Source organism: Thermus hydrothermalis (assembly GCF_022760925.1).
In the GTDB taxonomy this organism is placed as follows: domain Bacteria; phylum Deinococcota; class Deinococci; order Deinococcales; family Thermaceae; genus Thermus; species Thermus hydrothermalis.
In genome coordinates this window covers 1-53,686 of sequence record NZ_JAKTNT010000013.1, presented here as the reverse complement: position 1 = coordinate 53,686, position 53,686 = coordinate 1, and the positions used below count along the sequence as shown (strand labels likewise).

The following is a 53,686-nucleotide window of genomic DNA, read 5'->3' as shown; positions in this document are numbered from 1 at the left end:
CTCCTCCCCGATTACCCCGGCCTCCACGTGCACCGGCGGGTCCTGGAGGCGGGGGAAAAGGAAACGGGCTCCACGGTCCACTTCGTGGACCAAGGGGTGGACACGGGGCCCATCGTCCTCCAGGGGCGGGTGCCCGTCCTGCCTGGGGACCGGGAGGAGGAGGTGGAGGCCCGGGTTCTCCGCCTGGAGCACTGGCTTTACCCCAGGGCGGTGCGCCTCCTGCTCTTGGGCCTGGCCCGGCCCCCCGAGGCCTTCTTGGCCTTTCGGGAAGCCCTTTACGCCCTGCCCCCTAGGGAGCGGGCCCTTTACGCCCGGGCCCTTTCCGCCCTGGCCCTTTGGGGCAAGGAAGAGCTTTGGCCCGAGGCCTTCGCCGCCTCCCGCAACCCTTGGGTGCGGGGGGCCTTTCTCCTCGCCCACCTCCTCGCCGCGCCCCACCTGCCCCTGCGGGAGGAGCTTGCCCGCCTGCCCGAGGTGGGAGGGGCGGCCTTGGCGCTTTGGGAGCGGGTAGAATCCCCCCTATGAGGGTTCTGGTGGTGGGCGGCGGGGGGCGGGAGCACGCCCTCCTTTGGAAGGCGGCGGAAAGCCCGCTGGTGGAGAAGCTGTACGCTGCCCCCGGCAACGCCGGGATGGCGGCCTTGGCGGAGCTCGTCCCTTGGAATGGGGACGTGGAGGCTTTGGCGGACTGGGCCTTGGCGGAGGGCATAGACCTCACCCTGGTGGGGCCCGAGGCCCCCTTGGTGGAGGGGATTGCCGATGCCTTCTTGGAGCGGGGCCTGAAGATCTTCGGCCCCACGCAGAAGGCGGCCATGATTGAGGGCTCCAAGGCCTTCGCCAAGGGGCTTATGGAGCGCCACGGCATCCCCACGGCCCGCTACCGGGTCTTCACCGAGGCCCTCGAGGCCCTGGAGTACCTGGAGGAGGTGGGGGTGCCCATCGTGGTGAAGGACTCGGGGCTCGCCGCCGGCAAAGGGGTCACGGTGGCCTTTGACCTACACCAGGCCAAGCAGGCGGTCCTCAACCTCCTCTCGGGCCCCGAGGGGGGGGAGGTGGTGATAGAGGAGTACCTGGAGGGGGAGGAGGCCACGGTGCTCGCCCTCACCGACGGGGAGACCATCCTTCCCCTCCTCCCTTCCCAGGACCACAAGCGCCTCCTGGACGGGGACCAGGGCCCCATGACCGGGGGGATGGGGGCGGTGGCCCCGTACCCCATGGACACCGCCACCCTGCGCCGGGTGGAGGAGGAGATCCTGAAGCCCTTAATCCGGGGCCTCCGGGCGGAAGGGGTGGTCTACCGGGGGGTGGTCTACGCCGGGCTCATGCTCACCCGGGAGGGCCCCAAGGTCCTGGAGTTCAACGCCCGCTTCGGCGACCCCGAGGCGCAGGCGTTGCTTCCCCTCTTGCGAAGCGACCTGGTGGAGCTCGCCCTTAGGGTGGCGGAGGGAAGGCTTGCGGGAACCGAGCTTTCTTGGAAGGAAGGGGCCGCCGCCTGCGTGGTCCTGGCCGCCCCCGGCTACCCCGAGGCCCCCAAAAAGGGCATCCCCCTCCACGTGCCCGAGCCCCCGGAAGGGGTCCTGGTCTTCCATGCGGGCACCCGGTGGGAGGGGGGGCGGCTTCTTTCCACTGGGGGGAGGGTTTTGAACGTGGTGGGCCTGGGGAAGGACCTGGAGGAGGCCCTGGCCCGGGCCTACGCCTTCATCCCGCGGGTGGGCTTCCCGGGGGCGGTCTACCGGAAGGACATTGGGCAGAAGGCCCTTAGGGCCCGCTAGTACTTGAGCCGGGCCAGGGGGAGCCGCTTGCAGGCGGAAAGCACCGCTCCCAGGGTGGCGTAGCCCTTCTCCTTCAGGAGGGGCACCATGCGGGCGAAGACCTCCGCGGTCATGAGGGCGTCCCCGAGGGCGGTGTGCCGGCCGAGCACGGGGACCCCGAAGCGCTCCGCCAGGGCCTCGAGGCGGTGGTCCTTGAGGTCGGGGAAGAGGAGGTGGGCGAGGAGGAGGGTGTCCACCAAGGGGGGCTCCCCCACCCCCACCTTCCGCAGAAAGGCCAGGTCAAAGGCCCCGTTGTGGGCCAGGAGCACCGTGTCCTCCAGGAAGGCCTTGAAGGCGGGGAGGACCTCTTCCAGCCTGGGCTTGCCCTTAAGCATCTCCCAGGTGAGGCCGTGCACCTCCGTGGCCGCCTTGGGGACGGGGCGCCCGGGGTCCACCAGGGCCTCAAAGGTTTCCTGGTAGAGCACCTTTCGCCCCAGCACGTGCACCGCCCCTAGGGCGATGATGGCGTCCTTTTCCGGGTCTAGGCCGGTGGTCTCCAGGTCAAAGGCGGTGTAGAGGAGGCCCTCCAAGGGGGCCTCCTCCAGGGCCTCCGGCACCTGGAGCAGGGCGGGGTCCACCACCTCGGCCCGGGGTGGGGGTCCTTGGGGGACGGGGAGGCTTGGCGCTTCCCTGGCCGGGAGGAGGAGGTGAAGCCGGCCACCCTCCCGCCAAAGGCTTCCCCGGGCGGCCTCCACCGCCTCCTGCAGGAGGGGGTGGGGCTTTGGGGCGGGGTGGGGGAAGCTTAGGGTGAGGCGGAAGAGACCCCCTTGCCGTGCCCCTTCCAGAAAGACCTCCTCCTCGTTTCCCAAGGTGGCGGCGAGGCCCCGGGCCAGGGCGTAGGTGTCCGCTTGCACCAAAAACCCCTCGGCCCCTTCCCTTAGGGCAAACCCCGGGGAAAGCCCCGCCTCCCGCTCCAGGGCCTCCGCCAAAAGGGAAAGGAGGTCTTCCGCCCGCACCTCCTCCACCTGCGCCGGGGCCTTGAGCGCTTCCACCAGGTGGGAAAGGGCCTCCGCCGTGGCCCGGGCTTGGGCGAGGAGGGGGTGGGGCACCTCCTCCGCCAAGGCCTCCACCATGGCCCTAAGCCCCGCCAGCTTGTCCCTTAAGCGGTGCAAGGTGGCCTCCTTTAGCTCCCCCTCCTCCTGCGCCTCTTCCAAAAGGAGCAGAAAGCCCCCTTCCGCCAAGGCCACCGCCTGGAGGCGCAGGGGCCCCCTGGGCCCTTGGGTGAGGAAGCGCTCCTCGGGGAGGGCCAGGGCGTGGGCCAGGAGCCCCCGGTCTAGGAGGCCGAAGAGGCTCTTGCCCGCCCCTAGCCCTTCCCCAAGGAGCCTGCGGGCCGGGGGGTTGTAGAGGAGGACCTGGCCCTTTGGGCTTGCCAGCACCACCCCTTGGGGCAGGTGGGCGATGAGGGCGGCCAGGATTTCCCGCTCCCGCTCCAAGAGGGCCTTGGCCTCGGCGATGCGGGTTTCCACCTCCTTTTCCAGGGCTTCCTTTTCCTCGGCCAGGCGGTTGATGAGCCTGGCCAAGGCCTGAAGCTCAAAGGGTCCCTTGAGGCGCAGGCGGTGGCCGGGATGGGCCAGGAGGACCTCCGCCTCCTGGCCCAGGGCCCGGGTGGCGGCCAGGTACCCCAGGAAAAGGGGGTGGAGGAGGGCGGCCAGCACCAGGGCGAAGAGGAGGCCCAGGAAGAGGAGGAGAAAGGCCTTCTCCTGGGCCACCCGGAGGAGTTCCCGTGCCAGGGCCTCCTCCCCTTGGAGGAGGAGGAAAAGCCCCGCCCCCACCGTCCCCCCCACCAGGAGGAGGCCCAAGAGGAGGGCGCCCAAAAAGCGCAGGGCCTCCCTCATGCCCCCTCCAAGAGCCCCCGCACCCGGGCGAGGAAGTCCTCCGTGGCGAAGGGCTTGCCCAAAAACCCCTCCGCCCCCAGGGCCTCCGCCTTGGCCCGGTCCGCCTCCCGGCCCCGGGCGGTGAGGACCAGGACCTTGGGGGGGCTTGGGCGGGCTTTTAGGCGCTCCAGGACGGCGAAGCCGTCTAGGCCAGGGAGCATCAGGTCTAAGACCACCAGGTCCACGGGGCCTCGCTCCACCGCCTCGAGGGCCTCCTCTCCCGTCTTGGCCAAGGCCACCTCGTACCCTGCCTTGCGCAGGAGAAACTCTAGGGGCACCAAGATGCTCTCCTCGTCATCCACCAAGAGAACCCGCATCCGCCACCTCCAAGGGCAAGGTAAAGGCGAAGGCCCCGCCTTCCCCTTCCTCCAGGTAAAGCCTTCCCCCCAAGGCCTCGGCAAGGCGCCTTGCCAGGTAAAGGCCAAGCCCCGTGCCGCCCGAAAGGCTTTGGAAGGGCTCAAAGATCCGGGGCCGGGCTTCCGCCGGGACCCCAGGGCCATCGTCCAGGACGCGGAAAAGGGCTTCTTGCCCTTTTGGGGCAAGCTCCAGGCGTACCCGGCTTTTGGCGTGGCGCACGGCGTTGGTGAGGAGGTTGAGGAGCACCTGGAGAACCCGGTCCCGGTCGGTGTGGGTGAAGAGTGGGGTCAAGGCCCTTTCCAGTCTAATTCCCCGCTCCCGGGCCAGGGGTTCGGCGAGGCTTAGGGCCTCCTCCGCCAAGGCCTTTAGGTCCGTGGGCCGCTTCTCCAAGGCGGGGTTTGCCTGGAGCCTGGCGTAGGCCAGGATTTCCTCCACCAGGCGGGAAAGCCTTTCCGTTTCCTTGGCCAGGAGGGCGGTGAAGCGCCCTTTTTCCTCCTCCGGGAGGTCCGGGTGGTCCCGCAGGATCTCCGCCAGGGCCCGCACGGCGGTGAGGGGGGTCTTGAGCTCGTGGGAAACCGCCCAAAGGAGCTCGTCCTTGGCTTGGTCCAGGGCCTTGAGCCGCTCGTAGGCCTCGGCCAGCTCCCGCCTTGCCGCCTCCAGGGCTTGGGCGTAGGCCCGCACCTCCTTGGACTCGCGGGCCGCCTCCTCCAGGAGGGGGGTGTAGCCCTCTTCCCCGGGGGCCTTTTGCGTGACGGAAAGGAGTAGGAGCCTCGCCGTGGCCGGGCCGATGGCGGAGGAGAGGAGGGCTTCGGCCCGCAGGGCGGCCTCCCTCCCCGAAAGCCCCTGGGCTTCCCTCAGGAAACCCTCCGCCGCCTCCCGGCCCAAGACCCTTTCCAAAAGGGCGGCGAGCGCCCCCACCTCCCCGGTGCGCCCTTCCCGTTGGGGTCTTCCCCGGCTAAAAAGGGAGATGCCCAGGGTAAGGGCCAGGTTTACCCCAAAGCTCACCAAAAAGCCGTGGGTGATGGGGTCTAGGCCCTTTAGGCCCAAGAGCCCCTCCGGGCGCAGGAGGGGGTGGGGGCCTTCCAGGAAGGCCTGGGGAAGCCAGCCCGAGCGGGCCAGGGCGGGCAGGAAGAGGGTGTAGGCCCAGAGGAGGATCCCGGCCACGAGCCCCGCCAAGGCCCCTGTGCCCGTGGCCCCTTTCCAGTAGAGGCCGAGGAGGGCCGCCGGGGCCAGCTGGGTCACGGCCACGAAGGAGATGAGCCCCATGCCCACCAGGGCGTAGGCCTCCCCCGCCAGGCGGAAGTAGAGGTAGGCGAGGAGCATCACGAAGAGGATGGCGAGCCTTCGCCAAAGGAGGAGGCTTCCCAGGGCCCGGTAGCGCAGGAGGAGGGGGGAGAGGAGGTGGTTGGAAAGCAGGATGGAAAGGGCAAGCCCCTCCACCACCACCATGGCCGTGGCGGCGGAAACCGCCCCCAAGAAGGCCAGGAAGGCCACCCAGGGGTTTCCCGCAAGAAGGGGCAGGGCGAGGACGTAGAGGTCGGGGTTTTCCCCGGGCAAAAGAAGCCTTCCCCAGAGGGCCAAGGGGAGGATGGGCAGGTTGATGAGGAGGAGGTAGAGGGGGAAGGCCCAGGCGGCCTTGGGCAGGTGGCTGGGGTCTTGGCTTTCCACCACCCCCACGTGGAACTGCCGGGGCAGGAAGAGGAAGGCGAGGGCGGAAAGCGCCACCAGGCTCACCCAAGCGAGGTGCCCGGAAAGCCCCTCGGGGGGCAGGAGGAGGGGGTGGAGGTCGGGGCGGGCTTGGGCGAGGGGAAAGGGGTTTCCCAGGCTCAGGAGGACGAAGGCGCCCACCAGGAGGAGGGCGAAGAGCTTCACCAAGGACTCAAAGGCCACCGCCAGGACCAGGCCCGGGTGGCGCTCCGAGGGGTCCAGGCGGCGGGTGCCGAAGAGGATGGCGAAGAGGGCGAGGAGAAGGGCGGTGAGGAGGGCCACGTCCGCCAGGGGAGCCTTTTCCCCGCTTAGGAAGAGGAAGGCTTGGGCGATGGCCTTAAGCTGCAGGGCCAGGTACGGCAAAAGCCCCACCACCAAAAACCCCGCCGCCAGGGGGGCTAGGGGCCCGGGGCCGTAGCGGAGGTGGAGGAAGTCCGCCCAGGAGGTGAGGCGGTGGGTCTTGGCCAGGGCGAGGAGCCTCCCGTGGAGCCAGGGCCAGAGGAGGAGGGTGAGGGTGGGGCCCAGGTAGATGGGGAGGAAGGTGGCCCCCTCCGTGGCCGCCCGGCCGGCGCTCCCCAGGAAAGTCCAGGCGGTGGCGTAGACCGCCAGGGAGAGGGCGTAGACCCAAGGGCTTTGCGTGAGGCGCGGGCGGCCTTCCCCCCACAGGGCCACCAGGAAGAGGAGGCCGAGGTAGAGGAAAAGGCCTAAAAGAAGCGTCCAAGGGCTCATGGCCGGCGGAAGAGGAGAAAGGCCAGAAAGACCACCAAGGCCCAGGCCCCGAAGAGGTAGAGGTAAAGGGGGGGAAGCCCCAAAGGCCCCTCCACCCCCCGGAAGAGGAGGCTTAGGGGCAGGGTGAAGAGGAAGAGGGCGAGGAGGAAAAGGGCAAAGGCTTTTTCCTTCATCGCAGGTTAAAGCGGCTTGCCGTGCTCTCCTGGATTTCCTGGATGGCCCTAAACCCCTCGAGGGCCCGCCGTTTTTCCCCAGCGGAGAGGGCGGTCCAGAGCACCCGGTTCTCCACGGGCCTCCCTTCCCGGAAGGCCTTGAGCTGGTGGGCGAGCCGCAGGCCGAAGAAGAAGCGGAAGGCCTCCTCCAGCCTTTCCGCCCCTTCCCGGCTTAGCGTCCCCGCTTCCGCCGCTATGCGTAGCCTTTCCACCGTGCCCTTGGCGGCGCTTCCCGCCAGGAGGGCGTAAAGCCTCGCCAGGGACACGATGGGGGCGAGGGCGGAGCGCTTGAGGTCTATAAAGCCTTCTTCCGTGCGCACCCGGCCCAGGAAGCCCAAGGGGGGGCGGAACTCCAGGCTGGCCCGGGCCAGGTGGTAGAGGAAGACCCCCCGCTTGGCCCCTTCCAGAATGGCTTCCTCCAGGGGTTTCAGGGAAAGGGCCCCGGCGGCGCTCCGGAAGTCAAAGAAGATCTGGGTTTCCAGGAGGGCCTGGGGCTCGGGGGTTTCCATGAAGCGGCGGAAGGTGGCGATCCAGTCCGCCAGGGGCATGCGCCAGCGGGTGGCCATGTAGCCCCCTTTGCACTCGGGGATCCCCGCCTGCAAAAGCCCCCCCACCACCCGCTCCGCCAGGGCCTGGAAGTAGGCCTCGTGCCCTCCTTCCGCCAGGACCAAGGCGTTGTCTTGGTCGGTGAGGAGGGCTTGCTCCTTTCGGCCTTCCGAGCCGAAGACCATGAAGCTATAGGGGATAGGGGGTGGCCCTAAGGCCGCTTCCGCCTCCTTCACCAGGCGCCGGATCAGGGCATCGTTCAAGGAGGCCACCACCCGACCGATCTCCAGGGCCTCGAGGCCCTTTTGAAAAAGCCCCTCCACCAGGTGGGCCACCTCGGCGCTATAACGGGCGAGCTCCAGGCGCTCAATCCGCCGCAGGAGGAGAAGGGGGCTTTGCGCCTGGTGAAGGAGAAGGTCCGTGTGGGTGACCACGCCCACCAACTTCCCCCCTTCCGTGAGGGGCAGGTGGTGGATCCCCCGCTCCACCATGGCCGCCACCGCCTCGTAAAGGGGGGTATCCGCCGGCAGGGCGAAGAGGGGAGCGGTCATCACCGCCGCCACGGGCGTGGAGGGGGGAAGGCCCTCCGCCAGCACCCGGTTTCTCAGGTCCCGGTCCGTGAGGATGCCCGGGGGGTCCGAGGCCACCAGGAGGCTACTTATGCCCTCCTCCCGCATCCTCCTCGCCGCCTCCTGCACCGGGGCCTCCGGGGCGATGAAGACGGGCTTTCGCCGCACGAGCCGCCCCACGGGGGCGAAGAGGGAGAGGTCGGGCAGGGCCCTAAGCCGTACCCGTTCCACCAGCCCCTGCCCGAAGAAGCGGGCGGCCTCGGGGTAGGCGAGGAGCTTGCGGAAGCTCTCCTCGGGGAAACATAGGAGGCGCACCGGGGTCTTGGCCACCACGCTAAACGCCGGGGGCTCCCCGGAAAGGAGGGACGGGAACCCGAAAAACTCCCCGGGCTCCAGGGTGTCCACCTCCCTTTCCCCGTCCCGGAGGGCCACCTCTCCTTCCAGGACCAGGTAGACCGCCCGGGCCGGCCTTCCCCCTTGCTCCAGGAAAGGGGTGCCTGGGGGGTGGCGCTCCTCCCTGGCCTCTTGAAGGAGGGCTTCCCGTTCAGCCTCGGGAAGGGCGTTCAGGGGTGGGACCGTTCTTGGGTCCATAATCCGGGGTGAGCCAGGCGAGGAGGGGGACCAGGAAGTGGTAGGCCGCCTGCCCGCCCAGGGCTAGGGTCAGCCCTAAGCCCAGGACAAAGGCAGGGGGCAGAAGGACGAAAAGCCGCACCACGCGCCCTAGGCCTGGCGGGGGAAGGGGCCAAAGCCGGTGGTAAAAAACGCCAAGGCCCATGCCTATCAGGGCCGCGAGGGCAAGGCGCAGGAGGAAGCCGGGGGTGGGGAAGGGAAGGCCCAGGGCGTAGTGGCCCCCTAGGTAGAAGAGGAAGAGGGCCGTCAAGCTTCCCAGGTAAAAGCGGAGGTAGCCAAGTACCATACTTCATTCTAGGGTGAGGCCAAAAGGAAAACCCCCCGGGGAGCCCCGGGGGGTTTGGCCTTAGTGCTCTGCCGCCTGGCCCGCCCCTTTGGGCACGCGGATCTCGTCCACCAGCTTCTGGATCTCTGCGGGGGGCGGGGGCGTGGCCCGGGAGACCAGGTAGGCTACCAGGAAGTTGAGGAGCATGCCCACGGTGCCGATGCCCTCCGGGGAGATACCGAAGACGAAGCGGGGCCAGCCCAGGTAGTTCGTGCCCACGATGTAGGTGGCGGTGAAGATCAGCCCTACGAGCATCCCGGCCACCGCCCCCTGGGTGTTCATCCTGCGGTCAAAGATGCCCAGGAGGATGGCGGGGAAGAAGGTGCTGGCGGCAAGCCCGAAGGCAAAGGCCACCAGCTGGGCGATGAAGGCGGGCGGGTTGATGCCAAAGGGGGCTGCGAGGACCGTGACCAGGAGGATCACCACCCGGGCGATGGTGAGCTTGGTGGTCTCCGAGGCCTGGGGGTTGATGATGCGGGTGTAGAGGTCGTGGGAGATGGCGCTGGCCATGACGATGAGAAGCCCCGCCGCTGTGGAAAGCGCCGCCGCCAGGCCGCCTGCCGCCACCAGGCCTACCACGATGGGGGAAAGCTTCGCCACCTCGGGGGTGGAGAGGACGATGATGTCCCGGTCAATGGTGATCTCGTTGGTGTCGCGGCTAGCGGTGATTTGGTAGATGCCGTCCCCGTTTTTGTCCTCCAGCTTGAGAAGGCCCGTCTTGCTCCACTTCTGCACCCAGTCAATCTGCTGCACTTCCTCCACCGGCTTGTTGGCCAAGGTGTTCAGGAGGTTGTACTTGGAGAAGACGGCCACAGCGGGGGCGGTGGTGTAGAGAAGGGCGATGAAGAGGAGGGCCCACCCGGCGCTCCAGCGGGCGTCGGAGGCCTTGGGCACGGTGTAGAAACGGATGATCACGTGGGGTAGGCCGGCCGTACCCACCATGAGGGTTAGGGTGATGAGGAAGACGTTGAGCTGGCTCAGGCTTTGGAAGGGCTTGACATATTCGTTGAGGCCAAGTTCCACCTGCAGTTGGCTAAGCCGCACAGCGAAGTCTGAGAAGGTGAAGGCGAGCTGGGGGATGGGGTTTCCCGTGAGGAGGTTGGCGAGGGCGATGCCGGTGATGAGGTAGGCGATGATGAGCACGGTGTACTGGGCCACCTGGGTCCAGGTGATGCCCTTCATCCCACCGATTACGGCGATGAAGGCGGTGACCAAAACGGCGGCCCACACGCCCGTGGCCACATCCACCCCTAGATAGCGGGAAAGGACGATGCCCACGCCCCGGAGCTGGGGCACCACGTACACGAAGGAAACGAAGAGGGCGGAGATCACCGCCACCACCCGGGCCACGTTGGAGTAGTACCGGTCCCCCACGAACTCGGGCACGGTGAACTTGCCGTACTTGCGCAGGTAAGGGGCGAGGAGGAGGGCGAGGAGGACGTACCCTCCCGTCCAGCCCATGAGGTACACCGCCCCGTCAAACCCGAGGAAGGAGATGAGGCCTGCCATAGAGATGAAGCTCGCCCCCGACATCCAGTCGGCGGCGGTGGCGGCCCCGTTGGCCACGGGGGGTACGCCGCGGCCTGCCACGTAGAACCCCGTGGTCTCCCGCACGCGGGCCCAGTAGCCGATGCCCAGGTAGAGGGCGAAGGTGAGGAGTACGATGATCCAAGTCCAAACTTCCGCGGTCATACCAACCTCCTAGTCCTCAAAGCCGTACTTCCGGTCCAAAGCGGCCATGCGGTAGGCGTAGTAGAAGATGAGGATCACAAACACGTAGATGCTCCCCTGCTGGGCGATCCAAAACCCCAAGGGGGGGCCGCCGAAGAGGCGGATGGCGTTGAGGGGTTCTGCCAAGAGGATGCCCAAGACATAGCCAACCAAAGCCCAAATGATGAGGAGGTTTCGGATAAGGTTTAGGTTTTCCTTCCAGTAAGCTTCTAGCCCGCTCATAACTCCCTCCCCCGCTTGGGAAGCGGTACGCGCTTCCGCCAGCAAAGCTTCCCTCGCGGTTAGCGGCAATCTTAGGGAAGGATGAGGGGGGTGTCAAGAAACGGGGGCTTTGCGACCATGCGCAAAAGCCAGGGTTTCCCCGGGGAGAAGGGGGGCTAGGAAGCCAAAACCCACCCCCTCGAGGGGGTGGGGAGGTGAGGAGAGGAGGCTACTCCTCCAGGGTGGAGAGGTCCCCGGGGTCCTTGCCCAGTTCCTGGGCTTTGAGGAGGCGGCGCAGGATCTTCCCCGAGCGCGTCTTGGGGAGCTTCTCCAGGAAGACCACCTCGCTGGGGGTGGCGATGGGCCCCAACTCCCTGCGCACGTGCTGCACGATGCTTTCCCTTAGCTCCTCCGAAGGGGTTTGCCCGGCGCGCAACACCACGAAGGCCTTGATGGCCTCCCCCTTCAGGGGGTCGGGCACGCCGATCACCGCCGCCTCCGCCACCGCCGGGTGGGAAACCAAGGCGCTCTCCACGTCCGCGGTGCCGATGCGGTGGCCGGCCACGTTGAGGACGTCGTCCGCCCGGCCCAGGATGCTGAAATAACCCTCCTCGTCCATCACCGCCACGTCCCCGGCGGCGTAGACCCCTCCCGGCACCTCGCGCCAGTACTGGAGGTAGCGCTCGTGGTTGCCCCAGACGGTGCGCATCATGTGGGGGAAGGGCCTTTTGAGCGCCAAAAGCCCCCCTTGCCCCGGGGGGACGGGCTTCCCCTCCTCGTCCACCACCAAGGCCTCCACCCCCGGCAAGGCTACCCCGGCAAACCCCGGCTTGGCGGGAAGGGCGAGGGGGGTGCCCAGGGTGGGCCCGCCCAGCTCCGTCTGCCACCAGTTGTCCGCCACGAAGCCCCGCTGGCCCCCCTCCACCAGGTGGGCGTAGGCCCAGCGCAGGGCCTCGGGGTTTAGGGGCTCGCCCGCCACGGCGAGGAGGCGCAAGGAGGAGAGGTCGTACCGCTTGGGCCACTCGGGGCCGTACTTCATGAAAAGCCGCACCGCCGTGGGGGCGGTGAACATCACGTTCACCCGGTACCGCTCCACCACCTGCCAGAAGGCCCCGGGGTCGGGGTAGTCCGGGGCCCCTTCCCGGAGCACGGAGGTGATGCCTTCCAAGAGGGGGGCGTAGACGATGTAGGAGTGGCCCACGATCCAGCCGATGTCGCTGGTGGCCCAGAAGACGTCCTCGTCCTTCACGTCAAAGAAGGTGCGCAGGTGGTAGGTGGTGCCCACCATGTAGCCCCCGTGGACGTGGACCACCCCCTTGGGTTTGCCCGTGGAGCCCGAGGTGTAGAGGATGAAGAGGGGGTGTTCCGCCTCCACCATCTCCGCCCGGGCCTCCGGGGGGGTGTTCCAGAGGAGCTCGTGGAGGTCGTAATGCCCCTCGGGAAGCTCCGCCCGGTAGGCCCGTTGGAACCAGATGACCTTCAGGGGAAGGTCCCGAATGGCCTCCTCCACGATGGACCGGAGGTCCACGCCCTTCCCCCTCCGGTAGCTCACGTCCCCGGCGATGAGGAGCTTGGCCCCGGCATCCAGGATGCGCTCCCTCAAGGCCGCCACCCCGAGCCCGGCGTAGACCACGCTGTGGATGGCCCCCAGGTAGGCCACGGCCAGCATGGCGATGACCCCCTCCAGGGTGAGGGGCATGTAGATCACCACCCGGTCCCCCTTGCCCACCCCAAGCCCTTTAAGCGCCGTGGCCAGGCGGCGCACCCGGTCCAGGAGTTCCCCGTAGGTGAGCTTCGCTTCCCGGCCGTCCTCGGAGAGGTAGAGGAGGGCCACCTTGTTCCTCAGGCCCCGCTCCACGTTGCGCTCCAGGGCGTTGTAGACGGCGTTGGTGGTGCCCTCCAGGAACCAGCGGTGCTCGGGGAGGTGCCACTCCAGGACCTTCTGGAAGGGCTTCTCCCAGTAGAACCGCTTCGCCCACTCCCCCCAGAAGCCCTCGGGGTCTTCCAGGCTCCGCCGGTACTCCGCAGCGAGGTCCTTCAGGTTGGCCGCTTGCCGCAAGGGTTCTGGGGCCCAAAGCCTTTCTTCCGCCCTAAGGAGTTTTTCCACCGCCATAGCTTTCCTCCAGTCCCGAGGTGTCCCCCGGGTCTAGGCCCAAAAGCTCCGCCTTTAAGAGGCGCCGCAGGATCTTGCCGCTCCGGGTGCGGGGGAGGCTTTCGGCGAAGAGGACCCGGGGCGGGGGCACGGGGCCCAGGTGGCGCAGGAGGTGGGCCTTGAGCTTTTCCGCCAGGAGGGGTTTGAGCTCCTCGGGTACCGCCTGCTTGGGCACCACGAAGACCACGATCTCCTCCCCCTCTTCCCCCGGGACCCCAATGGCCGCCGCCTCCGCCACCTGGGGGTGGGTGAGGGCGGCGGCCTCCACCTCGGCGGTGCCGAGCCTGGCTTCCCCCACCTTGATCACCTCCTCCGAGCGCCCCAGGATGCGGAAATACCCCTCCTCGTCCATCACCGCCAGGTCCCCGGTCCAGTAAAGCCCCCCCTGCCAGGGGTTTCCCCCTCCAAGGAGGTCCACCAGCTGGGCGGGGCCCGCCCGGAGGAGGACCAGGTGCCCCTTGGCCCCCGGGGGGAGGACCTCGCCCCGCTCGTCCACCACCCGGGCCTCCACCCCGGGCAGGGGCACCCCCACGAAGCCCGGCTTGGCGGAAAGGGTGAGGGGGGTGGCGAGGGCCGGGGCCCCTAGCTCCGTCTGCCACCAGTTGTCCACGGGCCAGGCCAGGTTCTCCCGGGTCCAGCGCCACACCTCCGGGGCCAAGGCCTCCCCCACGCTCCCCACCAGGCGCAGGCCCGTGGGCCTGGCCTCCCCGTGGCGCCTTAGGGTGCGGAGCAGGGTGGGGGAGGTGAGGAGGACGTCCACCCCAAGCCGGGCCAGGCGCTCGTAGAAGGCGGCGGGGCTTGGGTGGTCGGGCCGGTCTTCCGCCAGGAGGCTCGTTCCCCCAAGGAAAAGGGGGGCGTAGAGGCCGAAGGAATGGCCCACCACCCAGAAGAGGTCGGCGGTGGTGTGGAAGACCTCCCCCGGTTTCAGGTCAAAGAGGTAGCGGAGGGCCCAGGCCACCCCCACCATGTACCCCCCGTGGCCGTGGACCACGCCCTTGGGCTTCCCCGTGGAGCCCGAGGTGTGGAGGAGGAAGAGGGGGTGGTGGGCGGGCACGGGCACGGGGTCCACCGGCCTCCCTTCCGAAACCCTTTCCCAAAACTCCGTGCTCCCCCGCGCGTGCCAGAGCACGGGGAGGTCTAGCCCCGCTATGGCCGCCTCCACCACGGGGCGCAAGGGGACCAGTTGCCCCCTGCGGTAGTAGCCGTCGGCGGCGAGGAGGAGGCGGGCCTGGCTTTGGAGAAGCCTTTCCCTTAAGGCCTCAGGTCCAAGGCCCACGGGCAAGGCCACGTGCACCGCTCCTATGCGGGCCAGGGCCAAAAGGGCTAAGGCAGCCTCGGCCCCTGTGGGCATGTAGAGGGCCACCCGGTCCCCGGGCCGGACCCCTAAACCCCAAAGGAGGCCCGCCAGGCGGGCGGAGAGCTCCTTGAGTTCCCGGTAGGTCCACTTTTCCAGGCGCCCTTCCCCGTCCAGGGTGAGGAGGGCCACCTGTTGGGCCCTTTCCGGGAGGTGGCGGTCCAGGGCGTTTAGGGCGGCGTTGGTGAGCCCCCCTTGGAACCAGCGGCGGCTTTCGGGGTCGTAGGCCTTTTCCCAGGGCTTTTCCCAGAAGAACGCCCGGGCGAAGGGGCCAAAGAAGCCCTCGGGGTCCTCGAGGGCCTCCCGGTAGGCGGCGGCGAAGTCCTGCAGGTTGGCCTTCTCCTTGAGCCCTGGGGGAGGGTCCACCACCTCCACCCGGAAGCTCCCCTCCGGGGGCGGGGCGAGGCTTGGGGGCTCGGGGGGCTTGAGGTAAGGGGAAACCTGGGCCACCTCGGAAAGGGCCCGGGCCAGGCGGCTAAAGGCGAAGGGGAAGCGCCGGGCCGGCACCACCACGCCCAAGGCCCCGAGGAGCTCCCCGCCTGGGCCAAAAAGGGGGGCGGCCAAGGCGGAAAGCCCCAAGGCGTACTCCTCCATCTCCGCCGCCAGGCCCGATTCCCGCACCCGTTTGAGCTCCTCCTCCAGGGCCAAGGGGTCCGTGAGGGTATAGGGGGTGCGGGGGCGGAGAGGGGGGAGGGGCAGGGCGTGGAAGGCCAGGAGGACCTTGCCCAGGGCCAGGGCGTGGGCCTCCTCGGGGAGGGTTTCCCCCAAGGGGTGGGGCTGGCCCTGCCGCCCCCGGGTCTTGAGCCGCACCCCTTCGGGGGTGAGGAGGGCCAGGTAGCAGCGCTCCCGCGTGCGCAGGTAAAGCTCCTCGAGGGCCTCCTCCAAGGGCGTGGTCTCCACCCTCAGGGGCTTGGCGCTTCCTAGGCGGTAGCCCCTTTCCCCTTTAACGGCGAAGCCTTCCTCCACCAGGCTATTGAGAAGGGCGTAGGCGGTGGAAAGGCTTTTCCCCAGGAGGCGGGCCACCTCCTTCACCTCTACCCCCTCGGGGTGCTCCGCCAGGTAGGCCAGGATGCGCAAGGCGGCCTGGACGGTGGAGAGGCTTCGCTTCTTGGCCATCTGCCCCCATCTTGCCCTTGGTAGGCCCTTCCCTGTCAAGAAAGGGGGGCTTTGGCAAATGGTGAAAAACCCCCCTTTTCTTGACCCTGCCCATGCCTCCTCCTATCCTCAAGGGCAAAGGAGGGGGATATGGACCGGATTGAAGGCGTGCTCAAGGAAGAGCGGGTGTTCTACCCGAGCGAGGCCTTTCGCCAGCAGGCCCACATCAAGAGCGAGGAGGAGTACGAGCGCCTTTACGAGGAAAGCCTAAAGGACCCCGAGGGCTTCTGGGGACGGGTGGCCTCGGAGCTCCACTGGTTTGAGCCCTGGCAGAAGGTTCTGGAGGGGGACCTCCCCCACCCCAAGTGGTTCGTGGGGGGGAAGACCAACCTCTCCTACAACGCCCTGGACCGCCACGTGAAGACCTGGCGCAAGAACAAGGCGGCCCTCATCTGGGAAGGGGAGCCTGGGGAGGAGCGGGTCCTCACCTACCACGACCTCTGGCGGGAGGTGCAGAAGTTCGCCAACGTCCTAAAAAGGCTTGGGGTGAAGAAGGGCGACCGGGTCACCATCTACCTCCCCATGGTTCCCGAAGCGGCCATCGCCATGCTGGCCTGCACCCGCATCGGGGCGGTGCACTCCGTGGTCTTTGGGGGCTTTTCCTCTGGGGCTTTGGCCGACCGCATCAAGGACGCCCAGGCCAAGGTCCTCATCACCGCCGACGGCGGTTACCGCCGGGGCGGCATCGTCCCCTTGAAGCAGAACGCCGACGAGGCCCTCAAGGAAACCCCCAGCGTGGAGCACGTGGTGGTGGTGCGCCGCACCGGGGAGGAGGTCCCCTGGACCCCGGGGCGGGACCACTGGTGGCACGAGCTCATGGAGGCGGTCCCCGACCGCTTGGACCCCGAGCCCATGGAGGCGGAAGACCCCCTCTTCATCCTCTACACCTCGGGCTCCACGGGCAAACCCAAGGGCGTCCTCCACACCACGGGCGGCTACATGACCTACGTCTACTACACCACCAAACTGGTCTTTGACCTCAAGGACGAGGACGTCTACTGGTGCACCGCCGACGTGGGCTGGATCACCGGCCACTCCTACGTGGTCTATGGGCCCCTCCTCAATGGGGCCACCACGGTGATGTACGAGGGGGCCCCCAACTGGCCGGAGCCCGACCGCTTCTGGCAGATCGTGGACAAGTACGGGGTGACCATCCTCTACACCGCCCCCACCGCCATCCGGGCCTTCATGAAGTGGGGGGAGGGGTGGCCCGCCAAGCACCGCCTGGAAACCCTGAGGCTTCTCGGCACCGTGGGCGAGCCCATCAACCCCGAGGCCTGGCTTTGGTACTACCAGGTGATCGGGAAAGGGCGGTGCCCCATCGTGGACACCTGGTGGCAGACGGAAACGGGGGGCATCATGATCACCACCCTGCCCGGGGCCCATCCCATGAAGCCGGGGCACGCCGGCAAGCCCTTCTTCGGGGTGAAGCCGGAGATTTTGGACAGCGAGCACAAGCCCGTGGAGAACCCGGACGAGGGCGGCCACCTCTGCATCACGAGGCCCTGGCCCAGCATGCTCCGCACGGTCTGGGGCGACCCGGAGCGGTTTATCCAGCAGTACTTCAGCCAGCACCCCGGGGTCTACTTCACCGGGGACGGGGCGCGGCGGGATAAGGACGGCTACTACCTGATCCAGGGCCGGGTGGACGATGTCCTGAACGTGGCGGGCCACCGCCTGGGCACCATGGAGATTGAGTCCGCCCTGGTCTCCCACCCGGCGGTGGCGGAGGCGGCGGTGGTGGGCCGCCCTGACCCCATGAAAGGGGAGGCCATCGTGGCCTTCGTGACCCTGAAGGAGGGGTATACGCCTTCCGATGCCCTCAGGGACGAGCTCAAGGCCCACGTGGCCAAGGTGATCGGCCCCATCGCCCGCCCCGACGAGGTGCGCTTCACCGACGCCTTGCCCAAGACCCGCTCCGGCAAGATCATGCGCCGCCTCCTGCGGCAAATCGCCGCCGGGGAGAAGGAGATCAAGGGGGACACCTCCACCCTCGAGGACCGCTCCGTGGTGGAGAAGCTGAAAGAGGGGGCCTAAGGCCCCGGCCTTGGGCCCGGCGGGCTAGCCCGCCGGGCTCTTGTGCACGTGCACCACCTTCCACCCCTCGGGGAAGCGTACCGCCACCCGGCTCTCGTTCACCGCCCGGTGCCTTAGGCCGCCTTCCTCCTCCAGGGTGAGGAGGAGGGTGTAGCTGAAGATGGCCACGTCCCCATAGCGCTGGAGCCTTCTTTCCAAGAGGTCTATCCGGTAGGGCCTGCCCTGGGTGGCCCAGCGCTTCTCCACCATGAAGCGGTGGAACTCCAAGCCGTCCAGGCGGTGGGGGGTGACGAACCACTCGTAGAGGGAGAGCTCAGGGTGAGTGGTGGCGGCGTAGGCGGCGTAGTCCCCCTCGTAGATGCTCCTTAGGTGTTCTTCCAGAAAACCCCAAAGCTCGGCCTCCCCTTCCACGGCTCACCTCCCCGGCTGGTACTCCCCCCACTCCTCCCGCAAGACCCCGCAGACCTCCCCCAGGGTGGCCCGGCGGCGGAAGGCCTCGAGGACATAGGGGAAGAGGTTTTCCTGCCCCCTGGCTGCCTGGCGCAGGTTCTCAAGGCCCACCCGGACGCTTTCCCCGTCCCGGTTGGCCTTGAAGGCGGCGAGCTCCCGCTTCCTCCTTTCGTGGAGCTCCGGGTCAATGCGCTGCACGGGCACGGGTTCGTTCAGGGGGCTATTGGGGTCAAAGAAGCGGTTCACCCCCACGATGATGCGCTTGCCCTCCTCCACCTCCTTCTGGAACTGCCAGGCGGACTCCTCTATGGCCCGCTGGAAGTAGCCCGCCTCCACCGCGGCCACGGCCCCGCCCAGGGCGTCTATCTCGGCGATGAGCCTCTCCGCCTCCTTTTCCAGGGCATCCGTGAGATGCTCCACGTAGAAGCTCCCCCCCAAGGGGTCAATGGCCTTGGTCACCCCGCTTTCGTAGGCCAGGATCTGTTGGGTGCGCAGGGCGAGGAGGGCGCTTTTCTCCGTGGGCAGGCCCAGGGCCTCGTCGTAGGCGTTGGTGTGGAGGCTTTGCGTGCCCCCAAGCACGGCGGCCAGGGCCTGGTAGGCGGTGCGCACCACGTTGTTCAGGGGTTCTTGGGCGGTGAGGGTGGAGCCCCCGGTCTGGGTGTGGAAGCGGAGCATCCAGCTTTTGGGGTCCTTGGCCCCGAACTCCTCCCGCATGATGCGGGCCCAAAGCCGCCTGGCCGCCCGGAACTTGGCCACTTCTTCCAAGATATCCCCGTGGGCGGCGAAGAAGAAGGAGAGCCTGGGGGCGAAGGCGTCCACGTCCAGGCCCCGCTCCAGGGCCGCCCGCACGTAGGCCTTCCCGTCCGCCAGGGTGAAGGCAATCTCCTGGGCGGCGGTGGCCCCGGCCTCCCGGATGTGGTAGCCGGAGATGCTGATGGTGTTCCACTTGGGCACGCGCTTGGCGCAGAACTCAAAGATGTCCGTCACCAGGCGCATGGAAGGGCCTGGGGGGTAGATGTAGGTGCCCCGGGCGAAGTACTCCTTGAGGATATCGTTTTGCACCGTGCCCGAGACCTTGTCCCAGCTTACCCCCTGCTCCTCCGCCACCAGGAGGTAGAGGGCGAGGAGCATCATGGCGGGGGCGTTGATGGTCATGCTGGTGGAGACCCGGTCCAAGGGGATGCCCTCAAAGAGCTTGCGCATGTCCTCGAGGGTGGCGATGGACACCCCCACCCGCCCCACCTCCCCCACGCTCATGGGGTGGTCGGGGTCCAGGCCGAGCTGGGTGGGCAGGTCAAAGGCCACGCTGAGGCCGGTCTGGCCCTGGGCGAGAAGGTATCGGTAGCGGGCGTTGGACTCCTCGGCGGTGGAGAAGCCGGCGTACTGGCGCATGGTCCAGAGCCGGTCCAGGTACATCCGCGGGTAGATGCCCCGGGTGAAGGGGTATTCCCCCGGGCGGCCGAGCTTTTCCCGGTACCCCTCGGGCAAGGACTCAAAGAGGCCTTCCATGCTTTAGTTTTACAGGAAGAGCCGGAGGAGAAGAAGGGCCAAGAAGAGGACCCCCAGGATGAGGAGCAAAGGGGGCAAGAGGAGGCTATAAAGGGCCAGCACCAAGGCAAAAAAGTCCTTCCAGTCGGGCCTGGGCTCCTTCTGCACCCCCTTAGCATACCCTCTTCGCCGCCTGGCTTTCCCGCTTCCTAGCTACATCCCCTTTTGATAGCATTAGCCCATGGCCCTGTCCAAAAACGCCCGGAAGGCGCTTAAGGTCCTGGCCCGCCGGGGGGCTCCCGAGGTCCTCTTCGCCCTAAGCCGGGGAGCCTCCCGCTTCTCCGACCTGGAAAGCCTTCTTGTCCTCTCCCCGAGGACCCTGGCGGAGAGGCTTCGGGAGTTCCACCTTTTGGGCTTCGTGGAGCGGCGGGCCTACCCCGAGGTGCCGCCTCGGGTAGAATACACCCTGACCCCGCGGGGCAAGCGGGTTTTGGATTTCCTGCGCGGATTGGAGGACGTATTGGAGCCCAAGGAGGAGGTGCGGTGAAAGCCAAAGCCATCGTGGTCACATCGGGCAAGGGCGGGGTGGGGAAGACCACCACCACCGCCAACCTGGGGGCGGCCTTGGCCAAGCTGGGGGAGAAGGTGGCGGTGGTGGACGTGGACGTGGGCCTCCGCAACCTGGACGTGGTCATGGGCCTCGAGGGGCGGGTGGTCTTTGACCTCATTGACGTCCTGGAGGGGCGGGCCAAGCCCCGGCAAGCCCTCATCCGGGACAAGCGGGTGGAAAACCTCTACCTCCTTCCCGCCTCCCAGACCAAGGACAAGGAGGCCCTGGACCCCGCCAAGTTCAAGGAGCTCGTCCAGTTCCTCCTCACCGAGGAGGGGTTTGACCGGGTGCTCATTGACTCCCCCGCCGGGATTGAAAAGGGCTTCCAGACCGCCGCCACCCCGGCGGAAGGGGCCTTGGTGGTGGTGAACCCGGAGGTGAGTAGCGTCCGGGACGCCGACCGCATCATCGGCCTCTTGGAGGCCCGGGAGATCCGGGAAAACTACCTCGTCATCAACCGCCTCCGCCCCAAGATGGTGAGCCGCGGGGACATGCTCTCCGTGGAGGACGTGGTGGAGATCCTGGGCCTAAGGCCCATCGGCATCATCCCCGAGGACGAGCAGGTCATCGTTTCCACCAACCAGGGGGAGCCCTTGGTCCTCAAAGGGACGGGCCCCGCTGCCCAGGCCTTCTTGGACACCGCCCGGCGGATGCGGGGCGAGGAGGTGCCTTTCCGCCACCTGGACGAGGCCCAGGGCTTTTTGGGCGTCCTGCGCAAGCTCTTTGGGGGTCGGTGATGTGGTGGCGCAAAAAGAGCAAGGAGAAGGCCAAGGAAAGGCTTAAGCTGGTCCTGGCCTACGACCGGGCCAGGCTTTCCCCGGGCCTGGTGGAAAGCCTGAAGAAGGACCTCTTGGAGGTGCTCCGCCGCTACTTCCCCGCCCAGGAGGAGGGCCTCGAGGTGGCCCTGGAGGAGCGGGGGGAGAAGATGGTCTTGGTGGCGGACATCCCCTTGCGCTGAGGTGGGCGTGGTCCTTAGGCGGCCGAACCCCTTGGCATACGACTGGGGGCTCATCCTTTTGGCCCTTTTCTTGGCCGTCCTCGGGGTTTTTAACCTGAGGAGCGCCGCTCCTGACCCTAGCCTCGTTTCCCGGCAGGTCTTGGCCCTCGTCCTGGGCCTTGGGCTTGCGGTGGGGGTCCAGTTCTTTACCCGCCGCCTCCTCTTCGCCTGGGCCTATCCCCTCTACGCCTTTTCCTTGGCCCTTCTGGTGGCGGTCTTGGCCTTCGGCAAGGAGATCAACGGGGCCAAGGCGTGGTTTGTGCTAGGCCCCTTGCAGTTCCAGCCCCTGGAGCTCGCCAAGGTGGGCCTCGTCCTGGCTCTCTCCCGCTTCCTTGCGGAAAGGCCCATCCGCCGCCTTTGGGACTACGTCTTGCCCGCCCTCCTCGTGGCGCCGGCGGCGGGGCTTCTCCTCCTCCAGCCCGACCTTGGGGGCACCCTGGTGGTCCTCTTCGGGGCCTTTACCGTGCTCTTCGTGCGGGGGCTACCTTGGAAGCACCTCCTCATCGGGGCCTTGGCCCTCGTCCTCCTCGTGCCCACCGTGATCTGGCCCAACCTCAAGCCCTACCAACGGGAGCGGGTCCTGATCGTCTTAGACCCCTACCGCGATCCCCTAGGCCAGGGCTTTCAAGTGATCCAGTCCACCATCGCCATCGGCTCCGGCGGGCTTTTCGGCAAGGGGTATGGCCAGGGGACCCAGACGCAACTGGGCTTCGTACCCTTCCGGCACACGGACTTCGTCTTCGCCGTTTGGGCGGAGGAGTGGGGTTTCGTGGGGGTGGTGGGCCTCCTTGGGCTTTACGCCCTTCTCGTGGTGCGCCTCTTTGGCCTGGCCCTGGAGTGTTCCCGGATGGAAGACCGCCTTTTCCTTGCCGGGATTGGGGGCATGTTGGCCTTTCAGGTCTTGGTGAACCTGGGGGTGGCCCTGGGGGTGATGCCCGTCACTGGCCTCACCCTGCCCCTTTTCTCCTATGGAGGGTCCAGCCTCATGGCCACCCTCTTCGCCTTGGGTCTGGTCCTCCTCGTCCACCGGGACCGGGCGGCCCTCTAGCCTGCTAAACTGGGCCCCGTGGCGGACGTGCTGGTGCGCCTATCGGGGGTGCGCAGGACCTTCGGCGGGGTGGTGGCCTTGGACGGGGTGGACCTGGAGGTGCGAAGGGGGGAGTTTTTTAGCCTTCTCGGGCCCTCCGGGTGCGGAAAGACCACGCTTCTTAGAATTCTCGCCGGGTTTGACACCCCGGATGCCGGGCGGGTGGAGATCGCCGGGAAGGACATGGCGGGGGTCCCCCCCTACGACCGGCCCGTGAACACCGTCTTCCAGAACTACGCCCTCTTCCCCCACATGACCGTGGAAGCGAACGTGGCCTTCGGCCTCAGGATGAAGGGCTTGCCCCAGGCTGAGGTGAAGCGGAAGGTGGCTTGGGCCTTGGAGCTCGTGGACCTCGTGGGCCTGGAGAAGCGCTACCCCAGGGAGCTATCCGGGGGGCAGAAGCAACGGGTGGCCTTGGCCCGGGCCTTGGTCTTGGAGCCCCTGGTCCTCCTCCTGGACGAGCCCCTTTCCGCCCTGGACGCCCGGCTTCGCCAGGAGCTTCGGGTGGAGCTGATGCAACTCCAGAGGCGGCTTGGCACCACCTTCATCTTCGTCACCCACGACCAGGAGGAGGCCTTGGTCATGTCCGACCGCATCGCCGTGATGCGCGCGGGGCGCATCGTGCAGGAGGGGCTTCCCGACGAGGTGTACGAAAGGCCCAAAAACCGCTTCGTGGCGGAGTTTCTAGGCCGCTCCAACTTCCTTTCCGCCAAGCCCCACCCCTTGGGGGCGGAAACCCCCGTGGGCCCTTTACGGCTCAAGGAGCCCTTGACGCAGGCGGCCACCCTGGCCATCCGCCCGGAAAAGATCCGCCTCTACCCGGCGCAAAACGGGGCCCCCGCCCGGGAGAACCTGGTGCGGGCGGTGGTGGAGGAGATCGTCTACACGGGGGCGGAGAACCAGTACTACCTGCGGGCGGGGGAGGTGCGGCTCCTGGCCTACACCCTGAACCAGGACCTGCAGGAGCCGGGGGCGGAGGAGTTCGGGTATGGGGAGGAGGTCTACGCCTACCTCCCCCCGGAGAACCTGGTGGTGGTCCATGAATGAGGCGGCGACCCCTAGCCAGCGCCTCTTCCGGGTCCTGGTCACCGTGGGACCGGGGGGGCTTTGGCTTCTCCTTTTCGTGCTCCTTCCCTCCCTTTTGGTCCTCCTCGCTTCCTTCCTCACCCGGGGGCCTTACGGGGAGCTCGGCCCGCCCCTTGGCCTGCACAACTACGCCCGGGCCTTGGAGCCCCTTTACCTCGAGGCCTTCGCCCAAAGCCTCTTGGTGGGCGTTTGGGCCACGCTCCTTTCCGCCCTTTTAGGCTACCCCTTGGCCTTTTACATCGCCCGCCACCCCAAGCGGGACCTCCTCCTCTTTTTGCTCCTCTTACCCTTCCTCACCAACTTCCTCATCCGGGTCTACGCCTGGCTCGTGTTGCTCCAACGGGAAGGGCTCGTGAACGCCCTTTTGGGGGCTTTTGGCCTTGGTCCTTTCCCCTTCTACCCCTCCTTTGGCGCCGTGCTCTTGGCCACGGTCTACACCTTCTTGCCCTTCTTTGTCCTGCCGGTGTACGCCAGCGTGGAAAGGTTGGACTGGCAGCTATTGGAAGCGGCCTACGACCTTGGGGCAAGGCCTTTTAGGGCTTTTCTTCACGCGGTGCTTCCCCAAACCTACCCGGGGCTTTTTGCCGGAAGCGTCCTCGTCTTCATTCCCGCCATGGGCACCTTTGTGGTGGCGGACCTCTTGGGGGCTGGGCGGGTGGTCCTCATCGGCAACCTCATCCAGCAGCAGTTCGGCGTAACCCGGGACTGGGCTTTCGGGGCGGCGTTGAGCGTTTTTCTCATGGGCTTCGTTCTCCTAAGCCTTTACCTCTACGCCCGCATCCAGGGGGAAAGGGGGCTTGAGGAGCTGGTATGAGGCGGCTTCTTTCCCTGCACGCCCTTTTGGTCTACGCCTTCCTCTACCTTCCCCTTTTGGTGATCGTGGCCCTGTCCTTCAACGAGAGCCGCCGGGGGGTGCGCTTCACCGGCTTCACCCTGGACTGGTACCGGGCCCTGTTCCAGGACCCCAGGGTCTTGGAGTACTTCGGGAACACCCTGGCCGTGGCCTTGGTGTCCACCCTGGTGTCCACGGCCTTGGGCACCCTGCTCGCCTTGGGCATGGTGCGCTACCGCTTCTTCGGCAAAGAGCTCTTGCGCTACCTCCTCTACATCCCCGTGGTGATGCCCGACGTGGTCATGGGGATCTCCCTCCTCCTCCTTTTCGCCTTTTCCCGGGAGCTTTTGGGCTTCCCTAGGCTTTCCCTCCTCACGGTGATCCTGGGGCACATCACCTTCCAGTTGGCCTTCGTGACCCTGGTGGTGCGCTCCCGGCTCCTCCTCCTGGACCCCGCCTTGGAGGAGGCGGCCCGGGACCTGGGGGCCAGGGGGTTCCAGACCTTCCTCCACGTGACCCTCCCCTTGGCCTGGCCGGGGGTGGCGGCGGGGGCGCTTCTCGCCCTTACCCTGTCCCTGGACGACTTCGTGGTCACCTTCTTCACCGCAGGCCCCGGGGCCACCACCTTGCCCCTTTACATCTATTCCAGTGTGAAGCTGGGCGTAAGCCCCAAGGTGCACGCCCTCTCCACCCTCATCGTGGGCCTTTCGGCGTTTTTTCTGGCGTTGGGGTATGCTCTTTCCCGGAGGCGGGTATGAGGCGAGGGTTGGTTCTCCTTCTGTTGGCGGTTTTGGTCCTCCTCGGGGTTTTCCTCCTGCGGCCTAGGCCGGCCCAGGGGGAGGGTACCCTCTACTTCCTGAACTGGGCCGACTACATCCCCGAGGAGCTCGTCAAGAAGTTTGAGGCGGAAACGGGGGCCAAGGTGGTCCTGGACACCTTTGAGTCCCCCGAGGCCATGCTGGCCAAGCTGAAGGCGGGGGCGGACCAGGAGTTTTCCCTGGTGGTGGCCCCGGACTACTACGTGCTCCAGATGGCCCGGGAGGGCCTCCTCGCCCCCTTGGACAAGGGGAGGCTTGCCAACCTTAAGAACCTGGACCCCTTCTTCCAAGACCCCCCCTACGACCCGGGGTTGCGGTACTCCGTCCCCTACCTTTGGGGTACCACGGGCATCGCCTACCGGGAGGACCTGGTCCAGGGCCCTGTGGACTCCTACGCCGTCTTTTTTGACCCCGCCCGCCAGGTGGGGCCCTTCCTCCTCCTGGACGAGATGCGGGAGACCATTGGGGCGGCCCTCAAGTACCTGGGCTACTCGGTGAACACCACGGACCCCGCTGCCTTGGAAAAGGCCAAGGCGCTCCTCCTTAGCGCCAAGGGGCGTTCCGTGGGGTTTGCGGGCGGTGTAGAGGCCCTAAACCGCATCCTGGCGGGGGATGCAGCCCTTAGCCTCGCCTACTCGGGGGACGTGCTCCAGGCCCGGCAGGAGGACGAGCGCCTCCGCTACGCCATACCGAAGGAGGGGGGCACCCTTTGGACGGACGCCATGGTGGTCCTGGAGCGGGGGCCGGCAAAAGCCCTGGCCTACCGCTTCATAGACTTCCTCTTGGAGCCGGAAAACGCCGCCGCCTTGGCCGAGTACACCCGCTACGCCACCCCCGTGGCCGCCGCCATTCCCCTTCTTCCCGAGGAGATGCGCCAAGACCCCGTGGTCTTCCCCCCGGAGGAGGTGCGGGCCAAGCTGGAGTACCTGAAGGACCTGGGGCCGGACATCGCCCTCTTTGACCGGGTTTGGACCGAGGTAAAGGCCCGCTAAAGGTGCCTTGGCGGGGGATGGGGTAAGCTGGACCCATGAGGAAGCTTTGGGCCCTTCTCCTCGTCTTGGGCCTGGCCTGGGGCCAAGGGGTAGAGGCCCTTTGGGTGAGGTCCTGCGCCCAGTGCCACGGGGAGAAGGGCCAAGGGGTGCGCCCCTACCCCTCCCTGCAGGGGGTGGCCTCCTTTTTCGCTACCCCGGAGGGGCGGCGCTACCTGGTCCTGGTGGTCCTCTACGGCAAAAAGGGCGAGGCCGGCCTTATGCCGGGGTTTTCCCAACTCAAGGACGAGGAGCTCGCCGCCCTCCTAAACCACCTCCGCACCCTCCTCGGGGCCAAGGGCGAGCCCTTTACCCCGGAAGAGGTCCGGCGGGGGCGAGGCCTGAACCTCACCCCCGACCAGGTGAAGCGCCCCTAGAGGGGCTCTTCCAGGACAGCGCCCTCGTCCGCTTGGCGCACCAGGGCGGCGTAGCGGGCGAAGAGGCCCCGGGTGAAGGCGGGTGGGCGGGGTTGCCATCTCGCCTTGCGCCGGGCGAGTTCTTCTTCGGAAAGGAGGACCTCGAGGCGGCGGTTCTCCACGTCAATCCGGATGGTGTCCCCTTCTTCCAGGAGGGCGATGGGGCCTCCCACGAAGGCCTCGGGGGCGATGTGGCCGATCATGAGGCCCCGGGTTCCCCCGGAGAAGCGGCCGTCCGTGAGGAGGGCCACCTCGGGGCCGAGGCCCTCCCCCACGATGGCGCTGGTTACGGAGAGCATCTCCGGCATGCCGGGGGCTCCCTTGGGCCCCACGTAGCGGATGACCACCACGTCCCCCGGGCGGATCTCCCCTTTTAGGACCTTTTCCATGGCCGCCTCCTCCGAGTCAAAGACCCGGGCGGGGCCTTGGAAGAAGGTGCGCTCCGTGCCGGCGAGCTTGAGGACGGCCCCTTGGGGGGCGAGGTTCCCCTTAAGGACCACCAGGCCTCCCTGGGGCTTGAGGGCCTTATCCACGGGGAAGACCACCCGTTGCCCTTCCTTTTCCCGGTAGGCCCTTTCCACCTCTTCCGCCAGGGTTCTCCCCGTGAGGGTCTTCTCGTCCCCAAAGAGGAGGCCCGCCTCCAAAAGCCGCCGGAAGACGAGGGCCGTCCCCCCGGCCTCAAAGAGCTCCCAGGCGGTGTAGGTGCCCCAAGGCCTCAGGTCGGCGATGACGGGGGTCTTGCGGGAAACCTGGTCAAAGTCGTCCAGGGTGAGCTCCACCCCCGCCTCCCTGGCCATGGCCAGGAGGTGGAGCACGGCGTTGGTGCTCCCCCCCGTGGCGGCCACGGTGGCGATGGCGTTGAGGAAACTCTTCCGGGTGAGGAAGTCCTTGGGCTTCCAGTCCTTGGCGATGGCCTCCGCCAGGATTTTCCCCGCTTCCCGAGTGGCCCGGGGCTTGTCCGGGTGGACGGCGGGGATGGCGTTGTAGCCGAGGGGGGAGAGGCCGAGGGCCTCGAGGGCCATGGCCATGGTGTTGGCGGTGTACTGGCCGCCGCAGGCCCCGGGGCCCGGGATGGCCCGCTTCTCTATCTCCAATAGCTCCTCGTCCGAGAGCTTACCCGCCGCCCGCTGGCCCACCGCCTCAAAGACCTCCACGATGGTGAGCTTCCTTCCCCGCCACTCCCCGGGGGCGATGGTGCCCCCGTAGAGGACCATGCCGGGAACGCCGCTCCGGATGACGCCCATGGCCCCCCCGGGGATGGTCTTGTCGCAGGCGGAGAGAGCCACCATCCCGTCGTAGAGGTAGCCTTGGGCCACGAGCTCCACGCTGTCGGCGATGACCTCGCGGCTTACAAGGCTTGCCCGCATGCCCGGGGTGCCCATGCTGATGCCGTCGGAGATGGCGGGGGCCCCGAACTCAAAGGGCACGAGACCCGCCTCCCTAAGGCCCGCCTTGAGGTCCAAGGCCAGGGTGCGCAGGTGGAAGTTGCAGGGCATCCCGTCGGTGAAGGTGTTCACCACCCCCACGAAGGGCCTTTGGAAGTCCTCGTCCCCTACCCCCACCGCCCGGAGCATGCTGCGGGCGGGGGCCTGTTGCAATCCCTTCTTGATGCGGTCGGATCTCATGCGTCCCTCCAACTGGCGGTCTTGCCGTGGTACTGCCTGGCCTTGGGAAGGAGGCGCACCAGGGCCTTGGCCGCCTCCTCCGGCGTGAGGAGAAGGCCTTCTTCCTTGTAGCCTCTAAAGACCCGCTGGAGCACGGGAGCGGCGCTTCCTTGGGCCTCCCGGGCCTGGCGTTGCATCTCCGTTTCCACCACCCCGGGCCGGAAGACAAAGCAGGCGACCTCGGGCACCTCCGCGGCCAACTGCCGCGCCAGGTGCTCCTCCGCCGCCTTGGCCACGGCGTAGGCGCCGATGCCGGGGAGGTTCGTTTCCGCCGCCCCCGAGCCCACGTACACCGCAAGCCCCTCCCCCCGCCTCCGCAGGAGGGGGTAGGCGAAGCGGGCGAGCTGGTAGCCGGCGAGGAGGTTGGCCTCGAGGACCTCCATAAAGAGCGCCTCCGCCATCTCGTAGAGCAAGGGCCCCGGGTGCAGGACCCCGGCGTTGTGGATGTAGCCGAGGAAGTTGCCTAGGCCTTCCGCTTTTTCCACCAGGACCTCGGCCACCTCGGCCTTGCCGGCGCTCCCCGCCACGTGGGCCACCCTGGCCCCCAGGGCCCGGGCCTCCTCCGCCACCGCCCTTAGCGGGGCTTCCGAGCGGGCGTTCAGGACCAGGTCGTAGCCCGCCTTGGCGAGCTCCAGGGCGAGGGCCCTGCCGATGCCCCGGCTCGCCCCGGTGAGGATGAGGGTTTTTCTCATAGGAGTTCCTCCGTGGGGATTTCCACGCCGAGGAAGGAGAGCCGCTTGCCCGGGCCCAGGGTTTCCACTTCCCCGTAGGAGGCCCCTTGGGGGTGGCGGTGGACCAAAATCCTTTGGCCCTCGAGGTCCACCACCCAGGCCTCGGGCACACCCCCTTGGGCGTAGAGGTGGAGCTGGGTGGAGAGGTCGTAGCGCAACGAGGTGTCGGCCACCTTCACCACCAGAGGGTTTTGCCCGGAGAGCAGGGCTTTCCCTTCTAGGACCAAGGGGGCCAAGGGGCTTGTTAACCTGCGGACGATGGCGGCGCACCTAGGACCGATAGGGCGCATCTCCACCAGATCCCCTTCCACCAGCTCAAGCCGTAGGTCCTCGGGGAAAACTCCCGCCTCCACCCTCCGATGGAACTCTTCCAGGGAAATCCGGTGACGGGTCATGGGAGGACCTCCTTGAGGGGGAAGGAGAGGCCAAGGACTTCCAGCGTGCCCTCTTCCAGGACCTGTTGGAACCGGTAGGCCCCGCCCTGGGGCTCGCTATAGCGGTGGAGCCGGTCCCGGGTTAGGTCCAGTACCCAGACCTCGGGCACCCCTGCTTTGGCGTAGAGGGGGACCTTTACCCGGAGGTCGTAGTCCAGGGAGGTTTCCGCCACCTCTATGACCAAGAGGGCATCTTGGGTTTCGGGCACCCTTTCCCCATAAAAATCCTCGCGGAAGCGGAGCAGAACCAAGTCTGGCTGGACTTCGGTGTCAGGGAAAAGCCGCAAAGGGTCTTGGATCTGCAGAAGGGCTTTGCGGGCTTGTTGTAAGGGGAAAAGCTTGTCCATAAGCCGCTTGAGTGCGGCCATATGCCGCTTCCCCACCGGGCTCATCTCCAGGATCTCCCCCTGCACCAGCTCCACCCGGGCGTCCTCGGGGAGGATGCCCACCTCCTGCATCCGGTGGAAGTCCTCAACATTAAAGCGGTGGCGGACCATTGCCCTCATTGTAGAAGGCGGAGCACCGCTTCCGTGAAGGCCTGGGTCCCAGCGGTGCCCCCCAGGTCGGGGGGAGGGGTTTCCACCAGGGCCTGGGCCACCGCCTTTTCCACCATGCGGGCAAGCTCCACCAGGCCGAAGGCGTGCTCCAGCATCATGGCGGCGGAGAGGATGGCGGCGGTGGGGTTGGCGATGCCCTTGCCGGCGATGTCCGGGGCGGAGCCGTGCACGGGTTCAAAGACGGGCACCCCCCGGCCCAGGGAGGCGGAGGGGAGGAGGCCCAGGGAGCCGGGGAGGACGCTCGCCAGGTCGGAGAGGATGTCCCCGAAGATGTTCCCCGTGACCACCACGTCAAAGCGGGCGGGGCTACGCACCAGGTGCATGGCCATGGCGTCCACGTACTGGTGCTCCAAGGCCACCTCGGGGTAGCCCTTGTGGACCTCTTCCACGGTCTTGCGCCAGAACTCCCCCACCTCGAGGACGTTGGCCTTGTCCACGCTGGTGACGTGCTTCCTCCGCTTCCTCGCCGCCTCAAAGGCCACCTTGGCCACCCGCTCCACCTCGGGCTTGCTGTAGCGCTCCGTGTTCCAGGCCTCCGCCTCGGACATGCCCCGGGGCTCCCCGAAGTAGATCCCCCCGGTGAGCTCCCGGACGATGAGGACGTCCACCCCCCGGGCGACTTCCTCCTTGAGGGGGGAGAGGCGCTCCAGGCCGGGGAAGACCTTGGCGGGGCGGAGGTTGGCGAAGAGGTCTTGGCTTTTCCTTAGGGCTAAAAGCCCCGTTTCCGGGCGGATTTTGCGGGGGAGGTTGTCCCATTTGGGTCCGCCCACGCTTCCCAAAAGCACCGCCTCGGCCCCCTCCACGCCCCGCCGGGTCGCCTCGGGGAAGGGCTCCCCGTACTGGTCTATGGCGGCTCCGCCAAAGGGAAAGACCTCGTAGGTGAGGCCTAGGCCGTGGGCCTGGTCCAGGGCCTGGAGCACTTTCAGGGCGGCCTCGGTCACCTCGGGGCCGATGCCGTCCCCGGGGAGGACCGCCACCCTCATTCCGCCCTCCTCGGGTAGGGGAGCTTGCGGTCAAAGGCGTCCAAAAGCTCCCCGGCCTCTAAAAGCTCCCCGATGGGGTCCCAAAGGCCCTGGACGAGGGCCTCCCGAGCCTCCTCCCGGAGGAAGAGGGGGGCTACCCGGTTCCCGAAGCGCACCTCCTTTTGCACCAGGTCAATCTCCACCTCCACCTCGGGGTTGGCCTCCACCATCTGGAAGAGCACGGCCAGGTCCTCGGGGGCCAGGGCCACGCAGGGCAGGCCGATGGCCGTGGCGTTGCCGAAGAAGATCTCGGCGAAACTCTCCCCGATGATGGCCTTGAACCCCGCCCGCTTGATGGCCTGGGGGGCGTGCTCCCGGCTGCTTCCGGAGCCGAAGCCCGACTCCACCAGGAGGATGCTGGCCCCTTGGTAGCGGGGGTCGTTCAGGGGGTGGGGTTTGGGGTTGCCCTGCTCGTCAAAGCGCTCGTCGTAGAAGAGGTACTGGCCCAAGCCCTCAAAGGTGAGGGCCTTCATGAAGCGGGCCGGAATGATCCGGTCCGTGTCTATGTCCTCGCCCCTGAGGGGCACCGCCCTTCCCCGGATGACCGTGAACTTCTCCAACATGCTTTCCCTCCCTTAGCGCGCGCCCACCACGCCGAAGACCTCCCGGGCATCGGCGATCTCTCCCGCCACCGCTGCCGCCGCCACCATCAGGGGGCTCATGAGCACGGTGCGCCCCCTGGGACTTCCCATGCGCCCCTTGTAGTTGCGGTTGGAGCTGGAGGCGGCGAGCTCATCCCCCTCGAGGCGGTCCGGGTTCATGGCCAGGCACATGGAGCAGCCTGGGTTGCGCCACTCAAACCCCGCCTCGCGGAAGACCTCGGCGATGCCCTCCTCCTCGGCCCGCTTCGCCACCCACTCCGAGCCCGGCACCACCAGGGCCCGCACTCCCTTCTTGACCTTGTGCCCCTTGAGGTAGCGGGCCACCTCCCGGAGGTCGGAAAGCCGGGCGTTGGTGCAGCTTCCGATGAAGGCCACCTGGATGGGCACCCCCTTGATGGGCTGCCCCGGCCTAAAGCCCATGTAGGCCAGGGCCTCCTCGGCCACGGGCCTTTCCTCCTCGGGAAGCTCCTCCAGGAAGGGGATGCGGCCGTCAATGGGGATGGCCTGGCCGGGGTTGATGCCCCAGGTTACCGTGGGAGCGATCTCCTCGGCGCGGAAGGTGACCACGTCGTCGTAAGGAGCGTCGGGGTCGGAGCGGAAGGAAAGCCACCGCCTTTTGGCCTCCTCCCACTCGGCCCCCTTGGGGGCGTAGGGGCGGCCCTCGAGGTAGCGGAAGGTGGTCTCGTCGGGGTTCACGTAGCCGATGCGGGCCCCGCCCTCAATGGACATGTTGCAAAGCGTCATGCGGCTTTCCATGTCCATGGCCTCCACCGTGCTCCCCCCGTATTCATAAGCGTAGCCGAGGCCACCTTTCACCCCCAGGTGGCGGATGATGTGGAGGATCACGTCCTTGGCGTAGACTCCAGGGGCGAGCCTCCCCTCCACGTTGATCCGCCGCACCTTGAGCTTCTGGGCGGCGATGGTCTGGGTGGCGAGGACGTCCCGCACCTGGCTCGTACCGATGCCGAAGGCCACGGCCCCAAAGGCCCCGTGGGTGGAGGTGTGGGAGTCGCCGCAGGCGATGGTCATCCCAGGCTGGGTGAGGCCGAGCTGGGGCCCAATGACGTGGACGATGCCTTGGTTGCCGCTCCCCAGGTCAAAGAAGGTGATGCCGTGCTCCTGGGTGTTCTGCCTAAGGGCGTCCAGCATGCTCTGGGCCAGGGGGTCTTGGAAGGGCTCGGTGCGGTCGTGGGTGGGGACGATGTGGTCCACGGTGGCGAAGGTGCGGTGGGGGTAGCGCACCTTGAGGCCCAGGTCCTTGAGCATCCCGAAGGCCTGGGGACTCGTGACCTCGTGGAGGAGGTGCAGGTCTATGAAAAGCTGGCTTTGCCCGTTTCTGAGCTTCCGCACCTCGTGGGCCTCCCAAACCTTCTCGTAAAGCGTCTTCCCCATGCTCTCCCTCCCTATGCGAAAATCCCCCGGGGTTTGGGCCCGGGGGAAAGCGGAAAGGCCTCCCTAGACCGGGCCCGCCCGGCCTAGGTCTAGCAGGATGCCCCGCCGCATTGCCCTATAGCCTAAGGCCTTCCTGCGCCTGGGTCAAGCTTGACGCGAGGCCTAAACCCCCCTAGAATGACTTTTGCGTCTGCCGGGGTGGCGGAATTGGTAGACGCGCATGATTCAGGGTCATGTGCCCGCAAGGGCGTGCGGGTTCAAGTCCCGCCCCCGGCACCAGAAGGCCCCCGCAAGGGGGCCATCGCCTTTTGCTACACTTAGGCCATGCGACGGGTGCTCTCCGGCATCCAGCCCTCGGGGGAGATCCACATCGGGAACTACCTGGGGGCCATCAAGCAGTGGGTGGCCCTGGGGGAGAAGCTGGGCAGGGAGGCTTTTTTCTGCATCGTGGACTACCACGCCCTCACCAACCCCTTGGCCTACGACCCCTCAACCCTGGCCCGCCGCACCTTTGAGGCGGCGCTCGTCAACATCGCCGCTGGGCTCAATCCGGAAAAGGTCACCCTCTTCGTCCAGTCCCACGTGCCCGAGCACACGGAGCTTTCCTGGGTCTTCACCACCCTAACCCCCTTGGGGGACCTGACCCGCATGACCCAGTTCAAGGACAAGGCCAGCAAGCAGGAGACCATCTGGTCTGGCCTCCTCATGTACCCCGTCCTGCAGGCGGCGGACATCCTCATCTACAAGGCGGATACCGTGCCCGTGGGGGAGGACCAGGTGCAACACATTGAGCTCACCCGGGAGATCGCCCGCCGCTTCAACCACCTCTTCGGGGAAACCTTTCCCGAGCCCGAGGCCCTTCTCAACCCGGAGGCCCCTAGGGTGCCGGGCATTGACGGCAAGGCCAAGATGAGCAAGTCCCTGGGGAACACCATCGGCCTTTTGGAGCCCGAGGAGAGCATCTGGCAGAAGATCCAGCACCTGCCCGACGACCCCCAGCGGATCCGGCTTTCCGACCCCGGGGACCCTGAGCGGACCATCGTCTTCACCTACCTTTCCTATTTCGCCCCCAAGGAGCTGGTGGAGGCGCTTAAGGAGGAGTACCGCAAGGCGGGGGTGGGCACGTACGTGGTGAAGCGCATCCTCTTTGAGGAGATGATGAAGACCTTAAGGCCCATCCGGGAGCGGGCCGAAGCCCTCAAGCGGGACCCCGACTACGTGATGGACGCCCTTTTGGAAGGGGCGAAGCGGGCGAGGGCGGTGGCGGCGGCCACCATGGAAGAGGTGCGGGAGAAGGTGGGCCTCCTCCTGCCCAGGAAGCGGCCGGTCCTGGCGTGATCCGCTTGGAGTTTCCGGGCTTTTCCGGGTCTCCCTGGGAGCTTAGGGAGGCCCTCCGGCGGGGCCGGCTTTCCCCGAAGGACCTCCCCGTCCTTTGGGTGGTGGAGCAGGCCCTTGCCCAGGTGCCCGAGGAGCTTAAGGCGAGGGCGGAGCTTCTCCCCCTCTTGGCCGAGCTCCTCGTGCTCAAGCTGGCCCCGGAAAAGGCCCTGGTGCCCAAGGAGGAAGGGGAGGAGGCCCCCTTGGTGCGGGTCCTTTTGGACCTTTCCGAGGCCGTGGCCTTTTTGGAAGGGCGCTTGGCCAGGCGGGCCAGGCTTTACCCTGCGGCGCCCCCACCCGTGCCTAGGCCCTCCCTTCGGCTGCCCCCAAGGGTCCTGGCCGAGGCGGCCCGCCCCTTCCGGAAGGCGGTGCTCCACCTGCCCCGGGAGGCCTTTGGCCTCGAGGAGGCCTGGGCCAGGCTGGTGCCCTACCTGAGGGGGCGGGTGGCCTTCCACCGCCTGCCCTTTCCCTCTTGGGCGGAAAAGGCGGTGGGCTTTGCCGCCCTCCTGGAGGCCTGCCGTCTGGGGCGGGTGCGGCTATACCAAGAGGCCCCCTTTGCCCCCCTTTACGTGGAGGTGGAGGAGGCCCTGGAGCGGCGCTTAGCCTAGCGCCTAGCCTCCCGGGCCAAAAGCCCCATGCTCAGGGCGATGAGGAGGAAGGCGAGGAGGGCTTGCAAGGGGATGGGGAACTGGGGGATGTACTCCACCGAGCAGGGCACGGGGGGCTTGCAGGCGAGGGTGAAGAGGTTGGGGAACCTTTGCTCTAGGAGGTGCAAGGTGCTGATGCTTCCCCCGATGAGGGAGAGGGCGAGGCTATAGGGCCACACCCCAAGGTCCTGCCGCCAGAGGGCGAGCCCCAAGAGCACCGCCTGCGGGTACATGAAGATCCGCTGGTACCAGCAGAGCTCGCAGGGGAGGAAAAGCCGCACCTCGGAGTAGTAGAGGCTACCCAAGGTGGCCACCAGGGCCACCACCCAGGCGAAACCGAGGAGGAGAGGGCCGCGCTTCATCGGGTAAAGCATACCCTTAAACTGGGGTTTGTGAAGGACGAGGAAAAGGCTTTGCGGGAGGGGGAGGACTTCTACTGGGAGGGGGACCGGGTGGTTTTCACGGAGGCCTACCACCGCAAGCGGGGCTACTGCTGCGGCTCGGGGTGCCGCCACTGCCCCTGGCGGCCTAAGGAAGAGGAGGGCTAGGCCCGGTTAGGCCTCGAGGAGGGCCTCCACGAAGGCCTCGGCGTCAAAGGGCTGGAGGTCCTCCGGGCCTTCCCCCACCCCGATGAACCGGATGGGCACCCTCAGGGTGCGCACGATGGGCACCAAGACCCCACCCTTGGCGGTGCCGTCCAGCTTGGTGACGATGACCCCCGTGAGGCCCACCGCCTCGTGGAAGCGCTTGGCCTGCTCCAGGCCGTTTTGCCCCGTGACCGCATCCAGCACCAGCCAGACCTCCCCGGGCTCCCCGGGCTCGGCCTTGGCGATGGCCCGCTTCACCTTCTTGAGCTCCTCCATCAGGTTGTGCTTGGTGTGCAGGCGGCCGGCGGTGTCCACAAAGAGGAGGTCAAAGCCCCGGGCCTGGCGGGCCTTGGCGGCGTCAAAGGCCAGGGCGGCGGGGTCCGCCCCTTCGGGCCCTTGGATCACGGGGATACCCAGGCGCTTGCCCCACTCGGCGAGCTGCGTGGCCCCGGCGGCGCGGAAGGTGTCCCCGGCGCAGAACATCACCTTCTTGCCCAAGGCCTGGTAGTAGCGGCCCAGCTTGGCGATGGTGGTGGTCTTGCCCACCCCGTTCACCCCCACCACCATCACCACGTGCCCCCGGGGCTCCACCGGTTTTAAGCTTTGCGGGCGGAAGCCCAGCTTGCGCAAGGTCGCCCGGCGCTCGTCCGGCTCCAGCATCTGGACGAGCTTTTCCTTCACCGCTTCCTTCAGGTCCTTTCTCCCGGAGGCCTTTAGCTCCGCCAAAAGCTCCTCCGTGGCCGCCACCCCCACGTCGGCGGCGAGGAGGGCCATTTCCAACTCCTCCAGGACCTCCTCGGGGTTGCCGCCCCAAGGGACGGCCTTGAGGAGGGTTTCCCGGGTCTTGGCCAGCCCGGCCTTGAGGCGGTCAAAGAAACCCATTAGCGGAAGTTCACCCCCAGGGCGAAGCGCCACACCTTGGGGAAATCGGCGAAGCCGTAGACGTAGCTTCCCTCGGCGAAGAGGCCGGTGGAGGGGTCCAGAAGGCCCTCGAGGCCCAGGGTAAAGCTTACCCCCGCCGTGAGGCTTGGCCCCACGAGGGCGCCCAAGCCCCCGCCGAAGTAGGGGAGGAGGCCCCTAAGGCTTGGGTCGTACTGGCCCAGGTCGGGCTTGAAGAGGAGGGCAGCCTCCAGGGCTACCCCCGGGGCGGCGGGGGCGAGCTCGGCCGTGAGGCGGCCCGTCAGGTTCTGCCTTAGGCGGCTTTCCACCCCGGCCCCGAAGGTGAGGCCCAGGGTTTCCCCGTGGCCAAAGCGCATCTGGATGGCGCTTTGGGCGTGGGCTAGACCGAGGAGGGCGAGGAGGACGAAAACCCGCTTCATCCTTGTCCAGTATAGCCCCTCTCGCGCCGCTTTTCACGAATGGGCCAGCGCCCGCTCCAGCCGCCTGAGGACCCGCTCCTTGCCCAGAAGGGCGAGGATCTCAAAAAGCCCCGGGGTTTCCAGGCTTCCCGTGACGGCGGCCCGGAGGGGTTGGGCCACCTGGCCGAGCTTTAGGCCCCTTGCCTCGGCGAACCCCCTGAGGAGGTTTTCCAGGGCGGTTTCGCTCCAGTCCTCCTGGGCCTTCAGGGCGGGGAAAAGCTCTTCAAGAAGGGGAAGGCCCTCCTTTAGCTTGGCGAGGGCTTTTTCCGCAAAGGGGTAGTCCTCGGTGAAGAGGTAGCGGGCCTTCTCGGGGAACTCCTTCAGGGTGTCAAACCGGGGGCGCATGAGGGCTACGGCCCTTTGCAGGTAGGCCTCGTCGGGCCAGGAAAGCCCCGCCTCCCTCAAAAAGGGCTTCACCCGCTCGGCCACCGCTTCCAGGGGGAGGACCTCCCGGATGTACTTCCCGTTCATCCACCTGAGCTTTTCCAGGTCAAAGACCGGCCCCCCCAGGGATACCCGCTCCCAGCTGAAGGCCTCTATGAACTCCTCCAGGGTGAAGATCTCCCGCCCATCCGGCATGGAGAAGCCCATGAGGCAGAGGTAGTTCCTCAGGGCCTCGGGCAGGAAGCCTTCCCCTTTGTACCACTCCAAGGAGGTGTGGCTTTTCCGCTTGCTGATCTTGGTCTTGTCGGGGTTGCGCAGGAGGGGCATGTGGTAGAACTTGGGCACCTCCCAGCCAAAGGCCCGGTAGAGGAGGACGTGGATGGGGGTGGAGACGAGCCACTCCTCCGCCCGGATCACGTCCGTGACCCCCATGAGGTGGTCGTCCACCACGTTGGCCAGGTGGTAGGTGGGGTAGCCGTCGGACTTCAGGAGGACCACGTCGGGGATCTCCTGGTTGTCGTAGACCACCACCCCCCGGAGCTCGTCCTTGACCTCCGTGGTCCCGGGGCGGGGGACCTTGAGCCGGATCACGTGGGGTTCGCCCCGCCGGGCCCGCTCCTCCGCCTCTTCCGGGGGAATGTTCCGGGCCCGGCCGTCGTAGCCTCCTTTTTCCTTGCGGATCCTTTCAAGCTCCTCGGGGGTTTCAAAGGCCCGGTAGGCAAAGCCGCGCCTTAGGAGCTCCTCGGCGTACTGCCGGTAGAGGGGAAGCCTTTCCGACTGGCGGTAGGGCCCGTGGGGGCCACCGATGTCCGGACCCTCGTCGTAGGTGATACCGAGCCACTTCAGGGCGGCCAGGATCCTTTCCTCCGCGCCCGGCACATAGCGGGCGCGGTCCGTGTCCTCAATGCGCACCAGGAAACGCCCCCCGTTTTTGCGGGCCCAGGCGTAGTTGAAGAGGGCGATGTAGGCCGTGCCCACGTGGGGGTCCCCCGTGGGGCTCGGAGCGATGCGGGTCACCACCATACCTCGCCCATTATCTCATCCGCGCTTAAAGGCCGGGCCTTAGGCTTGGGGGTAATGGATGGGGAGCTTCTGGCCCAGGGTTTGCGCAAACGCTACGGCCCCAAGGAGGTGGTCAAGGGCGTGGACCTCCACCTCAGGCGGGGGGAGATCGTGGCCCTCTTTGGCCCCAACGGGGCGGGGAAGACCACCACCTTTTACATGGTGGTGGGGTTCATCCGGCCCACGGCGGGGCGCATCTACCTGAAGGGGCAAGAGGTGAGCCGCCTACCCATGTACAAAAGGGCCCGGCTCGGCCTCGGCTACCTGCCCCAGGAGCCCAGCGCCTTCCGGCGGATGACCGTGTTGGAAAACCTCCTCGCCATCCTGGAGTTCCAGCCCCTTTCCAAAGGGGAACGCCTAGAGAAGGCCAAGGCCCTTTTGGAAGAGCTCGCCATCTACCACCTAAAAGACCGCCTGGCCTACGCCCTTTCCGGGGGGGAGAGGAGGCGGCTGGAGATCGCCCGGGCCCTCTGCACGGACCCGGATTTTATCCTTCTGGACGAGCCCTTTACCGGGGTGGACCCCAAGAACGTGCGGGAGATCCAGAAGGTGATCGCCGAGCTCCGGGAAAGGCGGGGGGTGGGGGTTTTCATCACCGACCATGCGGTGCGGGAAACCCTGGCCATCACGGACCGGGTCTACCTCATGTACGACGGCCAGGTCCTCTTCCACGGGGACCCGGATACCTTCGCCCAGGACCAAGGGGTAAGGCGGCACTACCTGGGCGAGGACTACGAGCTCTAGATGACCTTCTGGGCGCTTCTCCTCCTCATCCTTTGCCTCGCCGCCTTGGTGGCCTACCTGGGGGACAGGGTGGCCAAGTGGGCGGGAAAGCGCCACTACCGCCTCTTTGGCCTGCGTCCCCGGCAGACCGCCACCCTCATCGCCGTCTTCACGGGGGTGGGGATTGCCCTTTTTAGCTACCTCGCCTTCCTCCTGGTCTTCCGGGAGGCCCGGGAGGTGATCCTGGAGGCCACGGCCATCCGCAGGGAGCGGGATGCGCTGAGGGCCGAACGGGATGCGCTTCTCCAGGCCAAGTCCGCCATGGAGGCGGAGGCGGCCCGGGCCTTAGCCGAGCTCAACGCCCTCAGGGGGGAGAGGCGGGAGCTTTCGGAGGCTTTGGCGGGCGCGGAGGCCGTGAGGCGCCGCCTCGAGGCCGAGGCCGAGGCCCTCTCCCGCCAGGTCAGGGCCCTCGGTGAGGAGCGCCAGGCCCTCCTTGGGGAGACGGAGCGGCTTAAGGCGGAAAGGGAAGAACTCTTGGCCCTCCTCGCCCTGAAGAACAAGGAGCTCGGGGAAAGGAGCCGGGAGCTCCAGGGCCTCGAGGCCCGCCTAAAAGCCCTGCAGGAGGCGGCGAAAGGCCTGGAGGCCGAGCGGCGCCGCCTCCAGGAGGAGCTCGCCAAAGCCCAGGCCCGTCTGGAAGCGGCGAGGGAAGAGCGGGCCCGCCTGGCCCAAGAGGCGGAGGGGCTTAGGGCCACCCTGGAGCGCACCCGGCGGGAGCTCCGCCAAGCCGAGGAGCGCCTTCTTGGCCTTTTGACCCAGGCGGAGGTCCTGCAAAGGGAAAAGGGGCAACTCGCCCAGAGCCTGGTGCGGCTAAGCCAGGGGCTTTACCTGGGGGAGGTGCGCCTGGGGGCGGAGGAGGGCCGGGCGGTGTTGGAAAGGGTGGCGGAGAGGCGGGCGCTTCTCCAGGGCTTTAAGGGGGCGGAGCTTCTGGGGGAGGCCGTGGGCCCGGGGCTTGCGGTCCTCGAGGGGGCGGGGTACCAGGAGGGCCGGCTGCTCGTGCGGGTGCGCTTCTACCCGGAGAGGCGGGCCTTCGCCGAGGGGGAGGTTCTGGCGAGCGCCACCTTCCGCCTTTCCACCCAGGCCCGAAACCAAGAGGTCCTAGAGCGCCTGGGAGAAGAGGCGAGGAAGCGCCTTTTGGAGGCGGGGTTTCCCCCGGAATACGCCACCTTCCCCGCCCCGGAGGAGCTCGCCCGGGGCCTCGCCCTCCTGAAGGGGCGGCAAGGGGTGGTGCGGGTGGGGGTGGTGGCGGAGAGGGAGCTTTGGACCACGGAAAGGCCCCTCCTAGCCTTCCGCCTCCTCGGGGGGCCGCCGGGCCCGGAGGTACCGGTCCCGACCCGCAAGGTCCCGTAGCACCTCCGCTTCCCAGCCCCTTTCCCGCAGGGCTTCCGCCAGGCGGTGGACGTTTTCCGGGGCCAGTTCCAAAAGGAGAAAGCCACCGGGCCTTAGGGCCCTTTCCGCCTCCAGGGCCAAGGGCCAGGCCACGGCGAGCCCCTCTTCCCCGGCGTAGAGGGCCAGGGGGTTTTCGTAGCGGAGTTCAGGCGGGGCTTCCTCCCGGTAGCGCTCCGGCAGGTAGGGGGGGTTGGCCACGAGGAGGTCCAGTCCCCTAAGCCCGCCCGTGAGGGGGGCCTGGAGGAAGTGGACCAAGAGGCCAAGCCGCTTGGCGTTTTCCTGCGCCAGGCGGAGGGCCTTTTCGTCCACCTCCGTGGCGTGGACCTCCGCCTCGGGGAGGTGGCGCTTGAGGGCGAGGGCGATGGCCCCGGTGCCCGTGCCCACGTCCAGGACTTTGGGTTTGGGAGGAAGGGGAAGGGCGAGGGCCAGGGCCACCAGGCCCTCCGTTTCGGGCCGGGGGATGAGGACGCCCTCCTCCACCCTTAGGGGCAGGCCGAAGAACTCCACTTCCCCCAAGAGGTACTGCAGGGGGTAGCGGGAAAGCCGCTTTTCCAGAAGGGCCCAAGCCCTCTCCTCGGCCCCCGGGGGTGGGGGCTCCGGGAGCCTGAGGAGGAGCTCCTTCCGGGGAAGCCCCGCGGCCAGGGCCAGGAGGTCCCAGGCCTCCCCCTCGGGTAAGCCCGCTTCCCTAAGCCGCGCCTGGAGCGCTCGGAGGAGCTTGATCACGGGGATAGACCACCACGTGCCGCTCCTCGCCCTCCCCTTGGCTTTCCGTGGTCACCTGGGGGTGGTTCTTGAGGAGCATGTGGACGATGCGCCGCTCCGAGGGGCGCATGGGGGGGAGGTGCAGGGGCTCCCCGGTCATGGCCACGGTGAGGGCGGCCTCCTCGGCGATGCGGCGGATCTTCTCCTCCTGCCGCTTGCGGTAGCCGGCGGCGTCCAGGACCACCCGGTACGCTCTCCCGAAGTGCTTGGCCAAGACCACGCCCGCCAGGTACTCCACCGCCTTCAGGGTGCGCCCCTCCTTGCCGATGAAACGGCCCAGGTCCCCGCCCTTGACCTCCGCCTTGAGGAGGTTGCCCTCTTGGCGGATCTCCACGTAGTGCGCCGGGTCCAGGCGGAGGAGGAGGCCCACCAGGAAGGTTTCCAACACCTCCTTGGGCCCTTGGGGGCGGGGTTCCTTGCCCGTTTCCTTAAGCTCCACCTCCACCGGGGCCTCCTCCAGGACGCCCAGGTCGGAGAGGAGGTCGTCAATGCTCTTTTTCTTCTCGTCCATGCCTCAAGTTTACGCCGCCACCGGCTTGAGGCTCCGGTTGATGAGCCACTGCTGTACGAGGCCGATGAGGTTGGAGAGCACCCAGTAGAGGGTGACCCCCGAAGGGAACTGGAGGACCAGGAAGATGAAGATCAGGTTCATGAAGAGGCTTTGGCGGATCAGGTCCTTGTTGCCGTGGGCGGAAAGCCAGGTGGAGAGGAAGGTGGTGGCCACGTAGAGGGCGGGGAGGACGTAGAAGGGGTCGGGCAGGGCCAGGTCGGGGATCCAGAGGAGGCCCTGGCCGAACTCGTAGTTGGCGATGACCTTCCAGAGGATGAAGAGGATGGGCATCTGGATGAAAAGGGGCAGGCAGCCGGCGGCGGGGTTTACCTTGTGCTCCTGGTAGAGCTTCATGGTGGCCTCCGCCCGCTTGTTGGGGTCGTCCTTGTACTTCTCGTTGATCTTCTGGATGAGGGGCTGGAGGCGCTGGATCTCCGCCATGCTCTTGAATTGCTGGTGCATTAAGGGCCAAAGAAGGAGGCGCACCACCAGGGTGAGGAAGAGGATGGCGAGGCCCCAGCTTCCCGTGTAGCGGAAGGCCGTTTCCATGAGCCAAAGGAGGCCTAAGGAGAGCTGGCCCCAGATGTTGGGGCTAAAGAGCCCAGGGAGGGAAAGGAGCCCCTCCACGTGGTAGCGCACCAGCTCGTTCTGGCCGCCGTAGAGCTTGAGGGCCTTCCCGGGCTCTAGCCGCACCTCCCCTTCCTTGCCCACCAGCTTGCCGGTTAGGGGACCCTCGGCGAAGGCCACCAGGGCGTAGCCCGCCTTGGGGCGGGTCTGCCAGGCCAGGTAGCGGAGGAGGCCTTCCCCGCTTGGGGTGGGCTCCTTGGTCCCTTCCGGGAGGACCTTGGGCTGGCCTTGGGCCTTGAGCCTTAGGGTGAGGGGGAAGTCCGCTTCCGCCTCGAGGGTGTACTGCCCCTTGGCCAAGCGGTAGGTGAGGGTGCCTTCGGGGCCTTGGAAGCGGGCGAGGAGGCGGCCATCCTCCACCAAAAACTCCGCCTTTTTCGGGGTGAAGCCCTCAGGGGCCACCACGGGGGCCCCGTCCGCCAGGTTGGGGGCCCGGGTGTAGTCGCCGATGGCCGTGCCCTTGTAGGTCTTCACGTACCAGCCCACGATCTGGCCCTTTTGGTCAAAGGCCAGGTCCATGAGGTTGGTCACGGCCACTTTCTCGGGGGTGCCGTCCCCGTTCACGTCCACGTCCTTGAAGGCGGCCTCCAGGGCCCACACGGGGGAGAGGAGGAGGAAAAGGGCGAGGAGTTTTCTCATCGGGCCCCCTCCTTCCTGGGGGGGAAGACAAGGGGCACGGGGTCTAGCCCCCCGGGGTGCAGGGGGTGGCACCTTAGGATCCGCCGCGCCGCCAAGTAGCTACCCCAAAGGGCCCCGTGCCGCTCCAGGGCCTCGAGGGCGTAGGCGGAACAGGTGGGGTGGAACCGGCAGGTCTTGGGCTTAAGGGGAGAGAGGTAGCGGCGGTACGCCTTGACCAGGAGTACGAGGAGCCTGCGCACGCCGCCTATTGTATCAGCCCGCTCTTCTTCAGGGCGCGCGCCAGGTCCTGGAAGAGCTCGGCGTAGCTGGCCTCCCGGGCCTCGGGGCTCGCCACCACCAGGAGGTGGGCCTTGGGCAGGTGGAGGCGGCGGAGGATCTCCCGTAGGCGCCTTTTCACCTTGTTGCGCACCACCGCCTTTCCCACCTTCTTGGACACCACGATGCCCACCCGGAGCTCGGGGGCGGGGAGCCACTTCACGCTCACGTACCGCCCCCGCCCGGCCCTGCCCTTGCGGAGCCTTTGGAAGGCCCGGTCCCCTTTGAGGGAAACGAGCTTGCCCCCCGGGGCGGGGGGCGGGTTCTTTAGGCGTTCACCTTGGGCGTGAGGCGCCAGCGGCCCTTCTGCCGCCTGCGCTTCAGCACCTTCCTGCCGCCTGGGGTCTTCATGCGGGCCCGGAAGCCGTGGGTCTTGGCCCGCTTCCTCCGGTTGGGCTGCCAGGTCCTTTTCATCCATTTCCCTCCCTGGGGCCAGTGCCCCGATACCCTAAAGAGTGTAGCACAGAAAGCCCTGTACCCAGTCTAACGGTTTTTTACACCCAAGCGGTATAACGTTGACATTCCCGAGCCCTCTCCCTTATACTTCCCGGCAAACGGTCGTTAGGGAGGAACCCGTGGCCCAGCTACTCGTGGAGAGCGTCACCCTAACCTTTGGCGGCGTGGCCGCCCTCTCCGCCGTTTCCCTAGAGGTGGAGAAGGGGGAGCTCGTCTCCATCATCGGACCCAACGGGGCGGGGAAGACGAGCCTTTTGAACGTCATCTCCGGCTTCTACCACCCCCAGCGAGGGCGCATCCTCTTTGAGGGCCAGGACATCACCCGGGCGTCCCCCCACGAAATCACCCGCAAGGGCATCGCCCGGGCTTTCCAGAACATTGAGCTCTTCTCGGGCCTCACCGTCCTGGAAAACCTCATGCTGGCCCGGCACACCCACCTCCGCTACGGCCTCCTCCAGGCGGGGTTCTTTTACGGCCGGGCCCTGGCGGAGGAGGTGAGGAACCGGAGGTGGGTGGAGGAGGTCATTGACTTTATGGAACTGGAGCCCTACCGCAAGGCCTTGGTGGGCAACCTCCCCTATGGGGTGCGGAAGCGGGTGGAGGTGGCCCGGGCTTTGGCCCTTTCCCCCAAGCTCCTCCTCCTGGACGAGCCCATGGCGGGGATGACCCTGGAGGAAAAGGAGGACATGGTGCGCTTCATCCTGGAGATCCGGGCCCAAGGCACCACGGTGATCCTCATTGAGCACGACCTCGGGGTGGTCATGGACATCTCCGACCGGGTCTACGTGCTGGACTTCGGCCAGGTCATCGCCCAAGGGGCCCCGGCGGAGGTGGCCCAAAACCCCAGGGTGCAGGAGGCCTACCTGGGGGTGGAGGCGTGAAGGCGATCCGGCCCTCCCACGAGATGAAGCGCTACACCCTGCCCCAGCTCCTGAGGTTTCGCGCCCTGGAAGAGGGGGACCGGGTGGCCCTCCGGGAGAAGGACTACGGCATCTGGAACGAGGTCACCTACGCCGAGTACTATGAGAAGGTCCTCCTCTTCGGCCACGGGCTTTTGGCCATGGGGTTTTCCCCGGGGGAGCGCCTTGCCATCATCGCCGACAACATCCCCGAGTGGCTCTACGCCGAGCTCGGCACCCAGGCGGTGCGGGGGATTAGCGTGGGGGTATACCAAAGCTCCCTGCCCGCGGAGATCGCCTACATGCTCAGCTACACGGGGGCCAGCGTGGTCCTCGCCGAGGACCAGGAGCAGGTGGACAAGCTCTACGAGATCCGGAACGAGATCCCCCACGTGCGCCACGTCATCTACGAGGACCCCAAGGGGATGCGGGGCTACCGGGACCCTTGGCTCCTCTCCTTTGCGGAGCTTTTGGAGCGGGGGCGGGAGCACCGCAAGCGCCACCCTGAGGCGGTGGAGAAGCTTCTCCTTTCCGCAAGCCCCGAGGAGGTCTGCCACCTCTCCTCCACCTCCGGCACCACGGGCCGCCCCAAGGCGGCTATGCTCCGCCACCGGAACCTGATCCACATGGGGGTGGCCCTGCAGGAGGTGGACCCCCTTTGGCCCACGGACGACTACCTTTCCTTTCTGCCCCTTGCCTGGATCGGGGAGCAGATGATGTCTGTGGCCATGGCCCTTACCGGAGGGTTTGCCGTCAACTTCCCCGAGGCGGTGGAAACCGCCTTGCAGGACCTTAAGGAGATCGGCCCCCACGTGATGTTCAGCCCCCCAAGGGTTTGGGAGGGGATCCAGAGCAGCATCTGGGTGCGCATTTCCGAAAGCCCTGCCCTAAACCGCTTTGTGTATGAGAAACTCCTCCGCCTGGGCTACCGGGCGGCGGAGTACCGCATGCGGGGGAGGCCTATGCCCCTTCCCCTGCGCCTTGCTTACGCCTTTGCCGACCGGGTGCTTTTCCGGCCTCTGCGGGACCAACTGGGCTTCCTGCGCCTCCGGCGCGCCTACACGGGAGGAGCGGCCCTGGGGCCCGATGTGTTCCGGTTCTTCCACGCCATCGGCGTAAACCTCAAGCAGATCTACGGCCAGACGGAGATCATCGGCATCGCCTTCGTCCACCGGGACGGGGATGTGCGCCACGATACCGTGGGCCTCCCCATTCCCGGCACGGAGGTGCGGATTAGCGAGGAGGGGGAGATCCTCTTGCGCTCGGATGCGGTGTGCGCCGGCTACTGGGAAAGGCCCGAGGCCACGGCGGAAACCTTCCGGGACGGCTGGCTCCACACCGGGGATGCCGGCTACCTCACGGAGGAGGGCCACCTGGTGGTGATTGACCGGCTTTCGGACGTGATGCGCACGGCAAGGGGCACGGTCTTCAGTCCCCAGTTCGTGGAGAACAAGTTGAAGTTCTCCCCCTACATCAAGGAGGCGGTGGTGTTTGGCGACCGCAAGCCCTTCCTGGCGGCCTTTATCAACGTGGACCCCCAGACGGTGGGCAAGTGGGCGGAGGACCGGGGGCTCGCCTACACCACCTACCTGGACCTCTCCCTGAAGCCGGAGGTGGCGGAGCTTATCCGCAAGGAGGTGGAGCGGGTGAATGCGGAACTGCCTGAGGAGCTAAGGATCCGCCGCTTCGTGCTCCTCTACAAGCTTTTGGACGCCGACGACGAGGAGCTCACCCGCACGGGCAAGGTGCGCCGGGGCCTCATCGCCAAGAAGTACGCCCCCTTGGTGGAGGCCTTGTACTCGGGGGCCAAGGCGGTGGAGGTGGAGGCGGAGTACCGGTACCAGGACGGCACCGTCCAGCGGGTGCAGGCCCGGGTGCCCGTGTTGGACCTCGAGGGGGTGGTGGCGGCGTGAGCTTCGTGTTGGAGCTTTTCATCTCGGGCGTGGTCCTAGGCCTCATCTACGCCCTCGTGGCCCTGGGGTTTGTGCTCATCTACAAGGCGAGCCGGGTGGTGAACTTCGCCCAAGGGGAACTCATCGCCATCGGGGCCTTTGCCGCCCACTTCTTCCTGGTGGGCCTGAAGCTCCCCGTGGCCTTGGCCTTTGCCCTGGCGCTAGGGTTCACGGCCTTGGTGGGCTACCTCCTGGAAAGGCTTTTCCTGAAGCGTTTGGTGGGGCAACCCATCATCTCCGTCATCATGGCCACCATTGGCCTGGCCTTCTTCCTGGATGGGCTTTTGCACCTCACCCCCTACGGGGCGGGGAGCTACGGCTACCCCCCCTTCCTCCCCGAAGGCGGGGTGCGGGTTCTGGGGGCCCAGGTCTCCTACGCCCAGCTCCTCGCCCTTTTCCTCACCCTGGCCTTCTTGCTCCTTTTCACCTGCTTCTTCCAGCGCTCCACCCTGGGGGTGGCCATGCGGAGCGTGGCCGACGACCAGATGGCGGCCATGAGCCTCGGGGTATCTGTGGCCAAGGTCTTCGCCCTGGCCTGGGCGGCGGCGGGCCTGGCGGCGGCGGCGGGCGGGGTGATGGTGGGCACCCTCTCCGGCCTCAACCTGGACAGCCTGGTGCACATCGGCCTTCGGGTCTTCCCCGTGGTGATCCTGGGGGGGCTGGACTCCATCCCGGGGGCGGTGGTGGCGGGCATCCTCATCGGCGTTTTGGAGAACCTGGCGGCGGGCTTTTTGGACCCCTATGTCCCCGGCGGGGGCACCCGGGACGTCTTCCCCTTCCTGGTCTTGCTCCTCGTCCTTTGGTTCAAGCCCCACGGGCTTTTCGGCACGGAGGAGATTGAGCGCGTATGAGAAACCCTTGGGCGCAGACGGGAAACTACCGCACCTCGTATTCCCAGGACGCAAGCATCTTCGCCACCCACCGGGAGCTCCTTTCCCTCCTCCTTTTCCTGGGCTTTCTCCTCCTTTTGCCCCAGTTCCTTCCCCGGACCCAGGTCTTCATCCTGGACCTGATCCTGGTCTATAGCATCGCTGTCCTAGGCCTCAACATCACCACGGGGTATGCGGGGCTCATCAACATCGGTCAGGCGGCCTTCATGGGGGTGGGGGCCTACACCGCCGCCCTCCTCGCCCCCCAGGGGCTTCCCTTCTGGCTCCTCATCCCCCTCGGGGGGCTTGTGGCCGCCTTCTTCGGCCTTTTGGTGGGGATTCCAAGCCTTAGGGTGAAGCACCTTTACCTGGCCCTGGCCACCTTGGCCTTCCAGGTGATCTTTGAGTGGACCGTGGGTCACCTGCCCCTCCTGAAGCAAGGGGGGGCCATGGATATGCCCCGGGCGAGCTTCCTCGGGTATGAGGCGGGGTTTCGCAACCATTTCCACTTCTGGTACTACGCATCCTTGGCCACCCTCGTCCTCCTCGCCCTCTTTTTCCGCAACCTCCTGCGCACCAAGTACGGCCGCGCCCTCATCGCCGTGCGGGACAACGACCGGGCGGCGGACGCCATGGGCATGGACCCGGGGCGCACCAAGCTCTTTGCCTTCGCCCTAGGGGCCTTTTACGCCGGGGTGGCGGGGGTGCTTTACGCCTACCTTTCCCGGGCGGTGGTCATTGAGGACTACGTCTTCGCCCACTCGGTGAAGTACCTGGCCATGGCCATCGTGGGGGGGTTGGGCACCTTGGTGGGAAGCTTCCTTGGGCCCCTTTTCCTGGTGCTTCTGGACGTGAACATGGAGGCCCTTTCCAACCTCATCAAGGCCCTGGGCTTCAGCGTGGCGGGGGTGGACGTGGCGAGCGCCTTGAGGCCCTTGGCCTTTGGGCTCATCATCGTCCTCTTCCTCATGTTTGAGCCCAGGGGGCTTTACAACTGGTGGCGCATCGTGCGGAGCTACCTCCGCACGTGGCCGTTCAAGTACTAGGAGGGAAGTATGCGCAAGGGTTTGGCGGCGGTTTTGGCGGCGTTGGGCCTGGCCTTTGGCCAACAGCAGGTGACCCTCTTCTGGTCGGGGGCCATCACCGGCCCCACCTCGGAGACGGGGGCCCCCTATGGGGCGGGTATAGAGGACTACTGCCGGCACATGGCTCGGGCCATCCCGGGGGTGGTGCTGAACTGCGTGGTGCGGGACGACCGGTACGATAACGCCACCACGCAACGCCTCTTTGAGGAGGCGGTGGACCGCTTTAAAATCCCCATCTATCTGGGCTACAGCACGGGGGCCATGCTCCAGATGAAAGCCCTCATCCAGGAGCTCAAGATCCCCACCCTGCCCGCTTCCAACCACGTGGGCCTGATTGACCCGCCCAACGGGGATTACTACTTCATCCCGGTTTCCACCTACTCCGAGCAAGTGGTGGCCCTCCTGGAGTACGTGGCCAAGCTGAAGCGGGGGGCCAAGGTGGCCCTGGTGGTTCACCCCTCCCCCTTCGGCCGGGCCCCCGTGGAGGACGCCCGGAAGGCGGCGCAGCAGCTTGGCCTCCAGATCGTGGACGTGCAGGAGGTGGGGGCGGGCAACCTGGACAACACCGCCCTCCTCCGGCGCTTTGAGGGGGCGGGGGTGGAGTTCGTGGTCCACCAGAACGTGGCGGGGCCGGTGGCCAACATCCTGAAGGACACCCGGAGGCTTGGCCTTTCCGGCAAGATGCGCCACCTGGGGGCGGTGTACACGGGCGGGGTGGACCTCATCGCCCTGGCGGGGGAGGCGGCGGAGGGCTTCCTCTGGGCGAGCCCCTACTTCACCGTCCAGGACGACACCCCGGGCATCCGCTTGCAAAAGGACCTGGTGGCCCGCTTCGGCCGGCCGGCGGGCTACGTGGAGAACCACAACTACACCGCGGGGATGCTGGCGGCGGCCATCGCCATTGAGGCCATGAAGCGGGCCCAGGAGCGCTTCAAGCGCATCACCAACGAGACGGTCTACCAGGCCATCGTGGGCATGAACGGGCCCAACGCCTTCAAGCCGGGGCTTGCCGTGTCCACCAAGCAGGGCATTGAAGTGGACTTCACCAGGAGCGAGCGCACGGGGGCGGAGGGGTTGCGCATCCTCGAGGTCAAGGGCGGGCGCTTCGTGCCCATCACCGAACCCTTCACCTCGGCCCTCTTCCGCAAGGTGCACTACGGCAAATAGCCCTTTGGGCCCGGGATGTCCCCGGGCCCCTTTTCCTGCCATGAGCCTGAACCCCACGCGTCCAGAGGACCTCGGCCCCATCCTCCTTCTGGTCAACAACATTGAGGTGGTCTACCACGACATCATCCAGGTGCTAAGGGGGGTTTCCCTGAAGGTGCCGGAGGGCAGGATCACCGCCCTCCTAGGCCCCAACGGGGCGGGGAAGACCACCACCCTCCGGGCCATCTCCGGCCTTCTCATCCCGGAGGACGGGGAGGTGGTGCGGGGGGAGATCCTCTACCAGGGGAAACCCATCCACGGCCTTCCCCCGGAGGAGATCGTGCGGCTTGGCATCGTCCAGGTCCTGGAGGGGCGCCGGGTCTTCAAGCACCTCACGGTGGAGGAGAACCTAAGGGTGGGGACCCTAACCCGGAAGGGCGCACGGCTAAAGGAGGAGCTGGAACGCATCTACCACTACTTCCCCCGCCTCGCCGATCTCCGCCACCGCTTGGCCGGCTACTGCTCCGGGGGCGAGCAGCAGATGATCGCCATCGGGCGCGCCCTTCTGGCGAAGCCCAGGCTTCTCCTCTTGGACGAGCCCTCCTTGGGGCTTGCGCCCCTTTTGGTGCGGGAGATCTTTGACATCGTGGCCCGGGTGAACGCCGAGGAGGGGGTGACGGTCCTCGTGGTGGAGCAAAACGCCCGCATGGCCCTTTCCATCGCCCACTACGGCTACATCATGGAAACGGGGCGGATCGTCTTGGAGGGGGATCGGGACTACCTCTTGGAAAACCCGGACGTGCAGGAGTTCTACCTGGGGGTGGCCAAGGGGGGCGGGCGGAAGAGCTTCAAGGAGGTGAAGGCCTACAAGAGGCGCAAGCGCTTCATGTAGCCCTTGACCAAATAGTGAAAACTCAGTATCGTTAAGGGCGTGTGGGCCCTGGAGGTGGAGGACCTTTCCGTGCGCCTGGGGGAGTTCTGGGCCCTAGAGGGGGTTTCCCTTAAGGTGCCGGAAGGGGCCTTTGTGGCCATCGTGGGCCCCAACGGGGCGGGGAAGAGCACGCTCCTAAAGGCCCTTTTGGGCCTCGTGCCCTTCCGGGGGCGGGTGCGGGTCCTGGGCCGCTCCCTAGCCGAGGCCGATCCCCGCTGGTTTGGCTACGTGCCCCAGATCAAGGCCTTTGACCGCACCTTTCCCGCTTTGGCGGTGGAGCTGGTGGCCACGGGGCTTCTTGGGCGCTGGCCCTTCCGCTTGAGCCCTAGCGTGCGGGCGGAGGCCCTTCGCGCCCTGGAGCGGGTGGGGGCGGAAGGCCTAGCGGAAAGGCCCTTGGGAAGGCTTTCCGGCGGGCAACTCCAGCGGGTCTACCTGGCCCGGGCCTTCGTCCGTAGGCCCAGGCTTCTCCTCCTGGACGAGCCCGCCACGGGGGTGGACCGGGCGGGGGAGGTGGACCTGTACCGCTACCTCGAGGCCTACCAGCAGGAAAGCGGGGCCACGGTGCTCATGGTCACCCACGACTGGGAGGCGGCCCACCACGCCAGCCACGTCCTGGTGCTGAACCGCAGGGTGGTGGGCTTCGGTCCGCCCGAACGGGCCCTGAGCGAGGAGTGCCTGCGCCAGGCCTTCGGCCACCTGGGCCACGCCCACGGCCTCTATTGGGGAGGAAGCGGTGCTTGAGGCCTTGGCCTACCCCTTTTTCCAGCGAGCCCTCTTGGCGGGGCTTTTGGTGAGCCTTCTCGCTGGGCTCCTTTCCCCCTTCGTGGTGCAAAGGCGGCTTTCCTTCCTGGGGGACGGCCTGGCCCACGCCGCCTTCGCCGGGGTGGCCTTGGGGCTTTTCCTGCGGGGGGAGCCCTTGTGGTTCGCCCTCCCCTTCACCTTCGGGGTGGCCATGGCCATCACCTTCGTCAGGGAGCGCACCGAGCTTTCCGAGGACACCGCCATCGGCGTCTTCTTCGCCCTTTCCGTGGCCCTAGGGGCGGTCTTCCTGGCCAAGGCCAAAGGGTACGTGGGGGACGCCATGGGCTACCTCTTCGGCTCCCTTTTGGCGGTGGGGCGGGAGGACCTTTGGGCCTTGGGGCTTCTCGGCCTCTTGGGGCTTTTCCTCCTGCCCCTTTGGGGGGCCCTGGCCTACGCCACCTTGGACCGGGAGCTTGCCCTGGCGGACCGCCTGCCCGTGGTCTTCCACGACTACCTCCTTTCCGGCTTCATCGCCGTGAGCCTGGTCCTGGCGGTGAAGGTGGTGGGGGCGCTTTTGGTGGCGGCCTTCTTGGTCATCCCCGGGGCGGCGGCCAGGCTTCTGGCCTCCACCTTCGCCCGCATGACCCTCCTTTCCCTTCTCTTCGCCGTCCTTTCCACCCTCCTGGGGCTTTTCCTCTCCTTCCTCCTGGACTGGCCGAGCGGGGCCAGCGTGGTCCTGGCCCAGGCGGCCCTCTTTGCCCTCGCCTTCACAAAAGCGCTATTTCCGCACGGCAAATAGGGGTATACTGAGGGCATGTGGGTGTCCACGAAGGCCCAGTATGGCCTGAGGGCCCTGGTGGAGATCGGCCTCCGCGCCCCCGAGGCGGTGCCCCTCAAGGAGGTGGCCGAGGCCCAGGGCATCAGCCAGCACTACCTGGAGCAGATCGCCGCCCAGCTCCGCCGTGCGGGCTTCATCCGCTCCGTGCGGGGGGCCAAGGGGGGGTACCGCCTGGCCCGCCCCCCGGAGCGGGTCACCGCCTTGGAGGTGGTGGAGGCCCTGGAGGGAAGCCTGGCCCCCGTTTCCTGCATTGAGGACCCAGAGAGTTGCGCCAAGGTGGGGCAGTGCTCCACGGAGCTCCTTTGGAAGCGGGTGGACCTGGCCATGCGCCAGGTCCTGGGGGGGACCACCCTGAAGGACCTCATTGAGGAGCGGAAGCTCATAGAGGCGAGGCGCCTGATCCAACTGGAGCCCACCGGGTAGCCTAAGGAGGTGCGCGGGATCTACCTGGACCACGCCGCCACCACCCCCCTGGACCCCGAGGTGCGGGAGGCCATGCGGGAGGTGGAGGAGGCCTTTGGCAACCCCTCCAGCATCCACCGCTACGGCCAGGAGGCCCGGCGGGTCTTGGAGGGGGCACGGGAGAAGGTGGCCTCCCTCCTGGGGGTGAGGCCCCGGGAGGTGGTCTTCACCAGCGGAGGCTCGGAAGCGGACGCCCTGGCCCTTTTGGGGGTGGCCTTGGCCAAGGGGCGGGGGCACGTGGTGAGCACCGAGGTGGAGCACTCGGCGGTCCTCGGGGCCCTAAGGCTTCTGGAGCGCCTGGGCTTCGCCGTAACCCGCCTAAAGCCCGACCGCTTTGGCCTCGTCTACCCCGAGCAGGTGGCGGAGGCTCTTAGGCCCGAGACCATCCTGGTGAGCGTCATGGCCGCCAACAACGAGGTGGGGACCCTTTACCCCATCCGGGAGATCGCCCAGGTGGCCCACGCCCAGGGGGTTCTCTTCCACACGGACGCCGTGCAGGCGGTGGGCCACATCCCCTTCCGGGCCGACGAGGTGGGGGCGGATCTGGTTTCCCTAAGCGCCCACAAGTTTTACGGGCCCAAGGGGGTGGGGGCGCTTCTGGTGCGCCAGGGGGTGGACCTCGTCCCCTTGGTGCCGGGAAGCCAGGAGGGGGGGAGGCGGGGGGGGACGCCGAGCCCGGTCCTGGCCTGGGGCATGGCGGTGGCCTTGGAGAAGGCTTTTAGGCTCCTGCCCGAGGAAGCCCCGCGCCTCGCCGCCCTAAGGGACCGCCTCGAGGCCGGCCTCCTCGCCGTGCCCGGGGTGGAGCGGAATGGCCACCCCACGGCCCGCCTGCCCCACCTGACGAACGTCACCGTGAAGGGGGCGGACGGGGAGGCCTTGCTCCTCGCCATGGACCTCCTCGGGGTAGCGGTTTCCTCGGGCTCCGCCTGCTCGGCGGGAAGCCTCGAGCCCTCCCACGTCCTCCTGGCCCTGGGCCGCTCCCCCAAGGAGGCCAAGGCCTCCCTGCGCTTTTCCCTGGGCCGCACCACCACCCTCGAGGAGGTGGATAAGGCGGTGGCCGCCTTTAGGGAGGCGGTGGCGCGGGCCCGGGGTTAGCCTTGCCTTTTGGCGAACTCCTCCCTGAGCTCCCGCCTCAGGATCTTCCCCACGCTGGACTTGGGGAGGCTTTCCCGGAAGACAATGATACGGGGCACCTTGTAAGCGGCCAGGTGTTGGCGGCAGAAGGCCTCAATGTCCTT

General features: G+C 67.2%; 58 protein-coding genes and 1 tRNA gene (1 of these 59 cut by a window edge). 28 read left to right on the top strand and 31 right to left on the bottom strand.

Annotated features, from left to right (window positions below):
• Positions 1–522, top strand: partial view of a phosphoribosylglycinamide formyltransferase gene (purN, locus tag L0C60_RS09065; protein WP_234505261.1) — the 3' portion only. 351 nt of this gene lie to the left of the window's left edge; the window shows 522 of its 873 coding nt (coding positions 352–873); its start codon lies beyond the left edge, outside the window; the stop codon is at positions 520–522.
• Positions 519–1,766 (top strand): phosphoribosylamine--glycine ligase, encoded by a 1,248-nt coding sequence (gene purD / locus L0C60_RS09060; protein ID WP_234505263.1) that lies wholly within the window; start codon positions 519–521, stop codon positions 1,764–1,766. Before purN ends, purD begins: the two co-directional genes overlap by 4 nt.
• Here the strand turns inward: purD and L0C60_RS09055 are convergent.
• From L0C60_RS09055 to L0C60_RS09010, 10 genes are all read right to left on the bottom strand, one after another.
• Positions 1,763–3,640, bottom strand: coding sequence for a 3'-5' exonuclease (locus L0C60_RS09055; protein ID WP_234505265.1), 1,878 nt, complete (start codon positions 3,638–3,640; stop codon positions 1,763–1,765). The genes purD and L0C60_RS09055 overlap by 4 nt on opposite strands.
• A complete protein-coding gene (locus L0C60_RS09050; protein ID WP_234505267.1) occupies positions 3,637–3,996 on the bottom strand; it encodes a response regulator transcription factor in 360 nt (119 codons plus the stop codon). Before L0C60_RS09050 ends, L0C60_RS09055 begins: the two co-directional genes overlap by 4 nt.
• Positions 3,974–6,472 (bottom strand): ATP-binding protein, encoded by a 2,499-nt coding sequence (locus tag L0C60_RS09045; protein ID WP_234505270.1) that lies wholly within the window; start codon positions 6,470–6,472, stop codon positions 3,974–3,976. The genes L0C60_RS09050 and L0C60_RS09045 overlap by 23 nt, the downstream gene beginning before the upstream one ends.
• Entirely contained in the window at positions 6,469–6,645 is a 177-nt protein-coding gene (locus L0C60_RS09040; protein WP_234505273.1) for a hypothetical protein, read from the bottom strand. Before L0C60_RS09040 ends, L0C60_RS09045 begins: the two co-directional genes overlap by 4 nt.
• The gene (locus L0C60_RS09035) at positions 6,642–8,390 is read right to left on the bottom strand and encodes a DUF294 nucleotidyltransferase-like domain-containing protein (RefSeq protein WP_234505276.1); all 1,749 of its coding nucleotides are present in this window, start codon (positions 8,388–8,390) and stop codon (positions 6,642–6,644) included. Before L0C60_RS09035 ends, L0C60_RS09040 begins: the two co-directional genes overlap by 4 nt.
• The gene (locus tag L0C60_RS09030; RefSeq protein WP_234505279.1) at positions 8,344–8,715 is read right to left on the bottom strand and encodes a hypothetical protein; all 372 of its coding nucleotides are present in this window, start codon (positions 8,713–8,715) and stop codon (positions 8,344–8,346) included. The genes L0C60_RS09035 and L0C60_RS09030 overlap by 47 nt, the downstream gene beginning before the upstream one ends.
• A gap of 60 nt (positions 8,716–8,775) precedes the next feature.
• Positions 8,776–10,446, bottom strand: coding sequence for a sodium:solute symporter family protein (locus tag L0C60_RS09025; protein WP_243092681.1), 1,671 nt, complete (start codon positions 10,444–10,446; stop codon positions 8,776–8,778).
• Between the two features lie 9 nt (positions 10,447–10,455).
• Positions 10,456–10,707, bottom strand: coding sequence for a DUF4212 domain-containing protein (locus tag L0C60_RS09020; protein ID WP_234505299.1), 252 nt, complete (start codon positions 10,705–10,707; stop codon positions 10,456–10,458).
• 208 nt (positions 10,708–10,915) lie between these two features.
• On the bottom strand, positions 10,916–12,799 hold the full coding sequence (acs, locus tag L0C60_RS09015) for an acetate--CoA ligase (RefSeq protein ID WP_234505302.1): 1,884 nt from the start codon (positions 12,797–12,799) through the stop codon (positions 10,916–10,918).
• The gene (locus tag L0C60_RS09010; RefSeq protein WP_234505305.1) at positions 12,777–15,308 is read right to left on the bottom strand and encodes an AMP-binding protein; all 2,532 of its coding nucleotides are present in this window, start codon (positions 15,306–15,308) and stop codon (positions 12,777–12,779) included. Before L0C60_RS09010 ends, acs (L0C60_RS09015) begins: the two co-directional genes overlap by 23 nt.
• A 129-nt stretch (positions 15,309–15,437) precedes the next feature.
• Here L0C60_RS09010 and acs (L0C60_RS09005) point away from each other — a divergent pair, with 129 nt between their 5' ends.
• A complete protein-coding gene (gene acs / locus L0C60_RS09005; protein WP_234505308.1) occupies positions 15,438–17,384 on the top strand; it encodes an acetate--CoA ligase in 1,947 nt (648 codons plus the stop codon).
• Between the two features lie 24 nt (positions 17,385–17,408).
• Here acs (L0C60_RS09005) and L0C60_RS09000 read toward each other — a convergent pair whose 3' ends face one another.
• From L0C60_RS09000 to L0C60_RS08990, 3 genes are read right to left on the bottom strand one after another with little or no spacing between them, the layout of a single operon-like run.
• Complete coding sequence (locus tag L0C60_RS09000) at positions 17,409–17,795, bottom strand: nuclear transport factor 2 family protein (RefSeq protein ID WP_234505310.1); 387 nt, start codon at positions 17,793–17,795, stop codon at positions 17,409–17,411.
• Positions 17,796–17,798: 3 nt separating this feature from the next.
• Complete coding sequence (locus L0C60_RS08995; RefSeq protein WP_234505313.1) at positions 17,799–19,343, bottom strand: acyl-CoA mutase large subunit family protein; 1,545 nt, start codon at positions 19,341–19,343, stop codon at positions 17,799–17,801.
• A gap of 9 nt (positions 19,344–19,352) precedes the next feature.
• Positions 19,353–19,490: a hypothetical protein gene (locus L0C60_RS08990; protein ID WP_234505316.1), complete on the bottom strand. Its 138-nt coding sequence runs from the start codon at positions 19,488–19,490 to the stop codon at positions 19,353–19,355.
• Between the two features lie 73 nt (positions 19,491–19,563).
• On the opposite strand from L0C60_RS08990, the gene L0C60_RS08985 reads away from it, so the two are divergent.
• From L0C60_RS08985 to L0C60_RS08945, 9 genes are read left to right on the top strand one after another with little or no spacing between them, the layout of a single operon-like run.
• Positions 19,564–19,869, top strand: coding sequence for a winged helix-turn-helix transcriptional regulator (locus L0C60_RS08985; RefSeq protein ID WP_234505320.1), 306 nt, complete (start codon positions 19,564–19,566; stop codon positions 19,867–19,869).
• Complete coding sequence (minD, locus tag L0C60_RS08980) at positions 19,866–20,669, top strand: septum site-determining protein MinD (RefSeq protein ID WP_243092680.1); 804 nt, start codon at positions 19,866–19,868, stop codon at positions 20,667–20,669. The genes L0C60_RS08985 and minD overlap by 4 nt, the downstream gene beginning before the upstream one ends.
• Positions 20,669–20,890, top strand: coding sequence for a cell division topological specificity factor MinE (gene minE, locus L0C60_RS08975; protein WP_234505325.1), 222 nt, complete (start codon positions 20,669–20,671; stop codon positions 20,888–20,890). Before minD ends, minE begins: the two co-directional genes overlap by 1 nt.
• A 7-nt stretch (positions 20,891–20,897) precedes the next feature.
• Entirely contained in the window at positions 20,898–21,977 is a 1,080-nt protein-coding gene (rodA, locus tag L0C60_RS08970) for a rod shape-determining protein RodA (protein ID WP_234505327.1), read from the top strand.
• Between the two features lie 18 nt (positions 21,978–21,995).
• Positions 21,996–23,063 (top strand): ABC transporter ATP-binding protein, encoded by a 1,068-nt coding sequence (locus L0C60_RS08965; RefSeq protein WP_234505329.1) that lies wholly within the window; start codon positions 21,996–21,998, stop codon positions 23,061–23,063.
• The gene (locus L0C60_RS08960; RefSeq protein ID WP_234505331.1) at positions 23,056–23,916 is read left to right on the top strand and encodes an ABC transporter permease; all 861 of its coding nucleotides are present in this window, start codon (positions 23,056–23,058) and stop codon (positions 23,914–23,916) included. The genes L0C60_RS08965 and L0C60_RS08960 overlap by 8 nt, the downstream gene beginning before the upstream one ends.
• Positions 23,913–24,692 (top strand): ABC transporter permease, encoded by a 780-nt coding sequence (locus L0C60_RS08955; protein WP_234505332.1) that lies wholly within the window; start codon positions 23,913–23,915, stop codon positions 24,690–24,692. The genes L0C60_RS08960 and L0C60_RS08955 overlap by 4 nt, the downstream gene beginning before the upstream one ends.
• A complete protein-coding gene (locus tag L0C60_RS08950; protein ID WP_234505334.1) occupies positions 24,689–25,744 on the top strand; it encodes a polyamine ABC transporter substrate-binding protein in 1,056 nt (351 codons plus the stop codon). Before L0C60_RS08955 ends, L0C60_RS08950 begins: the two co-directional genes overlap by 4 nt.
• 35 nt (positions 25,745–25,779) lie before the next feature.
• Positions 25,780–26,157 (top strand): c-type cytochrome, encoded by a 378-nt coding sequence (locus L0C60_RS08945; protein WP_234505336.1) that lies wholly within the window; start codon positions 25,780–25,782, stop codon positions 26,155–26,157.
• Here L0C60_RS08945 and ilvD read toward each other — a convergent pair.
• The 7 genes from ilvD to leuC are packed head-to-tail and all read right to left on the bottom strand — an operon-like array spanning position 26,154 to position 32,598.
• Positions 26,154–27,821 carry a dihydroxy-acid dehydratase gene (ilvD, locus tag L0C60_RS08940; protein WP_234505337.1) on the bottom strand — a complete coding sequence of 556 codons (1,668 nt, stop codon included), beginning with the start codon at positions 27,819–27,821 and terminating at the stop codon, positions 26,154–26,156. The two genes, L0C60_RS08945 and ilvD, sit on opposite strands and share 4 nt — an antisense overlap.
• Positions 27,818–28,552, bottom strand: coding sequence for an SDR family NAD(P)-dependent oxidoreductase (locus tag L0C60_RS08935; protein ID WP_243092679.1), 735 nt, complete (start codon positions 28,550–28,552; stop codon positions 27,818–27,820). The genes ilvD and L0C60_RS08935 overlap by 4 nt, the downstream gene beginning before the upstream one ends.
• Positions 28,549–28,986, bottom strand: coding sequence for a Uma2 family endonuclease (locus L0C60_RS08930; protein WP_234505340.1), 438 nt, complete (start codon positions 28,984–28,986; stop codon positions 28,549–28,551). The genes L0C60_RS08935 and L0C60_RS08930 overlap by 4 nt, the downstream gene beginning before the upstream one ends.
• The gene (locus L0C60_RS08925; RefSeq protein ID WP_234505342.1) at positions 28,983–29,522 is read right to left on the bottom strand and encodes a Uma2 family endonuclease; all 540 of its coding nucleotides are present in this window, start codon (positions 29,520–29,522) and stop codon (positions 28,983–28,985) included. The genes L0C60_RS08930 and L0C60_RS08925 overlap by 4 nt, the downstream gene beginning before the upstream one ends.
• Before the next feature lie 5 nt (positions 29,523–29,527).
• Positions 29,528–30,565, bottom strand: a complete 1,038-nt coding sequence (gene leuB, locus L0C60_RS08920; protein WP_234505345.1) for a 3-isopropylmalate dehydrogenase — start codon at positions 30,563–30,565, stop codon at positions 29,528–29,530.
• Positions 30,562–31,167: a 3-isopropylmalate dehydratase small subunit gene (leuD, locus tag L0C60_RS08915; protein ID WP_234505347.1), complete on the bottom strand. Its 606-nt coding sequence runs from the start codon at positions 31,165–31,167 to the stop codon at positions 30,562–30,564. Before leuD ends, leuB begins: the two co-directional genes overlap by 4 nt.
• 12 nt (positions 31,168–31,179) lie before the next feature.
• Positions 31,180–32,598: a 3-isopropylmalate dehydratase large subunit gene (gene leuC / locus L0C60_RS08910; RefSeq protein WP_234505349.1), complete on the bottom strand. Its 1,419-nt coding sequence runs from the start codon at positions 32,596–32,598 to the stop codon at positions 31,180–31,182.
• A gap of 192 nt (positions 32,599–32,790) precedes the next feature.
• On the opposite strand from leuC, the gene L0C60_RS08905 reads away from it, so the two are divergent.
• From L0C60_RS08905 to L0C60_RS08895, 3 genes are all read left to right on the top strand, one after another.
• Positions 32,791–32,877 (top strand) — tRNA-Leu (locus tag L0C60_RS08905).
• A 45-nt stretch (positions 32,878–32,922) separates the two neighbouring features.
• A complete protein-coding gene (trpS, locus tag L0C60_RS08900; RefSeq protein ID WP_234505351.1) occupies positions 32,923–33,936 on the top strand; it encodes a tryptophan--tRNA ligase in 1,014 nt (337 codons plus the stop codon).
• The gene (locus L0C60_RS08895; RefSeq protein WP_234505353.1) at positions 33,933–34,580 is read left to right on the top strand and encodes a chromosome segregation protein ScpA; all 648 of its coding nucleotides are present in this window, start codon (positions 33,933–33,935) and stop codon (positions 34,578–34,580) included. Before trpS ends, L0C60_RS08895 begins: the two co-directional genes overlap by 4 nt.
• Here L0C60_RS08895 and L0C60_RS08890 read toward each other — a convergent pair.
• Positions 34,577–34,981, bottom strand: coding sequence for a disulfide bond formation protein B (locus L0C60_RS08890; RefSeq protein ID WP_234505354.1), 405 nt, complete (start codon positions 34,979–34,981; stop codon positions 34,577–34,579). The genes L0C60_RS08895 and L0C60_RS08890 overlap by 4 nt on opposite strands.
• A 30-nt stretch (positions 34,982–35,011) precedes the next feature.
• Between L0C60_RS08890 and L0C60_RS08885 the strand changes: the two genes are divergently transcribed.
• Positions 35,012–35,167 (top strand): C1orf53 family protein, encoded by a 156-nt coding sequence (locus L0C60_RS08885; protein ID WP_234505357.1) that lies wholly within the window; start codon positions 35,012–35,014, stop codon positions 35,165–35,167.
• A 6-nt stretch (positions 35,168–35,173) separates the two neighbouring features.
• Here L0C60_RS08885 and ftsY read toward each other — a convergent pair whose 3' ends face one another.
• From ftsY to gltX, 3 genes are read right to left on the bottom strand one after another with little or no spacing between them, the layout of a single operon-like run.
• A complete protein-coding gene (ftsY, locus tag L0C60_RS08880; protein WP_234505359.1) occupies positions 35,174–36,088 on the bottom strand; it encodes a signal recognition particle-docking protein FtsY in 915 nt (304 codons plus the stop codon).
• Positions 36,088–36,525, bottom strand: a complete 438-nt coding sequence (locus tag L0C60_RS08875) for a hypothetical protein (RefSeq protein WP_234505362.1) — start codon at positions 36,523–36,525, stop codon at positions 36,088–36,090. The genes ftsY and L0C60_RS08875 overlap by 1 nt, the downstream gene beginning before the upstream one ends.
• 33 nt (positions 36,526–36,558) lie before the next feature.
• Positions 36,559–37,971 (bottom strand): glutamate--tRNA ligase, encoded by a 1,413-nt coding sequence (gene gltX, locus L0C60_RS08870; RefSeq protein WP_234505364.1) that lies wholly within the window; start codon positions 37,969–37,971, stop codon positions 36,559–36,561.
• A 54-nt stretch (positions 37,972–38,025) separates the two neighbouring features.
• On the opposite strand from gltX, the gene lptB reads away from it, so the two are divergent.
• Both lptB and L0C60_RS08860 read left to right on the top strand, forming a co-directional pair.
• Positions 38,026–38,754, top strand: a complete 729-nt coding sequence (lptB, locus tag L0C60_RS08865; protein WP_234505366.1) for an LPS export ABC transporter ATP-binding protein — start codon at positions 38,026–38,028, stop codon at positions 38,752–38,754.
• Positions 38,755–40,140 carry a DUF3084 domain-containing protein gene (locus tag L0C60_RS08860; protein WP_234505368.1) on the top strand — a complete coding sequence of 462 codons (1,386 nt, stop codon included), beginning with the start codon at positions 38,755–38,757 and terminating at the stop codon, positions 40,138–40,140.
• Here L0C60_RS08860 and prmC read toward each other — a convergent pair.
• Genes prmC through rpmH form a run of 6 tightly spaced genes read right to left on the bottom strand, consistent with a single transcriptional unit; the run spans position 40,072 to position 43,483 of the window.
• Positions 40,072–40,902, bottom strand: coding sequence for a peptide chain release factor N(5)-glutamine methyltransferase (prmC, locus tag L0C60_RS08855; RefSeq protein WP_234505371.1), 831 nt, complete (start codon positions 40,900–40,902; stop codon positions 40,072–40,074). The two genes, L0C60_RS08860 and prmC, sit on opposite strands and share 69 nt — an antisense overlap.
• A complete protein-coding gene (locus L0C60_RS08850) occupies positions 40,865–41,452 on the bottom strand; it encodes a Jag family protein (RefSeq protein WP_234505373.1) in 588 nt (195 codons plus the stop codon). Before L0C60_RS08850 ends, prmC begins: the two co-directional genes overlap by 38 nt.
• A 9-nt stretch (positions 41,453–41,461) precedes the next feature.
• Positions 41,462–42,754 (bottom strand): YidC/Oxa1 family membrane protein insertase, encoded by a 1,293-nt coding sequence (locus L0C60_RS08845; RefSeq protein WP_234505375.1) that lies wholly within the window; start codon positions 42,752–42,754, stop codon positions 41,462–41,464.
• Complete coding sequence (yidD, locus tag L0C60_RS08840) at positions 42,751–42,993, bottom strand: membrane protein insertion efficiency factor YidD (protein WP_234505377.1); 243 nt, start codon at positions 42,991–42,993, stop codon at positions 42,751–42,753. The genes L0C60_RS08845 and yidD overlap by 4 nt, the downstream gene beginning before the upstream one ends.
• Positions 42,994–42,998: 5 nt before the next feature.
• Complete coding sequence (gene rnpA, locus L0C60_RS08835; RefSeq protein WP_234506136.1) at positions 42,999–43,367, bottom strand: ribonuclease P protein component; 369 nt, start codon at positions 43,365–43,367, stop codon at positions 42,999–43,001.
• On the bottom strand, positions 43,337–43,483 hold the full coding sequence (rpmH, locus tag L0C60_RS08830) for a 50S ribosomal protein L34 (RefSeq protein ID WP_014516087.1): 147 nt from the start codon (positions 43,481–43,483) through the stop codon (positions 43,337–43,339). Before rpmH ends, rnpA begins: the two co-directional genes overlap by 31 nt.
• A gap of 161 nt (positions 43,484–43,644) precedes the next feature.
• Between rpmH and L0C60_RS08825 the strand changes: the two genes are divergently transcribed.
• Genes L0C60_RS08825 through L0C60_RS08780 form a run of 10 tightly spaced genes read left to right on the top strand, consistent with a single transcriptional unit; the run spans position 43,645 to position 53,543 of the window.
• The gene (locus L0C60_RS08825; protein WP_234505379.1) at positions 43,645–44,406 is read left to right on the top strand and encodes an ABC transporter ATP-binding protein; all 762 of its coding nucleotides are present in this window, start codon (positions 43,645–43,647) and stop codon (positions 44,404–44,406) included.
• On the top strand, positions 44,403–46,337 hold the full coding sequence (locus L0C60_RS08820; protein ID WP_234505380.1) for a long-chain fatty acid--CoA ligase: 1,935 nt from the start codon (positions 44,403–44,405) through the stop codon (positions 46,335–46,337). The genes L0C60_RS08825 and L0C60_RS08820 overlap by 4 nt, the downstream gene beginning before the upstream one ends.
• Positions 46,334–47,227, top strand: coding sequence for a branched-chain amino acid ABC transporter permease (locus L0C60_RS08815; protein ID WP_234505382.1), 894 nt, complete (start codon positions 46,334–46,336; stop codon positions 47,225–47,227). The genes L0C60_RS08820 and L0C60_RS08815 overlap by 4 nt, the downstream gene beginning before the upstream one ends.
• On the top strand, positions 47,224–48,291 hold the full coding sequence (locus tag L0C60_RS08810) for a branched-chain amino acid ABC transporter permease (protein ID WP_234505384.1): 1,068 nt from the start codon (positions 47,224–47,226) through the stop codon (positions 48,289–48,291). Before L0C60_RS08815 ends, L0C60_RS08810 begins: the two co-directional genes overlap by 4 nt.
• 9 nt (positions 48,292–48,300) lie before the next feature.
• Positions 48,301–49,497, top strand: coding sequence for an ABC transporter substrate-binding protein (locus L0C60_RS08805; protein ID WP_234505386.1), 1,197 nt, complete (start codon positions 48,301–48,303; stop codon positions 49,495–49,497).
• Between the two features lie 40 nt (positions 49,498–49,537).
• Complete coding sequence (locus L0C60_RS08800) at positions 49,538–50,368, top strand: ABC transporter ATP-binding protein (protein ID WP_234505388.1); 831 nt, start codon at positions 49,538–49,540, stop codon at positions 50,366–50,368.
• Positions 50,369–50,407: 39 nt separating this feature from the next.
• Complete coding sequence (locus L0C60_RS08795; protein ID WP_234505389.1) at positions 50,408–51,148, top strand: metal ABC transporter ATP-binding protein; 741 nt, start codon at positions 50,408–50,410, stop codon at positions 51,146–51,148.
• The gene (locus tag L0C60_RS08790) at positions 51,141–51,947 is read left to right on the top strand and encodes a metal ABC transporter permease (RefSeq protein ID WP_234505391.1); all 807 of its coding nucleotides are present in this window, start codon (positions 51,141–51,143) and stop codon (positions 51,945–51,947) included. Before L0C60_RS08795 ends, L0C60_RS08790 begins: the two co-directional genes overlap by 8 nt.
• 15 nt (positions 51,948–51,962) lie before the next feature.
• Positions 51,963–52,409, top strand: coding sequence for an RrF2 family transcriptional regulator (locus tag L0C60_RS08785; RefSeq protein WP_071677519.1), 447 nt, complete (start codon positions 51,963–51,965; stop codon positions 52,407–52,409).
• Between the two features lie 9 nt (positions 52,410–52,418).
• On the top strand, positions 52,419–53,543 hold the full coding sequence (locus L0C60_RS08780; RefSeq protein WP_234505394.1) for a cysteine desulfurase family protein: 1,125 nt from the start codon (positions 52,419–52,421) through the stop codon (positions 53,541–53,543).
• Here the strand turns inward: L0C60_RS08780 and L0C60_RS12910 are convergent.
• Positions 53,540–53,686: AMP-binding enzyme (locus L0C60_RS12910; RefSeq protein ID WP_341474661.1), on the bottom strand; the 147-nt coding region annotated here is incomplete at its 5' end. The two genes, L0C60_RS08780 and L0C60_RS12910, sit on opposite strands and share 4 nt — an antisense overlap.

Coding starts and splice junctions, on each gene's coding strand:
- purD (WP_234505263.1), top strand. CDS start 519: ATGAGGGTTCTGGTGGTGGGCGGCGGGGGGCGGGAGCACGCCCTCCTT.
- L0C60_RS09055 (WP_234505265.1), bottom strand. CDS start 3,640: ATGAGGGAGGCCCTGCGCTTTTTGGGCGCCCTCCTCTTGGGCCTCCTC.
- L0C60_RS09050 (WP_234505267.1), bottom strand. CDS start 3,996: ATGCGGGTTCTCTTGGTGGATGACGAGGAGAGCATCTTGGTGCCCCTA.
- L0C60_RS09045 (WP_234505270.1), bottom strand. CDS start 6,472: ATGAGCCCTTGGACGCTTCTTTTAGGCCTTTTCCTCTACCTCGGCCTC.
- L0C60_RS09040 (WP_234505273.1), bottom strand. CDS start 6,645: ATGAAGGAAAAAGCCTTTGCCCTTTTCCTCCTCGCCCTCTTCCTCTTC.
- L0C60_RS09035 (WP_234505276.1), bottom strand. CDS start 8,390: ATGGACCCAAGAACGGTCCCACCCCTGAACGCCCTTCCCGAGGCTGAA.
- L0C60_RS09030 (WP_234505279.1), bottom strand. CDS start 8,715: ATGGTACTTGGCTACCTCCGCTTTTACCTGGGAAGCTTGACGGCCCTC.
- L0C60_RS09025 (WP_243092681.1), bottom strand. CDS start 10,446: ATGACCGCGGAAGTTTGGACTTGGATCATCGTACTCCTCACCTTCGCC.
- L0C60_RS09020 (WP_234505299.1), bottom strand. CDS start 10,707: ATGAGCGGGCTAGAAGCTTACTGGAAGGAAAACCTAAACCTTATCCGA.
- acs (WP_234505302.1), bottom strand. CDS start 12,799: ATGGCGGTGGAAAAACTCCTTAGGGCGGAAGAAAGGCTTTGGGCCCCA.
- L0C60_RS09010 (WP_234505305.1), bottom strand. CDS start 15,308: ATGGCCAAGAAGCGAAGCCTCTCCACCGTCCAGGCCGCCTTGCGCATC.
- acs (WP_234505308.1), top strand. CDS start 15,438: ATGGACCGGATTGAAGGCGTGCTCAAGGAAGAGCGGGTGTTCTACCCG.
- L0C60_RS08995 (WP_234505313.1), bottom strand. CDS start 19,343: ATGGAAGGCCTCTTTGAGTCCTTGCCCGAGGGGTACCGGGAAAAGCTC.
- L0C60_RS08985 (WP_234505320.1), top strand. CDS start 19,564: ATGGCCCTGTCCAAAAACGCCCGGAAGGCGCTTAAGGTCCTGGCCCGC.
- minE (WP_234505325.1), top strand. CDS start 20,669: ATGTGGTGGCGCAAAAAGAGCAAGGAGAAGGCCAAGGAAAGGCTTAAG.
- L0C60_RS08960 (WP_234505331.1), top strand. CDS start 23,056: ATGAATGAGGCGGCGACCCCTAGCCAGCGCCTCTTCCGGGTCCTGGTC.
- L0C60_RS08955 (WP_234505332.1), top strand. CDS start 23,913: ATGAGGCGGCTTCTTTCCCTGCACGCCCTTTTGGTCTACGCCTTCCTC.
- L0C60_RS08950 (WP_234505334.1), top strand. CDS start 24,689: ATGAGGCGAGGGTTGGTTCTCCTTCTGTTGGCGGTTTTGGTCCTCCTC.
- L0C60_RS08945 (WP_234505336.1), top strand. CDS start 25,780: ATGAGGAAGCTTTGGGCCCTTCTCCTCGTCTTGGGCCTGGCCTGGGGC.
- ilvD (WP_234505337.1), bottom strand. CDS start 27,821: ATGAGATCCGACCGCATCAAGAAGGGATTGCAACAGGCCCCCGCCCGC.
- L0C60_RS08935 (WP_243092679.1), bottom strand. CDS start 28,552: ATGAGAAAAACCCTCATCCTCACCGGGGCGAGCCGGGGCATCGGCAGG.
- L0C60_RS08930 (WP_234505340.1), bottom strand. CDS start 28,986: ATGACCCGTCACCGGATTTCCCTGGAAGAGTTCCATCGGAGGGTGGAG.
- L0C60_RS08925 (WP_234505342.1), bottom strand. CDS start 29,522: ATGGTCCGCCACCGCTTTAATGTTGAGGACTTCCACCGGATGCAGGAG.
- leuB (WP_234505345.1), bottom strand. CDS start 30,565: ATGAGGGTGGCGGTCCTCCCCGGGGACGGCATCGGCCCCGAGGTGACC.
- leuD (WP_234505347.1), bottom strand. CDS start 31,167: ATGTTGGAGAAGTTCACGGTCATCCGGGGAAGGGCGGTGCCCCTCAGG.
- leuC (WP_234505349.1), bottom strand. CDS start 32,598: ATGGGGAAGACGCTTTACGAGAAGGTTTGGGAGGCCCACGAGGTGCGG.
- trpS (WP_234505351.1), top strand. CDS start 32,923: ATGCGACGGGTGCTCTCCGGCATCCAGCCCTCGGGGGAGATCCACATC.
- L0C60_RS08890 (WP_234505354.1), bottom strand. CDS start 34,981: ATGAAGCGCGGCCCTCTCCTCCTCGGTTTCGCCTGGGTGGTGGCCCTG.
- ftsY (WP_234505359.1), bottom strand. CDS start 36,088: ATGGGTTTCTTTGACCGCCTCAAGGCCGGGCTGGCCAAGACCCGGGAA.
- L0C60_RS08875 (WP_234505362.1), bottom strand. CDS start 36,525: ATGAAGCGGGTTTTCGTCCTCCTCGCCCTCCTCGGTCTAGCCCACGCC.
- gltX (WP_234505364.1), bottom strand. CDS start 37,971: ATGGTGGTGACCCGCATCGCTCCGAGCCCCACGGGGGACCCCCACGTG.
- lptB (WP_234505366.1), top strand. CDS start 38,026: ATGGATGGGGAGCTTCTGGCCCAGGGTTTGCGCAAACGCTACGGCCCC.
- L0C60_RS08860 (WP_234505368.1), top strand. CDS start 38,755: ATGACCTTCTGGGCGCTTCTCCTCCTCATCCTTTGCCTCGCCGCCTTG.
- L0C60_RS08850 (WP_234505373.1), bottom strand. CDS start 41,452: ATGGACGAGAAGAAAAAGAGCATTGACGACCTCCTCTCCGACCTGGGC.
- L0C60_RS08845 (WP_234505375.1), bottom strand. CDS start 42,754: ATGAGAAAACTCCTCGCCCTTTTCCTCCTCCTCTCCCCCGTGTGGGCC.
- rpmH (WP_014516087.1), bottom strand. CDS start 43,483: ATGAAAAGGACCTGGCAGCCCAACCGGAGGAAGCGGGCCAAGACCCAC.
- L0C60_RS08810 (WP_234505384.1), top strand. CDS start 47,224: ATGAGAAACCCTTGGGCGCAGACGGGAAACTACCGCACCTCGTATTCC.
- L0C60_RS08805 (WP_234505386.1), top strand. CDS start 48,301: ATGCGCAAGGGTTTGGCGGCGGTTTTGGCGGCGTTGGGCCTGGCCTTT.
- L0C60_RS08800 (WP_234505388.1), top strand. CDS start 49,538: ATGAGCCTGAACCCCACGCGTCCAGAGGACCTCGGCCCCATCCTCCTT.
- L0C60_RS08785 (WP_071677519.1), top strand. CDS start 51,963: ATGTGGGTGTCCACGAAGGCCCAGTATGGCCTGAGGGCCCTGGTGGAG.